General features: G+C 39.8%; 59 protein-coding genes and 1 other annotated feature (2 of these 60 cut by a window edge). Of the genes, 50 read left to right on the top strand and 9 right to left on the bottom strand.

Annotation, left to right across the window (positions count from 1 at the left end; translation table 11 throughout):
- From V6C27_04405 to guaB, 4 genes are all read left to right on the top strand, one after another.
- Positions 1 to 152, top strand: the final stretch of a protein-coding gene (locus tag V6C27_04405) for a hypothetical protein (protein MEG6615669.1). 325 nt of this gene lie to the left of the window's left edge; only the last 152 of its 477 coding nucleotides appear in the window; its start codon lies off the left edge, out of view; it ends in the stop codon at positions 150 to 152.
- 71 nt (positions 153 to 223) lie between these two features.
- On the top strand, positions 224 to 448 hold the full coding sequence (locus V6C27_04400) for a helix-turn-helix domain-containing protein (GenBank protein ID MEG6615668.1): 225 nt from the start codon (positions 224 to 226) through the stop codon (positions 446 to 448).
- A gap of 60 nt (positions 449 to 508) precedes the next feature.
- Entirely contained in the window at positions 509 to 907 is a 399-nt protein-coding gene (locus V6C27_04395; protein MEG6615667.1) for an FxsA family protein, read from the top strand.
- Positions 908 to 996: 89 nt separating this feature from the next.
- Positions 997 to 2,451: an IMP dehydrogenase gene (guaB, locus tag V6C27_04390; protein MEG6615666.1), complete on the top strand. Its 1,455-nt coding sequence runs from the start codon at positions 997 to 999 to the stop codon at positions 2,449 to 2,451.
- 79 nt (positions 2,452 to 2,530) lie between these two features.
- Here the strand turns inward: guaB and V6C27_04385 are convergent, their stop codons facing one another.
- Positions 2,531 to 3,184 carry a GNAT family N-acetyltransferase gene (locus V6C27_04385; protein ID MEG6615665.1) on the bottom strand — a complete coding sequence of 218 codons (654 nt, stop codon included), beginning with the start codon at positions 3,182 to 3,184 and terminating at the stop codon, positions 2,531 to 2,533.
- 320 nt (positions 3,185 to 3,504) lie between these two features.
- Between V6C27_04385 and V6C27_04380 the strand changes: the two genes are divergently transcribed.
- Complete coding sequence (locus tag V6C27_04380) at positions 3,505 to 4,890, top strand: phage-shock protein (protein MEG6615664.1); 1,386 nt, start codon at positions 3,505 to 3,507, stop codon at positions 4,888 to 4,890.
- A gap of 147 nt (positions 4,891 to 5,037) precedes the next feature.
- Positions 5,038 to 5,571 carry an NUDIX hydrolase gene (locus V6C27_04375; GenBank protein ID MEG6615663.1) on the top strand — a complete coding sequence of 178 codons (534 nt, stop codon included), beginning with the start codon at positions 5,038 to 5,040 and terminating at the stop codon, positions 5,569 to 5,571.
- A 140-nt stretch (positions 5,572 to 5,711) separates the two neighbouring features.
- Here V6C27_04375 and minC read toward each other — a convergent pair whose 3' ends face one another.
- Positions 5,712 to 6,350: a septum site-determining protein MinC gene (minC, locus tag V6C27_04370; GenBank protein MEG6615662.1), complete on the bottom strand. Its 639-nt coding sequence runs from the start codon at positions 6,348 to 6,350 to the stop codon at positions 5,712 to 5,714.
- A 231-nt stretch (positions 6,351 to 6,581) separates the two neighbouring features.
- Here minC and V6C27_04365 point away from each other — a divergent pair, with 231 nt between their 5' ends.
- A complete protein-coding gene (locus V6C27_04365; protein MEG6615661.1) occupies positions 6,582 to 8,234 on the top strand; it encodes an AMP-binding protein in 1,653 nt (550 codons plus the stop codon).
- A 54-nt stretch (positions 8,235 to 8,288) separates the two neighbouring features.
- Here V6C27_04365 and V6C27_04360 read toward each other — a convergent pair whose 3' ends face one another.
- Positions 8,289 to 8,456, bottom strand: coding sequence for a hypothetical protein (locus V6C27_04360; protein MEG6615660.1), 168 nt, complete (start codon positions 8,454 to 8,456; stop codon positions 8,289 to 8,291).
- 136 nt (positions 8,457 to 8,592) lie between these two features.
- Positions 8,593 to 8,955 (bottom strand): hypothetical protein, encoded by a 363-nt coding sequence (locus tag V6C27_04355; GenBank protein MEG6615659.1) that lies wholly within the window; start codon positions 8,953 to 8,955, stop codon positions 8,593 to 8,595.
- A 303-nt stretch (positions 8,956 to 9,258) separates the two neighbouring features.
- On the opposite strand from V6C27_04355, the gene V6C27_04350 reads away from it, so the two are divergent.
- The 8 genes from V6C27_04350 to malQ all read left to right on the top strand — a co-directional run bounded on the left by V6C27_04350 (position 9,259) and on the right by malQ (position 19,653).
- A complete protein-coding gene (locus tag V6C27_04350) occupies positions 9,259 to 9,738 on the top strand; it encodes a hypothetical protein (protein MEG6615658.1) in 480 nt (159 codons plus the stop codon).
- Positions 9,739 to 9,893: 155 nt separating this feature from the next.
- Positions 9,894 to 10,154, top strand: a complete 261-nt coding sequence (locus V6C27_04345) for an alpha/beta-type small acid-soluble spore protein (protein ID MEG6615657.1) — start codon at positions 9,894 to 9,896, stop codon at positions 10,152 to 10,154.
- A gap of 201 nt (positions 10,155 to 10,355) precedes the next feature.
- Entirely contained in the window at positions 10,356 to 12,308 is a 1,953-nt protein-coding gene (gene glgB, locus V6C27_04340) for a 1,4-alpha-glucan branching protein GlgB (protein ID MEG6615656.1), read from the top strand.
- Positions 12,309 to 12,313: 5 nt separating this feature from the next.
- Entirely contained in the window at positions 12,314 to 13,528 is a 1,215-nt protein-coding gene (locus V6C27_04335) for a glucose-1-phosphate adenylyltransferase (GenBank protein ID MEG6615655.1), read from the top strand.
- 2 nt (positions 13,529 to 13,530) lie between these two features.
- Entirely contained in the window at positions 13,531 to 14,649 is a 1,119-nt protein-coding gene (glgD, locus tag V6C27_04330) for a glucose-1-phosphate adenylyltransferase subunit GlgD (protein ID MEG6615654.1), read from the top strand.
- 19 nt (positions 14,650 to 14,668) lie between these two features.
- Positions 14,669 to 16,120, top strand: coding sequence for a glycogen synthase GlgA (glgA, locus tag V6C27_04325; protein ID MEG6615653.1), 1,452 nt, complete (start codon positions 14,669 to 14,671; stop codon positions 16,118 to 16,120).
- Positions 16,121 to 16,168: 48 nt separating this feature from the next.
- Positions 16,169 to 18,127, top strand: coding sequence for a glycoside hydrolase family 13 protein (locus V6C27_04320; protein ID MEG6615652.1), 1,959 nt, complete (start codon positions 16,169 to 16,171; stop codon positions 18,125 to 18,127).
- Between the two features lie 26 nt (positions 18,128 to 18,153).
- Entirely contained in the window at positions 18,154 to 19,653 is a 1,500-nt protein-coding gene (gene malQ, locus V6C27_04315) for a 4-alpha-glucanotransferase (protein ID MEG6615651.1), read from the top strand.
- Between the two features lie 30 nt (positions 19,654 to 19,683).
- Here malQ and V6C27_04310 read toward each other — a convergent pair whose 3' ends face one another.
- On the bottom strand, positions 19,684 to 20,259 hold the full coding sequence (locus V6C27_04310) for a VTT domain-containing protein (protein ID MEG6615650.1): 576 nt from the start codon (positions 20,257 to 20,259) through the stop codon (positions 19,684 to 19,686).
- A gap of 268 nt (positions 20,260 to 20,527) precedes the next feature.
- Between V6C27_04310 and V6C27_04305 the strand changes: the two genes are divergently transcribed.
- Positions 20,528 to 20,728: a hypothetical protein gene (locus V6C27_04305; GenBank protein ID MEG6615649.1), complete on the top strand. Its 201-nt coding sequence runs from the start codon at positions 20,528 to 20,530 to the stop codon at positions 20,726 to 20,728.
- Positions 20,729 to 20,808: 80 nt separating this feature from the next.
- On the opposite strand, the gene V6C27_04300 is transcribed toward V6C27_04305, so the two are convergent.
- Positions 20,809 to 21,549 carry an SDR family oxidoreductase gene (locus V6C27_04300; GenBank protein MEG6615648.1) on the bottom strand — a complete coding sequence of 247 codons (741 nt, stop codon included), beginning with the start codon at positions 21,547 to 21,549 and terminating at the stop codon, positions 20,809 to 20,811.
- A gap of 179 nt (positions 21,550 to 21,728) precedes the next feature.
- Here V6C27_04300 and V6C27_04295 point away from each other — a divergent pair, with 179 nt between their 5' ends.
- From V6C27_04295 to V6C27_04215, 17 genes are all read left to right on the top strand, one after another.
- On the top strand, positions 21,729 to 21,932 hold the full coding sequence (locus V6C27_04295) for a hypothetical protein (GenBank protein MEG6615647.1): 204 nt from the start codon (positions 21,729 to 21,731) through the stop codon (positions 21,930 to 21,932).
- Between the two features lie 23 nt (positions 21,933 to 21,955).
- Positions 21,956 to 22,270 (top strand): helix-turn-helix transcriptional regulator, encoded by a 315-nt coding sequence (locus V6C27_04290; protein MEG6615646.1) that lies wholly within the window; start codon positions 21,956 to 21,958, stop codon positions 22,268 to 22,270.
- A gap of 82 nt (positions 22,271 to 22,352) precedes the next feature.
- On the top strand, positions 22,353 to 23,690 hold the full coding sequence (gene miaB / locus V6C27_04285; GenBank protein MEG6615645.1) for a tRNA (N6-isopentenyl adenosine(37)-C2)-methylthiotransferase MiaB: 1,338 nt from the start codon (positions 22,353 to 22,355) through the stop codon (positions 23,688 to 23,690).
- Between the two features lie 13 nt (positions 23,691 to 23,703).
- Positions 23,704 to 24,057 carry a YlbF family regulator gene (locus tag V6C27_04280; protein ID MEG6615644.1) on the top strand — a complete coding sequence of 118 codons (354 nt, stop codon included), beginning with the start codon at positions 23,704 to 23,706 and terminating at the stop codon, positions 24,055 to 24,057.
- 56 nt (positions 24,058 to 24,113) lie between these two features.
- Positions 24,114 to 24,506 carry a YlbF family regulator gene (locus tag V6C27_04275; protein ID MEG6615643.1) on the top strand — a complete coding sequence of 131 codons (393 nt, stop codon included), beginning with the start codon at positions 24,114 to 24,116 and terminating at the stop codon, positions 24,504 to 24,506.
- Positions 24,507 to 24,615: 109 nt separating this feature from the next.
- Positions 24,616 to 27,243 carry a DNA mismatch repair protein MutS gene (mutS, locus tag V6C27_04270; GenBank protein ID MEG6615642.1) on the top strand — a complete coding sequence of 876 codons (2,628 nt, stop codon included), beginning with the start codon at positions 24,616 to 24,618 and terminating at the stop codon, positions 27,241 to 27,243.
- A 75-nt stretch (positions 27,244 to 27,318) separates the two neighbouring features.
- On the top strand, positions 27,319 to 29,001 hold the full coding sequence (locus V6C27_04265; GenBank protein MEG6615641.1) for a hydantoinase/oxoprolinase family protein: 1,683 nt from the start codon (positions 27,319 to 27,321) through the stop codon (positions 28,999 to 29,001).
- The gene (locus V6C27_04260) at positions 28,998 to 30,353 is read left to right on the top strand and encodes a histone deacetylase (protein MEG6615640.1); all 1,356 of its coding nucleotides are present in this window, start codon (positions 28,998 to 29,000) and stop codon (positions 30,351 to 30,353) included. Before V6C27_04265 ends, V6C27_04260 begins: the two co-directional genes overlap by 4 nt.
- 24 nt (positions 30,354 to 30,377) lie before the next feature.
- A complete protein-coding gene (mutL, locus tag V6C27_04255) occupies positions 30,378 to 32,210 on the top strand; it encodes a DNA mismatch repair endonuclease MutL (protein MEG6615639.1) in 1,833 nt (610 codons plus the stop codon).
- Positions 32,207 to 33,016 carry a class I SAM-dependent methyltransferase gene (locus tag V6C27_04250; protein MEG6615638.1) on the top strand — a complete coding sequence of 270 codons (810 nt, stop codon included), beginning with the start codon at positions 32,207 to 32,209 and terminating at the stop codon, positions 33,014 to 33,016. Before mutL ends, V6C27_04250 begins: the two co-directional genes overlap by 4 nt.
- A complete protein-coding gene (gene miaA / locus V6C27_04245; protein MEG6615637.1) occupies positions 33,013 to 33,963 on the top strand; it encodes a tRNA (adenosine(37)-N6)-dimethylallyltransferase MiaA in 951 nt (316 codons plus the stop codon). Before V6C27_04250 ends, miaA begins: the two co-directional genes overlap by 4 nt.
- Positions 33,964 to 33,995: 32 nt before the next feature.
- The gene (hfq, locus tag V6C27_04240) at positions 33,996 to 34,238 is read left to right on the top strand and encodes an RNA chaperone Hfq (protein ID MEG6615636.1); all 243 of its coding nucleotides are present in this window, start codon (positions 33,996 to 33,998) and stop codon (positions 34,236 to 34,238) included.
- A 127-nt stretch (positions 34,239 to 34,365) separates the two neighbouring features.
- Positions 34,366 to 35,334: an AAA family ATPase gene (locus V6C27_04235; GenBank protein ID MEG6615635.1), complete on the top strand. Its 969-nt coding sequence runs from the start codon at positions 34,366 to 34,368 to the stop codon at positions 35,332 to 35,334.
- A 13-nt stretch (positions 35,335 to 35,347) separates the two neighbouring features.
- Positions 35,348 to 36,595, top strand: a complete 1,248-nt coding sequence (locus V6C27_04230) for a methionine gamma-lyase family protein (GenBank protein ID MEG6615634.1) — start codon at positions 35,348 to 35,350, stop codon at positions 36,593 to 36,595.
- Positions 36,596 to 36,657: 62 nt separating this feature from the next.
- Positions 36,658 to 38,010, top strand: coding sequence for an acyclic terpene utilization AtuA family protein (locus V6C27_04225; protein ID MEG6615633.1), 1,353 nt, complete (start codon positions 36,658 to 36,660; stop codon positions 38,008 to 38,010).
- 2 nt (positions 38,011 to 38,012) lie between these two features.
- Complete coding sequence (locus V6C27_04220; protein ID MEG6615632.1) at positions 38,013 to 38,339, top strand: DUF4387 domain-containing protein; 327 nt, start codon at positions 38,013 to 38,015, stop codon at positions 38,337 to 38,339.
- Positions 38,340 to 38,467: 128 nt separating this feature from the next.
- The gene (locus V6C27_04215) at positions 38,468 to 38,884 is read left to right on the top strand and encodes a MerR family transcriptional regulator (protein ID MEG6615631.1); all 417 of its coding nucleotides are present in this window, start codon (positions 38,468 to 38,470) and stop codon (positions 38,882 to 38,884) included.
- A 40-nt stretch (positions 38,885 to 38,924) separates the two neighbouring features.
- Here V6C27_04215 and lexA read toward each other — a convergent pair whose 3' ends face one another.
- On the bottom strand, positions 38,925 to 39,575 hold the full coding sequence (gene lexA / locus V6C27_04210; GenBank protein MEG6615630.1) for a transcriptional repressor LexA: 651 nt from the start codon (positions 39,573 to 39,575) through the stop codon (positions 38,925 to 38,927).
- A gap of 179 nt (positions 39,576 to 39,754) precedes the next feature.
- On the opposite strand from lexA, the gene V6C27_04205 reads away from it, so the two are divergent.
- From V6C27_04205 to V6C27_04130, 16 genes are all read left to right on the top strand, one after another.
- Positions 39,755 to 40,222 carry a PAS domain-containing protein gene (locus V6C27_04205; GenBank protein MEG6615629.1) on the top strand — a complete coding sequence of 156 codons (468 nt, stop codon included), beginning with the start codon at positions 39,755 to 39,757 and terminating at the stop codon, positions 40,220 to 40,222.
- 38 nt (positions 40,223 to 40,260) lie between these two features.
- Positions 40,261 to 41,103 (top strand): fumarate hydratase, encoded by an 843-nt coding sequence (locus V6C27_04200; GenBank protein ID MEG6615628.1) that lies wholly within the window; start codon positions 40,261 to 40,263, stop codon positions 41,101 to 41,103.
- 17 nt (positions 41,104 to 41,120) lie between these two features.
- Complete coding sequence (locus V6C27_04195; protein MEG6615627.1) at positions 41,121 to 41,672, top strand: Fe-S-containing hydro-lyase; 552 nt, start codon at positions 41,121 to 41,123, stop codon at positions 41,670 to 41,672.
- A gap of 81 nt (positions 41,673 to 41,753) precedes the next feature.
- Positions 41,754 to 42,386, top strand: coding sequence for a succinate dehydrogenase (locus tag V6C27_04190; protein MEG6615626.1), 633 nt, complete (start codon positions 41,754 to 41,756; stop codon positions 42,384 to 42,386).
- Positions 42,386 to 44,218, top strand: coding sequence for a fumarate reductase flavoprotein subunit (locus V6C27_04185; protein MEG6615625.1), 1,833 nt, complete (start codon positions 42,386 to 42,388; stop codon positions 44,216 to 44,218). Before V6C27_04190 ends, V6C27_04185 begins: the two co-directional genes overlap by 1 nt.
- Positions 44,215 to 44,943 carry a fumarate reductase iron-sulfur subunit gene (locus V6C27_04180; GenBank protein MEG6615624.1) on the top strand — a complete coding sequence of 243 codons (729 nt, stop codon included), beginning with the start codon at positions 44,215 to 44,217 and terminating at the stop codon, positions 44,941 to 44,943. Before V6C27_04185 ends, V6C27_04180 begins: the two co-directional genes overlap by 4 nt.
- Before the next feature lie 81 nt (positions 44,944 to 45,024).
- Positions 45,025 to 45,957 carry a malate dehydrogenase gene (gene mdh / locus V6C27_04175; GenBank protein ID MEG6615623.1) on the top strand — a complete coding sequence of 311 codons (933 nt, stop codon included), beginning with the start codon at positions 45,025 to 45,027 and terminating at the stop codon, positions 45,955 to 45,957.
- A 107-nt stretch (positions 45,958 to 46,064) separates the two neighbouring features.
- Positions 46,065 to 46,760, top strand: a complete 696-nt coding sequence (locus V6C27_04170; protein ID MEG6615622.1) for a zinc dependent phospholipase C family protein — start codon at positions 46,065 to 46,067, stop codon at positions 46,758 to 46,760.
- 116 nt (positions 46,761 to 46,876) lie between these two features.
- Positions 46,877 to 47,293: a transcriptional repressor gene (locus V6C27_04165; protein MEG6615621.1), complete on the top strand. Its 417-nt coding sequence runs from the start codon at positions 46,877 to 46,879 to the stop codon at positions 47,291 to 47,293.
- Positions 47,294 to 47,313: 20 nt separating this feature from the next.
- A complete protein-coding gene (locus V6C27_04160; GenBank protein ID MEG6615620.1) occupies positions 47,314 to 48,258 on the top strand; it encodes a metal ABC transporter substrate-binding protein in 945 nt (314 codons plus the stop codon).
- A complete protein-coding gene (locus V6C27_04155) occupies positions 48,248 to 48,991 on the top strand; it encodes a metal ABC transporter ATP-binding protein (GenBank protein ID MEG6615619.1) in 744 nt (247 codons plus the stop codon). Before V6C27_04160 ends, V6C27_04155 begins: the two co-directional genes overlap by 11 nt.
- Before the next feature lie 19 nt (positions 48,992 to 49,010).
- The gene (locus V6C27_04150) at positions 49,011 to 49,856 is read left to right on the top strand and encodes a metal ABC transporter permease (protein MEG6615618.1); all 846 of its coding nucleotides are present in this window, start codon (positions 49,011 to 49,013) and stop codon (positions 49,854 to 49,856) included.
- 24 nt (positions 49,857 to 49,880) lie between these two features.
- Complete coding sequence (locus V6C27_04145) at positions 49,881 to 50,096, top strand: hypothetical protein (GenBank protein MEG6615617.1); 216 nt, start codon at positions 49,881 to 49,883, stop codon at positions 50,094 to 50,096.
- A gap of 119 nt (positions 50,097 to 50,215) precedes the next feature.
- Positions 50,216 to 51,010, top strand: a complete 795-nt coding sequence (locus V6C27_04140; protein MEG6615616.1) for a LysM peptidoglycan-binding domain-containing protein — start codon at positions 50,216 to 50,218, stop codon at positions 51,008 to 51,010.
- A 198-nt stretch (positions 51,011 to 51,208) separates the two neighbouring features.
- Positions 51,209 to 51,456, top strand: a binding site (T-box leader).
- 262 nt (positions 51,457 to 51,718) lie between these two features.
- Positions 51,719 to 52,711 (top strand): ABC transporter substrate-binding protein, encoded by a 993-nt coding sequence (locus V6C27_04135; protein MEG6615615.1) that lies wholly within the window; start codon positions 51,719 to 51,721, stop codon positions 52,709 to 52,711.
- 1,330 nt (positions 52,712 to 54,041) lie between these two features.
- Positions 54,042 to 54,878, top strand: coding sequence for a tyrosine-type recombinase/integrase (locus V6C27_04130; protein MEG6615614.1), 837 nt, complete (start codon positions 54,042 to 54,044; stop codon positions 54,876 to 54,878).
- A gap of 58 nt (positions 54,879 to 54,936) precedes the next feature.
- Here V6C27_04130 and V6C27_04125 read toward each other — a convergent pair whose 3' ends face one another.
- Both V6C27_04125 and V6C27_04120 read right to left on the bottom strand, forming a co-directional pair.
- Complete coding sequence (locus tag V6C27_04125; protein ID MEG6615613.1) at positions 54,937 to 55,398, bottom strand: MgtC/SapB family protein; 462 nt, start codon at positions 55,396 to 55,398, stop codon at positions 54,937 to 54,939.
- Positions 55,399 to 55,502: 104 nt separating this feature from the next.
- Positions 55,503 to 56,492 carry a hypothetical protein gene (locus V6C27_04120; protein MEG6615612.1) on the bottom strand — a complete coding sequence of 330 codons (990 nt, stop codon included), beginning with the start codon at positions 56,490 to 56,492 and terminating at the stop codon, positions 55,503 to 55,505.
- A gap of 279 nt (positions 56,493 to 56,771) precedes the next feature.
- Between V6C27_04120 and V6C27_04115 the strand changes: the two genes are divergently transcribed.
- Positions 56,772 to 57,671, top strand: the 5' portion of a protein-coding gene (locus tag V6C27_04115; protein MEG6615611.1) for a tyrosine-type recombinase/integrase. It continues 102 nt past the right edge of the window; 900 of the gene's 1,002 nt are visible here — the first part of the coding sequence; the start codon lies at positions 56,772 to 56,774; its stop codon lies off the right edge, out of view.

Raw genomic sequence — 57,671 nt, 5'->3', positions numbered from 1 at the left:
TTAATCACGTCAACTATAATTTAATTCCCAAAATGATAAATGGCAGGGAATTTGTCAGTGAAGGTAGAAGGTATATATTAAACACCAACGTTGTCATTGTAACCGACGAATTACATATCCACGCCACCGCCAGTTTAGTCAAAACCCATTAAGTTATTCTAGTCATAACTGTAGCTGCTTTGGGCAAAATACTAGATATAACTTAAACATGGGAGTGATGGTTGTGGAAGAATTTATTCGTTCGCGGGTACCCTGGACGACAGAACCAAGTTTAGTAACTAAAACTGAAGAGGTTGGCATTAACTTTGACAAATTCATCGATGGACTAAAAAATGACAAAACAGATGCTGAAATGGCTAAAGAATTTGGTGTAACTGAAAAAACTGTGTCCTATTTGAGAGACCATTTTATCACCCATGGCATTGGTTCTACAATGGGTCAAGATTAACAAGGGGGCCTAACAGGCCCTCTTATGTTTCACAGTTGGTGATATTTAGGAGGGAACCTGGTGATTGGCCGCTTACTGTTGTTGTTTTTATTTATCCCCTTTATAGAATTAATGGTGATAATTAAAGTAGGTCATTGGATAGGTCTTTGGCCTACGCTAACTTTACTCATCGCAATGGGTCTATTGGGATTTATTCTGCTCAGATCCCAAGGCCTCACGGTGATTAATAAAATCAAAAGTGATTTATCCAGAGGCGTACCTCCCGGCCAGGGCTTAATGGAAGGATTTCTAATATTAGTGGGGGGGATTTTTTTAATAATTCCCGGCCTAATCAGCGATTTGATGGGTTTAATTTGCGTATTTCCGCCCACCAGAAACAGAATTGGAAACTTGCTTTTTCCATGGCTTATAAATAAGTTTTTTAATAATTCCCGCTGGTATATACACCGCTGGAAATAAAATATTAGCGAAATTTAACTTTAATCACAACATTATGTGTGCTATAATACCAAAATATATAATTTTATTTGCAGAAGGGAGCGGGGAAATTGTATCCCGAAAAATTTGCTAAAGTTGGACTTACATTTGATGATGTGCTATTGGTACCAGGAGCATCGGAAGTACTGCCAAAGGAAGTGGAAACATCCACCTACTTAACCTCAAAAATTAAGCTAAACATTCCACTAATTAGTGCCGCCATGGACACTGTCACAGAGTCAAGAATGGCTATTGCGATGGCCCGTGAAGGTGGAATAGGCGTAATTCATAAGAATATGACCATTGAGGATCAGGCAATAGAAGTTGATCGAGTAAAAAGGTCAGAACATGGGGTAATTTGGGATCCTATTTTCCTGTCACCGGACGATATTATTAACGAAGCGGAATCACTAATGTCTCGTTATCGCATTTCCGGTGTACCCATTACAGAGAATGGTAAACTGGTGGGAATTATAACTAACCGTGATTTAAGATTTATTAAGGACTATAGTGAACCAATTAGAAAATATATGACTAAGGATAATCTTGTCACTGCACCAGTGGGCACCACACTGTTAGAGGCAAAAGAAATTTTAAGACAACATAAAGTGGAAAAACTGCCAATTGTTGATGAAAATTATATGTTAAAGGGCTTAATTACCATCAAAGATATTGAAAAGGCTAAGCAGTTTCCAAAATCTGCAAAGGATGACCGGGGCAGATTATTGGTGGCGGCGGCCGTTGGCGTTGCTGCAGATACACCCGACCGGGTGGCAGCATTAGTGAAGGCAAAGGTTGATGTGCTGATAGTTGATACTGCCCATGGGCATTCCAAGACTGTACTGGAAACAGTGAAATTAATTAAGACCAATTATCCTGAAGTTCAGGTTATTGCAGGCAACGTTGCCACTCCCGAAGCAACTAAAGATCTGATACAAGCTGGCGTGGATGGAGTTAAGGTGGGCATTGGTCCCGGCTCAATATGTACAACCCGGGTGATAGCAGGTGTAGGGGTACCACAAATCACAGCAGTATATGAGTGTGCCCAAGAGGCTAAAAAGCATAACATTCCGGTGATAGCAGATGGTGGTATTAAGTACTCCGGAGATATTTGTAAAGCAATAGCTGCTGGCGGCAGTGTGGTAATGCTGGGCAGTATTTTAGCCGGTACTGAAGAAAGCCCTGGAGAAATAGAAATATTTCAAGGCCGCAGTTATAAAGTTTACCGCGGCATGGGTTCATTGGCAGCAATGAAAAAAGGTAGTAAAGATAGATACTTCCAAGAGGACGCAAAGAAACTGGTTCCAGAAGGAGTAGAGGGCCGGGTGCCCTATAAAGGCTCGTTATCCGATACGGTGTTCCAGCTAATGGGCGGATTAAGGGCTGGAATGGGTTATTGTGGTTGTCGTAATATTGATGAAATGCAATCCAAAACTAAATTTATTCGCATAACAAACGCTGGTTTAAAAGAGAGTCACCCCCATAGTGTGAACATAACAAAAGAATCGCCAAACTATAGTTTTTAATAAAGGATTAAAAACCAAATAGTGTTAGAGTATAATAAAAAACCCGAGCACCGCTCGGGTTTTTTATTAGCATTCATTATTAAAAAAACTTACTGCGGAAAGTCAACTCCTCAAACCGCTGGATTGCCTCTTTGGGAACATTTTTGCCAGGTCGTACCATAAGAACGTTGGCAGGATGTTCTAGTATGTCTGGATCATCGGTGGCGCGTTTTTTTAATCCAACACTTGAAAAAAGTTTAGTTAACATTCGTTGATAATCCCACATTGTTAAGCCACTGCTGCGCAAATCCCAATGCCAACAATACTCAATGGTGATTATAATAAAATCTTCTATAAAGGCGTCATTAAAGGCCTGTTGCAATAAATGTTGAGCCACTTTATACTTGCGCCAACTGCGACTGACCTCAATGGCTCCCAGCTCTAACACCCAAGGATGTTTATGCCACCGGCTGTACTCATCTGGGTGATGAAAAGTAACGTAGCCAATAATTTCTTGGTCATAGCGCGCCAGAAAAACCCTGCCATTTGGCAACTCTGTAATAGTAGCCAATGCTTCTTGTTGCCGATTCGCTGGCCGAAAATTATTCAGCTCCCGGTGCATCGATAGCCGTTGCACATAGTTTTTAGTAACCGGACCTTCTAAATGAATTACTCCTCTGGGAGTAAAGATTAATCCATTGGCCACCTTAATATCCTTTTCGTTTACAGATTCCTTAGGATCATAAAAAATCATGCTCAATCCCCATCACCTTTAATGTGAATTTATTCACTAATATATAAACTTTTTATGCTTTTTCGCAATCTTATAATTAGATACTTTCCTTTCATTATATTCTAATAGCTATGGTGATTTCAACACCATAATTATAATTATAATTTTAAAAGTATAACTCATGGCGTTGATAGTAATAAAATAAATGTAAAAGAATGATGGAAAAAAATGGATGATTTATTTGGTTATGTGCAGGGATATAGTGGTATTTAAATGAATATATATAAAGATTGTTTTTGGAAAAATAAACCATCTAGCGTTGGGAAAGGGATGATAGTAAGGTGAACGGTAAGCTCAGCTCTCTAACCGATGAATTGAAAAAAACATTATTCTTTTTTGATGGTATCACTGCCATTGACGCTGCCACATACGTCCACCATAAAATGTTACAGGACTACAGTCTGCTTCAAGTGGAAGAGAAGGTGAATCTATGTCTAAAGCAAAACCCATGTTTTACTGTAGATAATAATAATTTGTGGCGGCTTTGTATAGAAGGGTCAGAAGAAAATGATAGTTTTTATAAAACTTTGTTGAAAAAAAAGGAACCGATAAGTTTACGTGATGTCATAAAGAACAGTAAAACTAAGAAAGCAAAGGTTACAAAAAAATTAGCGGAGGAAGCTGCATTGGTAACCGATGCACGTTTTGTTCAATTGGAAAATGGCAATTGGGGCTTGACGGAATGGTATTTTGAACCGGAACAATATTCGATAAAACATTTGGTAATTAAAGCTTTTAAAATTCATGCTAATGGTGCATCATTGGCCCAATTGCATGAAACAGTTAACGAATGGCGGAATACAACACCACAAGTAATACAGCAATTGTTATTAAAATTTCCCTATTTTGAACAGATAAATAAAGAATTATATACATATAATGAAAAAATACATTTGGCCCACGATAGAATGGTCAGACGTTACCTTAACCTGTTAAAAGCACAAAAACAAAAGTGGCAATATGATCGTGAGAAATTAAACATCAAAATCAATAATCTAAAAAAGCACATTGATGAAATTTCATCTGCCCAAAAGGAAGCAGCGGCAGCATTGGCAGAAAGAGCCAATGTTATAGATCAATACCACAACCTTTCTACCCAATTGTCAGAGAAAGACCTGTTATTATCTATGCGTAAAAAGGAGATTCTAAGATACCGCGAGCAACTGGCTAAATTGGAATCTAAAGCAAACAGTATTTTATACCAATGTCGATTATGGGTGCGAAGGGCTAAGGATAAAGAGATGGAAGTTGCTGCCCTTAAAAAATATAACGAAAAGAATCAAACTAGCCTGGAAACGATGTTTTCTAAACTACACCAATATAAAGAGCGAGATCGTGAAAACAAGGCAAAAATGGCCGAACTAAAGGAATATTACACCAATCGTATTGCTGAATTACAAACTGAAATAGTTGAACTAAAACAACAATTAGAACGAACCAAAGAAAATAGCCAATATGAAGAAAGAAAACTTTATCAAGACATTAATCATATGTCTAATGATTTAAAAGAAACACTGGAACGTGCTGAAGAGTTGCAAAAGGCGGTACGCTTATTGGAGCAGGAACTGGAAAAAAGTAAAGAAAGTAAAATGCGACTGGAAAGTAAATTGCGCCCATTACCCGTTAGATTAGTAATAAAAATTTGTAGCTTATTTAAGCCCGAATAAACCGCCATTGGCGGTTTATTTATATTTCATTTATTATATTATTGGTTCTTTTTGACAACTGTGATTATGTTTTATACAATAACTTAATAACATTGTGGAATTTTTGTTACTTAAGTTATTAAATCTAAATAAATGGGGTGGATAATAATGAATCTAACGGAAAAAACTATAACCTCTCAAATGATTCATAAAGGAAAAGTAGTTAACTTGAGAGTTGATTCAGTTGAATTGCCCAATGGAAAAATTGGTTCTAGAGAAGTGGTTGAACATGTGGGCGCAGTGGCGGTTGTGCCAATAACCGACGATGGTGACCTAATAATGGTAAGACAATATCGTTATCCTGTTCAAGAAATATTGTTAGAAATACCGGCTGGTAAATTAGATGCCGGGGAAGATCCTAAGCGCTGTGTGGAAAGAGAACTACTGGAAGAAACCGGTATGGTGGCCGAAAACTGTAGGCTGTTATTTAGCATGTATAGCAGTCCCGGATTTAGCAATGAAATTTTGCATATATATTTAGCTGAAAATTTAACCTATCAAGGGCAGCATTTGGATGAGGATGAGTTTTTACAAGTAGAGAAAATAACCCTAGACCAAGGGATAGAGATGATATATAACGGTAAAATAAAAGATGCCAAAACAATTGCCGGCATCTTGGCCCTGAAACAATTTAAAAAGTGATACATTGATATTAAACAGCAAAAACCCCTTATTTAAGTTATGGCCGTTGCCATATACTTTAATAAGGGGGTTTAATTTTTTTTACATTTCTGGTGATGCCATTTTATTGGGCTGAGTTTTCCTGCGTAATGTTGCCAGCTCTAACGGTGAGAGGAGAGGTATTTTTCCACTAAAATCATGCCGCCACTTATTTTTGCTATTTCAGGATACTGGGGTTCCTCTTCCGGTGACCTCACAATGGCAGTATCTATGCGCAGTTGCGTTGGACATAGGCGATTGGCAATTACCTTTGCTTTGCCATTACCGGTGGCACCAGCATGTACTACTCCGCTACAACGTCCCAAAACGATAATGCTACCGCCGGCAGTTATCTCAGCGCCGGCATTAACATCACCCAATACCACCACGTGACCATGATACCTAATGCTTTGTCCCGAGCGGAGAGTGCGTTTAACCAATAAAGTTTGTTGTTCATCCGGTGGTGATTTCTTTTTTTGATTGTCAACATTAGCTTCGCTGGGATTGGGCATCGTGGGCATTTCAATAGGTTCTTCGGTGGGAATTAGCCCATAATTTGTACAGATCATTTCTAATTCCGATATTTGTTCTTGTAAAAAATTTTGTTCGTGGTGTAGAGTAAACTTAGCTCCTTTAAAAAAGCCTTTGGCAGATTCCATTTTTTTCTGTAAGTAATCTTTTATATCCTCAAAATTAGCATTGGAATCAAATTTAATGATTAATCCTTTACGGGTTCCTTTAATATTTACCGGTTCTTCCATACATACCCCTACTTTCGTGATCTATAGATAAATTTTCGACTTGGGATGACTATTTCCTTCCTGGGATGTGAAAATCTTTAAGATAACAGCAATTTTCTAATGCAGCGATAAATATAATCTAAATTGAGAAGGAGATTCTTAATTGTCAGCGAAGTATTAAGAATTATCAATCAATGAATTAGATGGTTAATTGTCAAAAATATGACAACTGGTATAGAATGGAGGGTATATATGACTAAAGGTCAACACAACATGACGAATTATGAGGAGGAGTACCAGAACTTTCAGTGGAACATTCCCGAATACTTTAATTTTGCTAGCGATGTCGTTGATAAATGGGCTGAGGATCCGGAAAAACTAGCTTTAATTTGGTTAGACGACTATGGTGCAGAAATAAAGTTTACCTTTAAAGAAATTAAAGAGCAGTCCTGTAAACTTGCCAACGTGTTAAAACAAAACGGGGTAAAAAAAGGAGATCGAGTAATTCTAATTTTGCCGCGCTTAATTGAATGGTGGCAAGCAATGATTGCCTGTTTGCGACTGGGTGCCATCATTAGCCCGGGAACTGTTCAATTAACTGCAAAGGATATTGAATATCGCATCAAAACATCAGAAGCAGTGGCAATTATTACTGACGATACTAATGCCAGTAAAGTTGACGAAATTGAAATGAATTGTCCAACCCTTAAAGCAAAGTTAGTTGTTGGCGAAAGGGATGGTTGGATCAATTATAAGTCAGCTGTGGCTGGTGCTGATATCAATTTCAAAACCGCCAACACTAAGGGGGACGACGGTGCACTGTTATTTTTCACTTCAGGCACCACTGGCCATCCTAAAATGACACTACATACTCATATTAGTTATCCCTTTGCTCATAAAAATACTGGCAAATATTGGCTGGATCTGCGGGAGGATGACTTACACTGGAACCTCTCTGATACTGGTTGGGCTAAAGCAGGATGGAGCAGTCTGTTTGGGCCTTGGCACCAAGGAAGTTGTTTGTTTATACATCATGAAATTGGTAAATTTAAGCCCAAAAGAATGCTTGAATTGTTGGAGAAATATCCAATAACCACCCTTTGTGCGGCTCCGACAATTTATCGCATGCTGGTGCTGGAAGATTTGTCCCAGTATAAATTTACTACCTTAAGACACTGTGTTGGAGCAGGGGAACCATTGAATGCCGAGATTGTTGAGGTGTGGAAGAAATATACCGGCCTAACAATTAGGGATGGATATGGACAAACCGAAACGGTGTTGGTGCTTGGCAATTTCCCATGCTTAGAGGGTAAGCTGGGGTCGATGGGTAAACCCGCACCGGGTTTTAATATTGCAATAATCGACGAGACCGGTACAGAATTGTCTGCAGGTAAAGAGGGAGATATAGCGATAGAAATTGAGCCCCACAGACCTGCGGGTATTTTTAAAGAATATTGGAAAGACCCCATGAAAACGTTAGCCAGTAAAAGGGGACGCTGGTATGTCACTGGCGATCGGGGAGTAAAGGATGAGGATGGCTATTTCTGGTTTGTTGGCCGTGCTGATGATGTAATCCTGGCTTCTGGTTACCGCATTGGCCCCTTTGAAGTGGAAAGTGCATTAATAGAACACCCAGCGGTGGCTGAATCAGCAGTTGTGGCCAGCCCTGATGAACTGAGGGGTGAAATTGTTAAAGCCTTTGTTGTCTTGGCACCAGGCTATGAACCCTCTATTGAGTTAATTAAAGAGTTACAGACACATGTGAAAAACACAACTGCCCCTTACAAGTATCCGCGCGAAATCGAGTTTATAGATGAACTACCAAAAACAGTCAGTGGTAAAATCCGGCGGGTACAATTGAGACAGATGGAGAGAATGAAAAAGGATTTTCCGCCTTTGCGATAACCTGTATTCTAAACTAGATAAAACCCGAGGTAACTCGGGTTTTATCTATCGTGATTATTGTTTTGAGTTTTCTATAAACTCACCAATGGCGTTGAGTATCACATCGTTAATGGTTTGCCCTCGCTCTGTTGCTATGGTGGCAATTTGTAATGTTACCCTGGGCGGAATAAAAAGTTCAATTTTATCTAACACGGGTTGATCTAACGCGTGTTTTTTATCCATAAAAACACCTCCTGTGGCATCATATGCTGTAACCTTTTTATTCGTTAAGTTTTCTAATATATTTTTCAAAGAAAATAAGGCCAGTTTTAACTAAACGGACCTTTTATTAAAAGCATATTATATTAGATAATTTAAATTATTTGCTATTGGATAAATCATTATCGCCGTCTAAAGGTAATGCATTGTACTCCATATATTGTGGTTGTTGCACATTTTCTTTTGTGGTTAAACCTACCCCTTGGGCCCGGGGTAAGCTTTTCATTTGTCGCTGGGCTTCAATTATACTAGTATGAAATGATTCCATTCCACGACGCATGATGCGAATTGTGTTGGAAATTCCTTCTATTATATTTAATGCTTCTTCCAGTTGCTTTTCAACACCAGGCCTTGACATCAGAGCCATTATAGTTACCTGTTGCAGCATTGGATCGTTTAGATTTAATGGAGCGCTAGCAAATGGTGGCCTATTATGTGGTTTGTTATTATTAACGCCATGCAAAATGAGTAACCTCCCTCCAATTTATGCCATCAATACATCATACGACAATTATACTGGTTTTGTTACTAAAACTTTTTCAGATTGCAACTTAGGTATAATTTATAGCAAAAGAATTCATTTTACATATATGGTAATTTGGACTACATAAAAATATTTTATGATCAGCATTAATCCTGTCGAGATGGATGTTTTTTTAGGGTAAATTTTATCAGGCTAACGACAAAAGAAGTCATCATCTCCAAAGGGAATATTGACAAAAATATTGAAACCGATATATAGAGATTGCAAGGCGGGAGGAGTAAAATGTTAACTTTGAGAGAGACACTATTAAGGGCTAATGATTTTCAACAGCAGGCACTGCAAGTTAATCTAGAATTTGAAAAAATTATAAAAATAGCTGGAATTACAAAAATATTAGAACAAGATCCACAAAAAATAATTAATGCCGCAAAAGAAGGCAAAATACCTTTTGTTGGTGAAAACGGTGCTCTAAATATTTTAAAGTTAAAAAAACAGTTGCTGGAATTACAAAATATGTTTTATGATTTTTCGGAATTTCTTGAGCCAATAGATCTATTGCCATATTTAGAGCAAAAGGAATATCGGTATGTTATGACTAAAGCCAGAGAAAACAACCAAGACTTAGCATCTGCTTGCAGGATTGGAAACATAATGTTTGCCACAATTTTACGGGAGATTGTGCCGGATAAAAATAGGTGGAGTTTAATGATGTACCGTATCAAAGCAAAATGGCGAAAACAAAACATAAAACGGGTAGTATAGGTATACGGAAAAAAACCTCTGTTTATACTAACAGAGGTTTTTTTGTTTGCAGTTGTCAGGTTTACTATAATTTTTCATACATTATATTTAACTCGAAAGCCATAATAATGACAGAGCCAACCAAAAACAATAAATTAAAAAGGAGGCGATATTTAATGGCTCGTAATAGTAATCAACCTGTTAAGGCTGGTGCAGCCAGCGCCCTTGATCAAATGAAGTATGAAATTGCTGGAGAACTGGGAATTAGCAACTATCAACAAATGGACAAAGGTCAACTGCCCAGCCGTGTTAACGGTTATGTTGGTGGTAATATGACTAAAAGATTGGTAGCTTTTGCTGAGCAAGCATTAGCCAGTGGTCAAGTAGCTCAAGTAACAAATCAAAATGTAGAGTTGGAAACCCCTCAACAATCATAAACCCATACACGACTAGGGCAGTAGACATAAGCTAACAATAGGCAGGTGTCTATTGAACCCGAAGGAATTCGGAAACCGCTCATAAGGGCGGTTTCTTTTATTTCCCGCAATTATTATTCGCTTAAATTTGTGAATTATACAACTTAATGACATAAATAAACATTTATATAAATAAATATCAGAAGGAAAAATATTACAATTATGGAATTATATAAGTGGGTATATCAAATGGAAGCGGTGATGTTATTGAAGGTATTTCCAATAGATGACTACAGCTTATATCTATTTCATGAAGGGACTAACTACCGCAGTTACCAATTACTTGGGGCACATATAATCAATGATTGCAAAACCAGTGGAGTTAGGTTTGCCCTTTGGGCACCCAATGCCAGAGAAATTAGTGTGGTGGGGGATTTTAACAACTGGCAGGGCGGCAAACATAAAATGCAAAAAGTAAATAAATTAGGCATCTGGTCAACCACCATTGCAGGATTAAAAACTGGAAATTTATACAAATATGAAATAATCACTGACGGCGGTGAAGTTATTATAAAAGCTGACCCCTTTGCTTTTTTCAGTGAACTAAGGCCCCATACTGCCTCGGTAATTTACAATTTAGCCGATTATAACTGGCAGGACCAGAGTTGGCAGCATCTTAAAAAAACTGCCAATGTATACCAACAACCAATACTAATATATGAAGTACACTTGGGTTCTTGGAAACGTGATGATGACAATAACTTTTTAAATTATCGTCAATTAGCCAAACAATTAGTGGATTATGTGGTTGAAATGGGTTATACCCACATAGAATTGTTGCCCGTTAGTGAGCATCCTTTGGACGATTCTTGGGGTTACCAAACCACCGGTTATTATTCAGCCACCAGTCGTTATGGAACACCCCATCAATTAATGTACTTAATTGATCAATGCCATCAACGGGGTGTTGGTGTCATTTTAGATTTGGTTTTGGGTCATTTTTGCAAAGATAGTCATGGGTTAAGGTGTTTTGACGGTACGGCCGTATATGAAAATGATAACTTGCTGAAGAGTGAAAACCATCAGTGGGGTACCGCTAATTTTGATTTTACCAAACCTGAGGTTTGGAGCTTTTTAATCTCTAACGTTGTTTTTTGGCTAGATATTTATCATATTGATGGTGTCAGACTGGACGCAGTGGCCAATATGTTGTACTTAGATTATGCTAAGGAGCCTGGGCAGTGGGTCTCCAATAAGTACGGCGGTAACGAGAATTTAGAGGCAGTTGCATTCCTAAAAAGACTTAATGAAGTGATTTTTAAATACTTTCCCAACACTTTGGTAATGGCTGAAGAATCCAGCCAATGGCCACTGGTTACAAAACCGACTTATGTCGGCGGCTTGGGGTTTAATTTTAAATGGAATATGGGCTGGATGAACGATATTTTAAAATACATGGATTTGGATCCGGTAAACAGAAAATGGCATCATAATCAACTTACTTTTTCATTTATGTACACCTATGCTGAGAACTATGTTCTGCCTTTGTCCCATGACGAAGTTGTCCATGGTAAAAAATCATTATTAGATAAAATGCCCGGAGATTATTGGCAAAAATTTGCTAATTTAAGGTTGCTGTTTGGTTATATGATGGCTCATCCTGGTAAAAAGTTGCTATTCATGGGAGCAGAATTTGGCCAATTTGCTGAGTGGCAATTTGACAAATGTTTAGATTGGCAATTGTTGAATTATGAGCTGCACAACAAAACGCATAATTATGTAAAAGCACTCAATCACTTCTATCGGAATCAACGATGCCTGTGGGAATTAGATCATGAAGAAAAGGGGTTAGAATGGATTGATGCCAATGATTACAACCAAAGCATAATTACATTTGTGCGTAGAGGTAAAGGTATTAATGATTACCTAATTGTTATTTGTAATTTTACTCCAGTTGTGAGAGAAAAATATCGCATTGGGGTACCGGAACCAGGTACATATATAGAGGTTTTTAACAGCGATTTAGAAGTCTATGGAGGATCCAATAACAGCAATGATTGTGTAATGACAGCCTGCGATGTGCCGTGGCATAACAGATGCTACTCCATTGAAGTTAAAATACCACCTTTAGCTGTGCTGTATTTAAAGCCAGACTTAAATGACTTTAAGAGGTGAAGACGGTGAGAAAAAAAGAATGTGTGGCGATGCTCTTGGCTGGGGGACAGGGTAGTAGATTGGGAGTGTTAACTAAAAATTTAGCTAAACCAGCACTCCCTTTTGGTGGCAAATTCAGGATTATCGATTTCCCTTTAAGCAACTGTTATAATTCTGGCATTGACACAGTGGGTGTGCTGACGCAGTATCAGCCGTTGGCATTAAATTCATATATCGGTATAGGAAGCCCTTGGGATTTAGATCGAAAAAATGGCGGAGTTACTTTGCTGCCGCCATTTTTAAAAGAAAAGGGGGGAGAATGGTACAAAGGCACAGCAAATGCCATTTACCAGAATATTAATTATCTAGACCAGTATCACCCAAAGTATGTGCTGATATTGTCCGGAGATCATATTTACAAAATGGATTACTCATTAATGCTTAATTTTCATAAACATAATACCGCAGAAGTGACCATTGCAGTTATAGAAGTGCCTTGGCAGGAGGCTGGTAGATTTGGTATTTTGAATACCGATGATGAGGGTAGAATTATTGATTTTGAAGAAAAGCCAAAACATCCGCAAAGTAATTTAGCTTCCATGGGCATATATATGTTTAACTGGCCATTGCTTAAGGAATATCTACAAGAGGATGAACTGGACCCTCATTCCAGTAATGACTTTGGCAAGAATATCATCCCCAAAATGATTAATTGTGGCCACCGGGTTTATGCTTTTCGGTTCTCTGGTTATTGGAAGGATGTGGGCACGGTACAAAGTTTATGGGAAGCCAATATGGACTTATTAACAGATGAACCAAAGTTAGATCTTGATGACAGAAAATGGAGAATTTTTTCGGTTAACCCCGCCCACCCCCCCCACTTTGTTGCCAAATCTGCCAACATTAGTAGCTCGTTGGTTAATGAAGGATGCGTAATAATGGGCACTGTGCAGCATTCAGTATTATTTGCCGGTGTCTCTGTTGGCGAAGGCACCATCATCAAAGACTCAATTATTATGCCAAACGTTAAAATCGGATCCAACGTCAACATTCATAAAGCAATAATATGTGAAGATACCATTATTAGGGATGGCTGTTATATTGGTAAAAGTGCTACTGACGAAGGGATTACCATAGTGGGAGAAAATATTATTATTCCTAACGACACCATTATTCCCAGTAATGAAACGGTTAGTATAGCAAACTTAAAAAAATACGTCATGGCAGATGAGGAGATATGACGATGAAAGATGTTATGGGTATAATCAACATTAATGAAAATGAAGATAGATTGTTAGGAATCACTCGCCATCGTCCAGTGGCCACCATTCCCTTTGGTGGCAGATATAGAATCATTGATTTTACCTTATCAAACATGGTGAATTCAGGTATCAGAAATATTGGCATTTTAACCCATAATAAACACCGGTCTTTATTCGATCATTTACGTTCAGGTAAAGAGTGGGATTTAAATAGAAAACGAGATGGCCTATTCATTTTCCCACCGGATAATCTCCAATATCCCATGGATGTTTTTAAAGGGGTGCTGCAATATTTTTACAATAACTTAAATTATATTAATAAAAGTAGACAAAAGTATGTTTTGATATCCGGTAGTAACGTAATTTGTAACATCGACCTCACCGCGGCTTTTAATTATCACAAAGAGACCAAAGCTGATATTACAGCGATATATAGTGAATCTGGATTCACCAGCCACAATTTAAAAGATTCTACTATAATTAACACCCTAGATAACGGACGCATATTGGATATGGAAGTTAATCCCACAAAAATTAAGAGCAACAGAGTGGCTTTAGGTCTGTATATATTAGAAAAAGCTTTGCTGGTGGACTTAATAGATGCCTGTGTTTCCAGAGGATACTATGACTTAATTAAAGATGGTTTTATCAAAAACATCAGCATGCTTAACATCTATGGTTATCCCCATCATGGTTATACTGCCAAGATAAATTCTTTAGTTAATTATTATCGACACAGTATGGATTTGCTAAACCCTGACATATGGCAAGAATTATTTTTTAAACCAGGGCTTATTTACACAAAGGTTAAGGATGAAACCCCTGCCCGCTATAAAAGAAATTCTAACGTTAACAATTCTATAATTGCCAATGGCTGTATTATCGAAGGTACAGTGATCAATAGTATATTGTTTAGAGGGGTAAAGGTCCATAAAGGCGCTGTGGTAAAGGACAGTATCATCATGCAAATGAGCGAAATAGAAAGGAATGCTTTGGTGGAATATGTGATTACTGACAAAGAGGTGTTAATAACCAGTGGTAAGCAAATACGCGGTGACCAAAATTTCCCATTTTTGATTGAAAAAAAGATAGTAGTTTAATGAGAAGGGTGAAAAAGAGTTGAAAGCGTTATTCGTGGCTGCAGAAGCAGTTCCCTTTGTAAAAACTGGCGGTTTAGGTGATGTAATTGGTTCGCTACCCAAGGCGTTACAGTCCAGCGCAGTGGATATATGCATAGTATTACCTAAATATAAGTCCATTTCCCAACAATATAAGTCCGCTATGGTGGCGATAAAAAGCATCTCAATATCTATGGGAGGCCGGGAAAGAGATTTTGTTGTAGAGCAACTCAACTACCGAGGCAGTAACTATTTTTTTATTGGCAATGATGAGCTGTTTGGTCGCAATGACATTTATGGCTATCCGGATGATGCTGAGCGCTATGGTTTTTTTTGTCGGGCGGTATTAGAAACATTGCCACACCTTGATTTTAAACCGGATATAATTCATTGTCACGATTGGCACACTGGTATGATCAGTGTCTTTTTAGATAGTCACTATAAAGACAGCGCTTTTTATCGGGACATGGCGACAATATTTACCATTCATAATCTTAGATACCAAGGGGTTTTTCCTAAGGATACATTAGCATTGTTAGACTTAAATGAACAATATTTTACCATTGATGGCATAGAATTTTATAATCAAATTAATTTTATGAAGGGTGGTTTAAACTTTTCAGATATCATCACCACCGTCAGCGATACCTATGCTAAAGAAATATTAACTCCCTATTTTGGTGAAAACCTAGAGGGTTTGCTAAACCGACGCAGGGGAGATTTGTATGGCATTGTAAATGGCATCGATTATGTTGAGTACAATCCCGTTAAGGATAATCTGATTTATACTAAGTATCATAAAAATGCTTTAGTTAAAAGAAGCGATAATAAATTAAAGTTACAAGCAGAGCTCAATCTGCCTGTTACCCGAGACCTGCCGCTAGTGGCAATTGTTTCCCGCTTGGTGGCTCAAAAGGGAATGGATTTGGTGGCCCATGTAATGGAGGAGATTTTATCTTTAGATCTACAGTTAGTCATATTGGGCACAGGGGATAAAAGGTATGCCGATATGTTCACCAAAGCGGCGGCCAGATATCCCGAAAAGGTATCGGCAAACATCCTGTTTGACAATACTTTAGCCCACAAGATATATGCTGGTGCGGATATGCTTTTAATGCCCTCGCTGTTTGAGCCCTGTGGATTAAGTCAGCTGATTGCTTTGCGCTACGGATGTATTCCCATAGTAAGGGAGGTTGGAGGATTAAAGGATACTATCACAGCTTATAACGAAATTACCCAGCAAGGTAACGGCTTTAGTTTTACCAATTATAACGCCCATGACATGCTACATACTATTCAAAGGGCGTTAAAGTACCAGCAAAGGCCGGCAATATGGAAGCGGATAATCAAAAATGCCATGAATTGTGATTATAGTTGGCAAAGATCCGCTGACAAATATAAAAGGCTTTATGAAATGTTGTTGACAAGGAAAGAACAGGATAGTCTGCAATAACAGTGGGTACAATGTAAGGGATTAGAATGTTATTAAGGAGACTGCTGGATGAATCAGTTTGATATTTATCATGATTCACATAATATATATTATCGTCAACCGTTTGGCGCAGTAACCTGCAGACAAAGAATTATTCTTCGGTTGGAAATAGAATCAATAAGAGCGGCTGATCAAGTGTTGCTCCGCATGTGGAAAAATGATTCCCGGGAAGAGAAGGTCAACATGCTGGTAACCCATGTGATTGGCAGAAAAAGAGTTTACCAAGTAGAAATTATTGCTCCCTCTCAGCCCGGTTTACTCTGGTACTTTTTTATCATTAAGTTCAATGGTCAAACATACTATTATGGCAACAATCAGCAAAATTATGGCGGCGTAGGAAAAATCTATCAAATAGAACCTCCCTCCTATCAAGTTACTGTTTATAAAGAACAATCCACAACTCCCAATTGGTTTAAAGATGCTATCATTTATCAAATTTTTGTAGATAGATTTTTCAATGGCAATGAGGAGGGACAGCTTTTAAACCCTAAATCCCATTGTTATTTGTACAAAAACTGGCATGATAAACCATACTATCGAAATGATCCTACCACAGGTAAAATAGTATGCTACGATTTTTTTGGCGGTAACTTATTAGGCGTAATTAAAAAACTACCTTATTTAAAGGAATTGGGGATTAATGTCATTTATTTTAATCCTATTTTTGAAGCACCCAGCAACCATAAATACGATACCGCAGACTATAAAAAGATAGACCCAATGTATGGGGACAACAACACTTTCCATGAGTTGTGTTGCCAGGCCAAGCAGTTAGGCATAGCCATTATTTTAGACGGAGTTTTTAGTCACACCGGTAGTAATAGCAGGTATTTTAACAAAGAAGGTCAATATCCTGATTTAGGTGCCTATCAATCCCAAAAGTCTCCCTATTATCCGTGGTATATTTTTAAAAATTACCCCGATGAATACCAATGTTGGTGGGGCATTGACACCTTACCCAATGTAAATGAAATGGAACCATCATATCAAAATTTTATTATCTATGATCAAGACAGTGTGATTAGATATTGGATGAAGTTAGGTGCCAAGGGTTGGCGCCTGGATGTGGCCGATGAGTTACCAGAACAATTTATCAAAGGTATCAAACAAGTGATGCAACAAACTGATCCAGAATCAATTTTAATTGGCGAAGTGTGGGAAGATGCCTCGCGTAAAATTAGTTATGGCAAAATGCGTCACTACTTACTGGGGGATGAATTGGATTCAGTGATGAATTATCCCTTGAGAAACATATTGTTAAACTATCTTTTGGGACTTCACGACGCACACCAAACCCACCGAGCTTTGATGAGCTTGTACGAAAATTACCCGAAACATCATTTTTATTCTAATATGAATTTAGTGGGTACCCATGATGTCCCTAGAATATTGACACTGTTGGGGGAGGCACCGCCTGAAAACCAGTTGTCTCCCGAACAGAGGAAATGTTTTATATTAGCCAACGAGCAGGAAAAATTGGCCATTGCCAGATTAAAATTGCTGGTTCTGTTTCAAATGACTTTTCCCGGTGTGCCTGCGATATATTATGGGGACGAGGTTGGTATGCAGGGTTACGGAGACCCGTATTGTCGGGCCACTTATCCTTGGGGTCAAGAGAATTTAGAATTGCTGAATTGGTATAAAATGTTAATATCCTATCGCCACCGTTATGATCTCTTAAAAACTGGCGAGTGGACGACGCTGTATGCCCACCAAGATGTCTATGCCTATCTAAGGATTATCAAAAATGGCCGAGATATTTTTGGCCAAAGTAAAAAAAGTGGTGTTGCCGTTGTGGTACTCAACCGTAGCAAAAATCGAGAATATCACTTATCACTAGAGGTCAGAAATTGGTGTCAGAAAAGTTTAATAGATCTGTTGGACAATAATAAAGAGGTGCCAATTAAAGCGGGCAAACTTGACGTGTTAATTAAACCATTACAGGGAAAGCTGTTTATTGATCATTAAATTGTGACACAAAACGAGGCGATACCATGATTGAAACTAGGCAATGCGGCATATTGCTTCATCCAACATCACTCCCTAGCAAATATGGGATCGGCGATTTGGGAGATACTGCTTATCGCTTTATCGATTTTTTGGCGGCCAGTAAGCAAAGGTTGTGGCAAGTACTTCCTTTAAACCCTGTTGGCTACGGCCACTCGCCATATCAAGGATTGTCAGCCTTTGCCGGCAACCCAATGTTAATCAGTATCGATAAATTAATAGAAACTGGACTTTTAAGCACAGCGGATGTTGATGATATACCATCATTTAATGACCAGCGGGTAGAGTTTGATCGGGTAGAGCAATATAAAAACTTATTATTTGAAAAAGCTTATCAAATATTTAAACGACATCTTTTGCCCGATGACTATGAAAAATTTTTTAATGACAACACATATTGGCTGGAAGATTACGCCACTTTCATGGCTTTAAAAGAGTTTTTTGGCGGCCGTCCATGGAACCAATGGGAGCAATCCATTGCCAGTAGAGAAAAAGATAGTTTAGCACGCTATAAAAGAATTTTGGCAGATAGAATTAATTTCCACCTATTTCTACAATATATTTTTTTCTACCAATGGCAACAATTAAAGGAATATGCAAACCAGCGCCATATTAGAATTATTGGCGATATTCCAATTTATGTTTCCTATGACAGTAGCGACACTTGGTCTAGGCCAAGTCTATTTCAACTGGATAAAGCCAGTAACCCCAAGGTGGTTGCCGGTGTTCCACCGGATTATTTTAGTGAAACCGGACAACTTTGGGGCAATCCCATTTATAATTGGCAAGCAATGAGGGATGAAAATTATCGCTGGTGGAAGCAACGGTTCGGAGCTATTTTTAAGATTGCAGATATAGTGCGCATAGATCACTTTCGTGGTTTCGAAGCCTATTGGGAAATCCCCTTTGGTGAAGAAACGGCTGTTCACGGCAGATGGGTAAAGGCTCCGGGCGAAGAATTGTTTACTCAAATCAAAAAACAATTTGGCCCTTTGCCAATTATTGCCGAAGACTTAGGAGTAATAACCACCGAAGTAAATGAACTTAAAAATAAATTTGAATTTCCCGGTATGCGAATTTTACATTTTTCATTGGAGAGTGATGACATAGAATATTTTTCACCATACTACATCAACACTAACACTGTGATCTTCACAGGCACCCATGATAATGACACCACCATTGGCTGGCTTAATACCCAAAGGACACAGCACTCCAGCGCCCTGAAAAGGTTGACTGATTGTTTTCATATGCCACCGGATTTGCCATTGGAAATAGCCGCTTGGCGAATAATAGAGATTGCCTACCAATCACCGGCCAATACCTGTATCATTCCGTTGCAGGATTTTCTTGGCTTAGATAGCTGGGCTAGAATGAACTACCCTGGTACTGTTGGAGGCAATTGGAGTTGGCGTTTTCAATCCGGTGACTTAACAGGTGAATTGACAGAAAAAATCAAAAAAATGACAATGTTTTATAACCGTTGATGGGTTAACCACTGGATCAGCTCCGGTGGTTTAGGTTTTTTCTAGCCGTTGAATTTCTTTTTTTAGGCCCCAGTATAACAGAGCAGTAATGAAAACAGTAATAAAAAAATAAATGTAGTTTTTATCAAAGGTCACTAAATTATAACTTAATGCAACCTCAATCATTAGGGCTGGCAATTTTCCCAACGCGGTGGCCAATAGAAATACAATTAACGATACGGTGGTTAAAGCACCAAATAAATTTATCAATCCTGATGGAATAAATGGTGCCATTCTGAGTAGCGACAAAAAATATAATTGTTTAGCCGTTGTCATTTGATTAATTAACCTGAAGATTTTTACCTGCTCTGGTTTTAGCCGATTAAACGACTTAATCCCCCACCTATAAAGCAACAAAGATATTACAGCACCAGTGACCTCACCAAGCCACGACACTAGAAAACCCTTGTGGATACCAAAAACAATTATATTAGTAGCGGTTAAGAAAAATGAAGGTATTACACCGATTACGCTAATAAAAACATTTAATGCTATGCTAGTTAAAGCGGCAGCAACGCTGTTTTCCGAAATCAGGTTTGCGATATTAAGCAGATCACCAGCAAACATACATCCTCCTAATAGTGAACATCGATATAGAATGTATCATTATCACAAACCATTAACAAGTATTAATTTAAATAATATTTATTTCAAGTCAAATTTTTAGCCCTAGCAGTTAAATAGTAGGCTTTTGTTGTATGCAAAAATATTGGTTTTAGGGTTTAAATTTTATATTGACTATGTAACAGAAATGTTAATGATGTCATATTGTATGATAAGAACGATCCAATATCTCGTTCAATAGGTAGTTGATTAAATAAGGAGGAAGAAAAGAATGGGTACAGCTTACAAAGATTTTGGTTATGGCGGCGATTACGGTGGTGCAGATCATCTATCTAGATGTTGTTGCTTATTACTGGCAGGATTTATTATCGGCGTAGCATTATTCTTCTGTGGACTGCTAGACTTTAAAACCTTAGGCGTTTGGTTGTTCCTAATGCTAGCAATTGCTTGCTGCTGTGGATACTGGAATTAGCAACTAATTAAGGGTTGCTATAAACCAGAACTGCCGCTGCACATAAAATAGTGCAGTGGCAGTTCTGGTTGTTACATTTTTTAAACAAAGCCACCATCAATGGTGATAACCTGTGCAGTAATATAGCTGGCATCGTCGCTGGCCAGAAAGGCCACTAATTTAGCAATTTCTTGACCGTTGCCAAATCGCATCATTGGTATTTCTTGGGCCAAAGCGTCCCTTTCTTCCTCAGTAAAACAATTGTTCATGTCAGTATCAATCACGCCGGGGGCAATGGCATTTACCCTGATGCCAGAGGGGGCCAGCTCTTTACCCAGCGCCCTGGTAAAGGCATTTACGCCACCCTTAGAGGCTGAATAAAACACTTCGCAGGAGGCACCAACATTTCCCCAAATGGAAGATATATTGATGATACTGCCATTTTTGTGGGGCAACATCGCTTGCACTGCATGATGGCAACAGTTAAACACACCTTTTAAATTGGTGTTTATCACTTCGTCCCAATCTTGTTCCGTCAGCTCGGTAAACAGCCCAAATTTGGCAATGCCTGCATTGTTAACCAGAATATCTATGGTGCCAAAGTCGTTGACTATATCAGTTATTAGTTTTTTAGCAAACAAATAGTCAGATACGTCGCCCTTAATTAATACACCAGAACCACCGTTTTTTTCTATCTGATTGAGGGTGGCCAGCGCCCTTTGACCATCAGTTTTGTAGTTAATAATCACATGGGCTCCTTGATTAGCTAACTCTATGGCTATGGCTCGGCCAATGCCCCTCGATGCTCCGGTCACCAATGCTATCTTCTGTTTTAGTTTCATATTTATCACCTAATATAAATTTACTACTTGTATAGACAATTTTCAACAAGTATTGCCAATTATAACTATTATAGGTATAATGAAGTAGGTGTTAAACGTACCCGCAACCAATAATGGGATGCGGGTTTTGTTTTTAACACAGCTATTATATATTATAAAGACAGTGTAGGTGATAAGGTATGGGGAGAAAAACTATAATTCAAGTATTTTTAGAACCAGATGAAATTGAAATGATTGATCAGATAGCAAAAAAAATGACTGATATCAAGCTGAAGGAAGATATTAAAAACAAAGTACCGCCTTCCAAAAGGGGGCGCAGAGTAAGCCGGAGCAAAGCTGCTCGTTTCTTATTGTTGGAAGGAGTAAAATGGTCAGGAATGTAACACATATGGAGGATTATTTATAAATGTCACTTCCTAAAAGAATTAAAGAACTAAGGGCTCGTCTGGGGATTAGTCAAGAGGCTTTGGCTAAAAAATTAGAACTTAGTGTTGCTTCGGTGGCCTCTTACGAAATTGGCAGAGTTACGCCCAGCATAGAAGTTCTCGTTAAAATGGCTGATGTTTTTGGGGTTAGTATAGACTATCTATTGGAGCGGACCAATGATGAACCAATAATTCCCCTTGAAATAAGCTTTCTGTTAAGAAGTTTGCCGGCAGAAAGTCAACAGAGGGTGGTTAGATATTTGAAATTTTTTGCCGAAGATGAGTTAAATCATTAAGGCACTATAATAATGCTGATATTTGCATATTCTATATATTAAAGTTATAATAATATAGATTGCCTGGAAAAGGATGAATATCATGGTAAATAAATGTAGAGGCAAATATAAGATTATAGTATTTGGCTGTCAAATGTCTGAGCATGACTCAGAAGTATTGGCAGGACAGCTGGAAGATATGGGCTACCACAGGACTGATGTACAGTCGGAAGCCGATATAATATTACTGGTGACCTGCTGTGTGCGGGAAACAGCAGAAAATAAAGTCTGGGGATTGTTGGGCCGATTGCGTAAACTAAAACAAAATAAGCCCCATTTGATGATTGGCGTATGCGGTTGCTTGCCACAACAAAAGGATATGGGCGCCAATATCAAAAAACGTTTTCCCCATGTGGACTTAATCTTTGGTACCCACAATATTCACGAATTACCACGATTTATTAATCAATTACAGCAAAGTCAGGACACAGTGTTAGAGGTTTGGTCCGACGCTGATTCGGTAGTAGAAAATATACCTGTGCGCCGGGAGCCGGGCCTTAAAGCATGGGTGACAATTATGTATGGTTGTAATAATTTCTGCACCTATTGTATTGTACCTTATGTCAGGGGCCGGGAACGCAGTAGAAAACCTGAGAACATCGCAGCGGAAATTAAAGAACTGGTGGCCCAAGGTTATAAGGACATCACGTTGTTAGGTCAAAATGTAAATTCCTATGGCAAAGAATTTGATCCGCCCTTTGACTTTGCAGATCTATTAAAGTACCTAAATGAAATTGAGGGATTAGAGCGGTTACGATATACCACCTCACATCCCAGGGACTTTACAGACAAGTTGATTGATGTCATCGTTGCCTGCGATAAAGTGTGTGAGAATTTTCATTTGCCTGTTCAGGCCGGTAGTAACGAAGTGTTAAAGAAAATGAACCGAGGCTACACCAGAGAACAATACTTGGACTTAATAAATAAAATAAGAAACAAAGTACCAGATGCCTCCATTACAACCGATATCATGGTGGGTTTTCCCGGTGAAACCGAACAAGACTTTGCCGATACTTTGGATATAGTCAGCCGTGTTAGGTACGACAGTGCTTTTACCTTTGTATATAACGTGAGGCAGGGAACACCGGCAGCAATGATGGTCGATCAGATTCCCGATGATGTTAAAACCAGGAGAATTCAACAGCTGATCGAACTACAGAATAAAATATCATTGGAAAACAATTTAGATATGGTGGGAAAAGTTGAAGAAATTTTGGTTGAAGGCCCCACTAAGAATAATCCCAACAGGTATGCCGGTAGAACTAGGACCAATAAATTAGTTATTTTTAATGGCGGCCAAGATTTTATCGGTAAATTTGTCACGGTAAAAATTACAGCGGGACATCAAACCCATTTAGATGGAGAAATAATTGTTAACTAGGGAGGGGAAAATAGTGGCTCAGCATATTTTAGATATGGCCTTTGAACTGGGAAAACTAATTAAGGAGTCGGATCAATTTAAAGCGGTGCAACGGAAAGAAAGTATAATGTTGCAAGATGACGGTGCCCAAAAACTATTAACTCAATATCAAAAAATACAACAGGATTATCAACAACGTCAAATGCAAGGCAAAAAGTTGACCCCTGAAGATATTAAAGCTTTTGAAGAGTTGGAAGTTAAGCTGCTGGAAAATTCTTTAATAAAAGATTTTACAGAAGCAAAAGGAGATTTTGATGATTTGTTGAAGAATGTTAATGAAACCATTAATAAAACTATGGTTGGGGCAATAACTCCCAAGGAACAATAGGGAAGCAATTTGAACCGGTCTTTGTTGATGGTTATCGATATATAAGGAGGAACATAATGTCACAAAATATTGTTGAACAAGCCACTTTATTAGGTAACTTGTTAAAGGAGTCTGCTGAGTTTAAAGAAGTGCGGGCAAAGGAAGCGGCCATGTTGCAAGACGCCGAAGCTCAAAAATTATTGAACGAACAACAGCAAGTGCAACAGTCACTGCAAATGAAGCAAATGCAAGGACAACAATTGACCCAAGAAGATATGGCAGCTTATAAAGAGTTAGAAAGTAAAATGCTGGCCAACCCACTGGTTAAAGACTATTTTGATACCAGAGATAAGTTTGAAAATCTGTTAAACACAGTTAATCAAACTATTAATAATGCATTAATGGGGCAGCAAGATAGTTGTGGTTCCGGTTGTGATTGCAACACAGGTTGCCATTGTGGCGGTTGTTAATTGATAGAAGGCTTTTTATTAGAAGACTGTATAATGTGTACAGTCTTCTTTTTATGTCATAAAAAACATAATTTCCTTCTGTGATATAATAGAGGTAGGAGGAATGAAAATGGCAGAAACCCCAATGATGCAACAATATAAAGCGATTAAACGACAACATGCTGATGCGATACTATTTTTTCGTTTAGGTGATTTTTATGAAATGTTTTTTGACGATGCCATAACGGCCTCAAAAACACTAGAAATCACGCTAACCAGTAGAGATAGCGAAAATAAAATTCCCATGTGTGGTGTTCCTTACCATGCAGTTGATGCATATATCGCCAAGATGGTGGCAAAGGGCTATAAGGTGGCTCTTTGCGATCAAATAGGAGACCCCAAGGCCACGAAGGGCATCGTCAAAAGAGAAGTCACCAGAGTAATTACTCCCGGTACTGTGATGGAAAGTCAGTTGCTGCAAGAAAAGAATAACAATTACATAGCTTCAATCTTTTTTGACAGCGATGGAACCGGACTGGCGTACGCAGATATAAGTACCGGTGAATTTATGGTTTCCGAAATTGATAGCCAAAGTGCCATCACAGATTTAATTAGTGAGTTGGAGCGCCTGCAGGTATCGGAACTGCTACTACCTGTTGCTTTTAAAGATGATGAAATGCTGGTTAATCAATTATATCAAAGAATAACCAAAGCCATTACCTTTTATCACAATGGTGCCTATGAAATTGACGAAGCGTTAAAATACTTGCAACAACAATTTCCAGATCAGGCTAATGAAATAAATTGGCAACGACAACCTAAATGTTTGGCTGCAGCCGGTGCGCTGGTGCAATTTTTATTAGAGACCCAAAGGAGAAGTCTAAATCATATTATTCAATTAAAGTATTATTCGATCTCACAGTTTATGGCTTTGGACATGAATGCCAGACGCAATTTAGAGCTAACCAGAACAATTATGGACGGCAATAAAAAAGGAAGCCTTTTGTGGGTATTGGATCATACCACCACCGCCATGGGTGGAAGATTATTAAAAAAATGGATTGAACAACCACTGCTGGATATTAATCAAATTAATGCTCGACTGGATGCAGTATCTCAATTGTCCGCCGGAATTTTTTTGAGAGAAGATTTAAGGGTGTTGTTAAAACAGGTTTATGATTTGGAACGCCTAACGGCAAAGGTGGTCTATGGATCAGCAAATGCTAGGGATTTGTTGGCCCTAAAAAATTCATTGTTTCACATTCCTGATATAAAAAAACTTTTATTAGAATGCACCGCTCCTCTGTTGAAGGAAATCGCCAATCAAATGGACACCTTAACTGATCTGGTTACTCTTTTAACAGAAAGCATAAATGACGACCCGCCCATTAGTTTAAGGGACGGTGGTTTAATAAATAACGGCTATAATGAGCAAGTGGACAAGTTGAAGGAAGCATCCACCAATGGTCGCAATTGGCTGGCGCAACTGGAAACCAGAGAACGGGAACGCACCGGCATAAAATCCCTTAAAATTCGCTATAACAAGGTATTTGGCTATTACATAGAAGTTACTAAAAGTAATCTTGATATGGTGCCAGAGGATTATCAAAGAAAACAAACATTGGCTAATGCCGAAAGGTATATTACCAGCGAACTAAAAAAATATGAAGATTTGATATTGGGTGCCCAAGAAAAACTGATTGAGTTGGAATATCGCATCTTCATCGAAATAAGGGATATGGTGGCTAAAGAAATCGCCCGTATTCAAAAGACTGCCGGTGCGGTGGCAAAAATTGATGTCCTAATTTCACTGGCAGAAGTGGCAGTTAAGCATAATTATGTGCGTCCCACCATAAACGACAGTGGAAAGCTAACTATATCCGCGGGACGACATCCAGTTGTGGAAACAATGCTTAATCAGACACAATTTGTACCTAATGACACCCAATTGGACACAGGCGGTAGTTATCTTGCTTTAATTACCGGTCCCAATATGGGGGGGAAGAGCACTTATCAACGGCAGGTGGCATTGATCACCTTGATGGCTCAAATAGGCAGTTTTGTACCGGCTGCCAGCGCTGAAATTGGCATTGTGGATCGTATTTTTGCCAGGGTGGGGGCTGCCGATGATTTAGCCTCTGGTCATAGCACCTTTATGGTGGAAATGCAAGAATGTAATAATGCGCTGCGGGGGGCCACTACCAAAAGTCTGGTGATTATAGATGAACTTGGCCGCGGGACTTCAAACCTGGAAGGAATGGCCATTGCCCAAGCGGTTATTGAATATCTGCACAACACCATTGGTTGTAGAACGCTTTTTTCCACCCATTATCATGAATTGGCAGAGTTGGAGAGCAGCCTGCCGGGACTAAAAAACTATGCTGCCGCGGTGGAAGAAAAGGGCGATAACGTGGCCTTTTTACACAGGATAGTTTTGGGTAAAGCCAGTAAAAGTTATGGTGTACACTGCGCAATGCTGGCGGGTTTGCCAGACATGATTATAAATCGGGCCAATCAACTGAGCACCGATTATCAAAGGTACTTAAAAGCTGCCGAAGAAGTGGTGTCCACCAGTGGTCAAACCGCGGTGGCTTTAGAACCAAATGCGCAATTGCAGTTGTTTAACGATGCCTCAAATAATGAACAGCAAGAAATATTGTCTGCTATAACCGACATAGACCTATTAAACACCACTCCTTTAGGCGCTATTCAGTTATTATTTGAGTTGCAAAATAAAATAAAAAATCTTTACAGATAAGTTATATATTTCTTGTTCAATTATTGTGTGATAAACTTAATTATTAAAGTAAGGTTTTAGTTCGGAGGTGTGAGGGTGTACATTGGTATAGATGTGGGGGGAACATCAACAGATGCAGTGTTACTTAGTAACGGCAGAGTGCAGGCCACTGCAAAGGTTTACAACACCCCCAATAACTTGTTGTCAGATCTGGTGCAGGCGTTGGACACGTTAATGAAAGGCGTTACCGCTGATGAAATAGAAAGAGTGGTACTTTCCACAACTGTGATCACAAATTTAATAGCGGAACGGAAAAATGATCCAGTGGGATTGTTACTTATGCCAGGTCCTGGGTGTAAACTACAACTGTATAAAAAACCTAATGTACACTTATTGAGCGGAACCATTGACTACAAAGGTAGAGAAATAACTCCAGTGGTGGAGGAGGAAATAATTGCTGCCATTGATGATTTTGATAGTAAGGGAATAGACAAAGTGGCCATTGTGGGTAAATTTTCGCCCCGTAACAATCGTCATGAGTTGCAGGTGGCAGACATAGTAACAAAATTGAAACCTAATTGGCAAGTGGAAATGGGACATCGGGACGGCGGTAAGTTGAATTTTCCCCGTCGGGTAGCAACCACGTTGTTTACCTGTGCCACTAAGGAAAAATATCAATCCTTTGTTTACTCAGTACAACAAGCGCTGCGCCAACGGCATATCAACGCTCAGGTTTTTATTTTGAAAGCTGATGGTGGCACAATGCCGCTGGAAAGTTCGATACAATCCCCAGTGGAAACTATCTTTTCAGGACCAGCCGCCAGTACATTGGGGGCACAGGCCCTTACCCCTGCAGGTGAAACATCCTTAGTGATTGACATTGGTGGCACAACCACTGACCTAGCATTAATTTTGTCCGGTCAACCGCTTTTATCTTCAAAGGGTGTAATGCTTGATGATCAATTTACCCAGGTACGGGCATTGGCAGTTAAATCGGTGCCAGTGGGTGGAGACAGCATTGTGGAAGCGGTGGGAAAAGAACTGATTATTTACTCTGAAAGAATGGGTAAACCCTATTGTTTAGGGGGACCATTGCCAACGCCAACCGATGCTTTAAATGTGATGGGCTTAACTAAACTAGGTGATATCGATAAATCCTGGGCGGCCATGGAAGTGCTCAGCCAACAAACCCAAAGATCGCCGGTGGAAGTGGCGAGAAATATCATTGATTTATTTGTTGACACAGTGGTGACTGAAATTGAAAACATGTATTTGGAATGGGAACAAGAACCGGCATACAGAATTTGGGAAGTAATGCAATCAAGAAAGATGCGCACCAAAAATGTTGTTGGGGTAGGTGGCGGTGCCATGGGTTTTGTGCCACAAATAGCAATAAAAATTGGTGGCATACCAATAATCTCTCCCTATGCCACCGCTGCCAATGCCATTGGAGCTGCTGTTGCTAAACCCACCATGCAGGTGACACTGCGTGCTGACACAGAACAAAAGGTGTACAGTATTGAGGAATACGGCTATCAAGGGAAAATTGAAGCCACACCCTTTGGTAGGGATCAAGCATTGAATTTAGCTAAGAAATGGCTATTGGATCGAGCAGCAGCAATAGATATTGGTGATCAAATTCAGGAGATAGAAGTTACTCGCCAGGACGTTTTTAATATTGTCCGAGATATGCAAACCACTGGGAGAATTTATGATGTCTGTGTGCAAACGGTCAGAGGAATTCAATGGCATGTGGATGCAGGGGGGAGACTAATATGATAAATAAAACCGGATTAGTGTTTTTCCCAGCCTTTGATTGGTCCATATCAGACATTCACCCGGAACGGGAAGAAAGGCTTTTATATACCAGAGATCAGATTTTCGAAGAGGGCGTGTTGGATTTGCCAGAGATTGTTGAGTATTCTCCTCGGGTTGCCACTCCCCACGATATCTCTAGGGTTCATTTTTGTGTACCAAATGTGGATGATCAGGTATTGGCTGCTCACCGCATCGCTGCCGGTGCTGCCATGCGGTTAAGCGACCGAATTATAAATAAAGAAATCACCAATGGATTTGCCATTGTACGTCCCCCTGGTCACCATGCCATGCGTGTGGTTCATGGTAATCGAGGGTTTTGTAGCATCAACAATGAAGCGGTGGTTATAGAACACTTGCGCAGAACCTATGGCATTAAAAAAATCGCCATTGTGGATACCGATGTTCACCATGGCGATGGAACCCAAGACATATATTATCATGATCCGGATGTGCTTTTTATATCATTCCATCAAGATGGGCGCACCCTTTACCCAGGCACCGGTTTTACCGATGAGCTGGGAGGACCGACAGCATATGGCAGTACCATTAATATTCCGCTGCCCCCAGGGGTAACGGATAAAAGTTTACATTATGTGGTGGATAATCTCATTTTACCGGTGCTACAGGATTTTCAACCAGAATTCATTATAAACTCTGCCGGTCAGGATAACCATTATACAGATCCTTTGGGCAGTATGTTGATCACCGCCCAAGGATATGCCCAATTAACCGAAAAACTCCGGCCAAACCTAGCTGTTTTAGAAGGGGGTTACGCCATAGAAACAGCGTTGCCCTATGTAAATTTAGCGATATTGTTGGCATTGGCCGGTAAGGATTACTCAAATGTTACCGAACCGGACTATCAACCGGGAAAAAACGTTGAGAATTCCAAAGTTACTGAGTATGTTTGTCGAATGGTGGATAGTTTACAAACCACTTGGCGTAAAAGTAAAGAAATCACCATAGATCAATTGTGCGGTAGCAATAAATACTACCAAAGACCTAAAAATATTTTTTACGATACTGAGTACTTTGAAGAAAAACAGTTAGAAAAAGTGAGAACATGTTTTGATTGTCCTGGTTATGTAATTATTGATTCCCATGCAATTCAACCTAAATTAGGACGTTGTCGAGTTTTAGCAATATCCATTCATAATCGCTGTTGTAAAAAATGCATAGCGGAAGCTTGGGACGCCTACCAAGAAGCGAAAAAAGATTATCGCTATTCTTATGTTTACCTACAGGACAAAACGGAAGATACATTTATCACCTTCCGGCGGGAAGACCAGTCTGAATGGCTAACAGAGGGATAATGAGAAGTAAATGGGGGATAATTGTTGCCTAAAATCAAAGTTTTAGATCAACAAACTGCAAATAAAATTGCAGCGGGAGAAGTTGTGGAACGACCCTTTTCTGTGGTTAAGGAACTGGTGGAAAATGCTCTGGATTCTGGGGCAACAAGAATAAGTATTGACATTAAAGATGGGGGTATCACTTCCATCACTGTCAGTGATAACGGATGCGGCATCGAACCAGATGATGCCGCATTGGCTTTCCTCAGGCATGCCACCAGCAAAATAAATAAAGTTGAGGATTTATTTCATGTAGCTACCCTTGGTTTCCGTGGCGAGGCGCTGCCCAGCATTGCTGCGGTGTCACTGGTGACAATGGTTACTAGAACCCAAAATAGTGATGGTGGTACAAAATTAGAACTTGAGGGCGGGCAGATTGTGAATACCGAGCCAGTTGGTTGTCCACCTGGCACTAGCATCACAATTAAAGATTTATTCTTTAACACACCGGCCCGCAAAAAGCACTTAAAAAGCGCAGCAGCGGAAACCGCAATGATTAGTGATCTTATTTCCCGACTGGCTCTATCCCGTCCGGATGTTAATTTTAAACTAATTTCTCAAAACCGGATATTGCTGGAGACCCCAGGTAACGGCAAACTTTTAGATACCATAGCTGCCGTTAACGGAGTGCAAATGGCCAGAAAAATGCTGCCCATTGAGGGCCAGGGGGATGGCATTTTCATTGGCGGTTACGTTGGTAAGCCAGAATTAAATCGTGCCACCAGGACAAACCAAACGCTGTTAGTAAATGGCCGCTATGTTAAAAGCAAAATAATTTCCGATGCGTTACAACAAGCCTATTTTACTCTATTATCTTCCAATCGCTATCCAGTGGCGGTGTTGACAGTGGAGATTGATCCCACTTTAGTGGATGTCAATGTGCACCCTGCAAAGATGGAAGTGCGTATCAGCAAAGAACGAGAACTGTGTCAAATAATTATAGCTGCGGTAAAAAAAGCCCTTAGAACAGTAATGGTGGTGCCACAACTGGAACAACCAGTAATGCAACCAAAGGTCAGCCAAAGCCCGGTGGAAGCTAAAGAACCAAAGAATCAAGAAGAAGCAGTATTTAAGCAGACCAAATTAGATTTATCCATCAGCCCTGAACCAATAAACCCAATAGCTTCTGGACAAAAGAAATTGATAAACCAGCAGCTAAATAATCAGACAGCTGATCGATATGAGACGGCAAATATAGCGGTAAATTCCCCTAACCAGGCATGGCAGGAAACTAAAGAAACGTATCAAAAGCAACCCATGCAGGACAATTTTCCAGACCTGTTACCAATAGGCCAATTGCTACCCACTTATATATTATGTCAAGGTCCCGATGGTTTGTATATCATCGATCAGCATGCTGCCCATGAAAGGGTACTTTATGAATATTACTCTCAACAACAGGATAAGGAACATGACAGTCAAATGCTTTTGGTACCAGTGGTGTTGGAATTAAACCATCACGAAACTCAAATATTAACAGATAACATTATCGCCATTAGACAAGTTGGTTTTATAATAGAACACTTTGGTGGTAATAATTATTTAATTAGAGGTGTTCCCAATGGCTTTCCCGCTGGCGAAGAAGCTAAATTTTTCTTTGATATCTTAGATACTAAAACCGATTATTTCCATGAAAAATTAGCAGCCAGTTTAGCCTGTCGCAATGCAATTAAAGCGGGACAAAAGCTATCAACAATGGAAATGGAAAATTTAATTAATCAAATTAAAGAACTGAGCAACCCATTTAGTTGTCCCCATGGCAGGCCAACCATTATTCGTCTAACATTTGACGAACTGATAAAGAGGTTTAAGCGATGATTGGTTTACAAAATAATTATTTGGTAACTACATCAGTAAAATCTTCTGAACAATTAATTGCCAGGGCGTTGGAGATTGCCCAGCAGCTGAACATACCCTACACCCCCAGAAAACGATGCCCTTTGCCAGAATTAGAAACCAAATATAACAGCAATGGTATTCTAGTGGTGTCAAAGGATCGTTTGTCAATTTATGTTAATGGCCAAGAATTCTTTTTTCATCCAGGAATGGCAAAATTACGCATTAAGGCTTTAAAAAATGGGCATACTGATCAAATGATTGATGCCATGGGTTTGGGTTCTATGGACTGTGTGCTTGACTGTACCCTTGGTTTAGCATCGGACGCCATTGTGGCCAATTATATTACCGGGGCTAAAGGCTTGGTTACCGGTTTAGAGGTTAATCCACTAATGGCCTATGTGGTTGCTGATGGCATCGCTCATTATAACAATAACAGTCCGACGTTGGTCAAGGCGGTAAGAGGGATAAAGGTAATCAATGCCAATCACCAGCGATACCTCTGTGCTTTACCTGATAAAAGTATAGATGTGATCTACTTTGACCCGATGTTTCGCAATCCATTGCACAAATCAACCAGTATGACTCCCCTGCGGCAATTGGCAAACCATGCCCCTTTAAATTTAAAAACCATCAAAGAAGCATGCAGGGTGGCTAAAAAGCGGGTGGTAATGAAAGAAGCAAACGGAAGCAATGAATTTTATCGATTAGGTTTTAAACAGGTGGTTGGTGGCAAAAATTCCCCCGTTGCTTATGGCGTGATTATTATTGGGGGTGATGATGAATGAAAAAAACGTTAATAGCCATTGTTGGACCCACAGCCACTGGCAAAACGGCGGTGGGAGTTGAGCTGGCGCTCAGATTAAATGGTGAAGTGGTTTCGGCAGACTCTATGTTAGTTTACAAATCTATGGATATAGGCACTGCCAAACCTACCCCACAGGAGCAAAGGGGGGTACCACACCATTTAATAGATATAATATCTCCCTTAGAGGAGTATAACGTGGCTAAGTACCAACAGCATGCCGAAGAGGCCATCCATAAAATACACACTAAGAACAGACTGCCCATCATTGTCGGCGGTACTGGTTTATATATTCGATCAATTATCGATGAATATAATTTTGATATCCCTGGTGAAGACGTTGAATTTAGATTGCACTTGCAAAGGCAAGCCGCCGAAAAGGGCGGTGTGTGGTTACATAATCAACTTGTACAAGTGGACCCTGTGGCAGCCGAAAATATTCATCCCAACAATATTCGTAGAGTAATCCGCGCTTTAGAGGTATATAAACTCACTGGCAAACCCTTTTCCAGTATGCAGTGTGCCAGTTATCAAAGTAAAGCAAAATACCAGGTCTCTATTTTTGGCTTGACCATGCCTAGGGAGATGCTGTATCGGCGTATCGAACAACGGGTGGATAATATGCTGGCGGCGGGTTTGATCGACGAAGTTAAAATGTTACTACGACAGGGCATAAACCGATCAAGTACCGCTATGCAAGGGTTAGGCTATAAAGAGATAGTAGCTTATCTGGCGGGGGAAACCACGCTGGAAGCAGCCATTGAGCTGCTAAAGCGGGATACTAGACGATTTGCCAAGCGTCAATTAACTTGGTTTAGAAGGGACCCACGAATACATTGGATAGATATGCATAATTATGATAGCACAGCGCAAGTAACCAATGAAATTATAAACTTATTGCAGGAAAAGATTTCTGTGGCGTCGAAATGATTTAAAAATAAAGATAAAGTGGAGGGAGTTCCATGAACAAAACTCAAATTAATTTGCAAGATGCTTTTTTGAACCAAGTTCGCAAAGATAGCATTCCCATTACTATGTTTTTAGTTAATGGGTTTCAACTTAAGGGATTGGTTAAAGGATTTGATAACTTTACAGTAATACTGGAGAGTGAGGGTAAGCAAATGATGGTATATAAGCATGCCATATCTACCATTAGTCCAGTAAGGCCTGTGAACATGAACTCTCCGGAAGGTAAAAATGCTTAAAATAAGTTGGCCTCTCTCCTAAAAGTGAGAGGTCTTCTTTTTTCACTGTGAATTTGTTGTTCAGTTATTCTAATCGCGGGCGTATACATGATAAATAGAGGAATATTAGCCCGCGAGGTGACGTGATTTGGTAAAAATTAAAATGTGGCAAAACCCAGAGCGGGTAGAACCTGCCCATAAAAAAGAAGTACCACGCCGAAAATTAGGGCCCATTAAGCCAGTGGTTGAACGACCGTCGAACTATGAGGAACAGAACCAACATAAGGGCGTTAAAGAAATAATGGACGAAATCAACAAATTAATTGGCTTAGAAAGTGTAAAGAAACTAATTAAAGAGTTGCATGCCTTTATTGAGATTCAGAGATTAAGGGAAAAAGAAAAATTAGCCCATGAGCCAATGGTATTACATATGATATTTAAAGGTAACCCGGGCACTGGTAAAACTACGGTGGCCAGACTACTAGGTCAATTATTTAAAGAAATGGGTGTACTAAACAAAGGGCATATTATTGAAGTGGAAAGGGCCGATTTGGTGGGCGAGTATATTGGCCATACCGCTAAGCGCACCCGAGACCAAATAAAAAAGGCTTTGGGGGGGATTTTATTTATCGATGAAGCCTATTCACTGGCCAGGGGCGGAGATAAAGATTTTGGCAAAGAGTGTATTGATTGTATGGTAAAATCAATGGAGGATAATAAAGATAATTTGATTCTAATATTGGCAGGCTATCAACGGGAAATGGATGATTTTATTGAAAGCAATCCTGGATTGCGCTCAAGATTTCCCATTCATATTACCTTTCCGGATTATACTATACAGCAGTTAATGGAGATTGCTACATTAATGCTCAACGAACGTGAATATAAGTTAACACCAGAAGCTGAGGAACAGATGAGAGTTTTATTAAAGGAGCGAGCCAGACTACACCGCAACAGTGGCAATGCCAGGTTGGTGAGAAATTTAATTGAACGCTCAATGCGTTTGCAAGCGGTGCGCTTGCTAAATTATAAGCAGTCTAAACTCAGTCGAGAAGAGTTAATGATTATCACACTAGAGGACATAATTAATGCTTACGATGACTTAACAGAAAATTGACAGGAGGACTATGATGCAGATTAGCAATAAATTATATCAACTGGCTGAGGAAGTGGAGACAGAAGTAGGTCATATTTATCAAACCATAGAACAAAAGGCCTTAGTAAATCATCAAAGGGTTTTGCAGGCCTTTAGAGATAATCGGGTTAGTGATTTTCATTTAAAGGGTGGCAGTGGATACGGTTATGGAGATGCCGGTAGAGATGTGCTGGAAAATATTTATGCTGCAGTTTTTGGTGGGGAGGCTGCATTGGTTCGGGGGCAAATTGTTTCCGGCACCCATGCCATTGCCCTTTGCCTTTTGGGAGTACTGCAGCCGGGAGATAACCTATTGGCAGTCCAAGGCTCCCCTTACGACACTTTGGAGGAAACCATTGGTATTCGAGGTAATGCCAGTGGTTCGTTAAAAAGATTAGGAGTGAACTACAATCAAATTGAGCTACTGCCAAATGGTGATCTTGATTGGGATGGTATAGACCGAGCTTTATCCGCTGACGTTAAAATGGTGATGGTGCAACGTTCCCGTGGCTACGCTTGGCGCCCATCTCTGAATATAGATGGCATTAAGCAGTTGGTGGATTTTATCAAAGCCAGAAGTCCAAAGACCATTGTTTTTGTAGATAATTGTTATGGCGAACTGGTGGAATCAAGGGAACCTCTACATGTGGGAGCCGATTTAATTGCTGGTTCGTTAATTAAAAATCCTGGCGGTGGTATAGCTCCCACCGGTGGCTATATAGTGGGCAGGCAGGACCTGGTGGATATGGCTGCCAACCGCTGGACTGCCCCAGGTATTGGCGCTGAGGTGGGGCCAACATTGAATCATCAACGCCTTTTGATGCAAGGCATATTTTTAGCCCCCCATGTGGTAACCGAATCTTTAAAGGGTGCAGTATTTGCTGCCAGGCTATTTGAACGTTTAGATTATGAAGTGTCACCCCGTTATGACGAATATAGAACAGACATCATTCAGGCCGTTAAACTTGGTACTGCGGACAAGCTGGTGGAGTTCTGTCGTGGATTACAAAGTGCTTCACCGGTGGATTCTTATGTGGTGCCTGAACCCGATGGCATGCCTGGTTATGAAGATGCGGTGGTGATGGCGGCAGGAACCTTTGTTCAGGGTGCCTCCATTGAGTTGTCAGCAGACGGGCCATTAAGGGACCCCTATGCCGTATATTTACAAGGTGGGTTATCTAAAGAATATGTAAAGTTAGGTGTACTAAGCGCCGCTGAGCGGGTGTTAAATATAGCAAAATAATAGATTTATATTAAATAACATAATGTGATATGATACTGTAAATATTGAGGGAGGAATGAGCCATGAAAGAATATCGAGTGCTTTCGCCCACTGCCATTTTAGGCTATGGTTTTCCGGAGTCTTCCTTTAACGAAGGTTTAAAATATCAACCAGATGTAATTGCCGTGGATGCTGGTTCCAGCGACCCTGGGCCCTACTATCTGGGGGCAGGGGTGTCCTTTACCGATCGCAACGCTGTAAAAAGGGATTTAGAAATCATCATTGCCGCAGGTTTGGAGCGCAACATACCAGTTTTAATTGGTACTGCTGGTGGCAGTGGAGCCAATAGCCATCTGGAATGGAATTTGGACATTATTAAAGAAATAGCAAAGGAGCAAAATTATCACTTTAAACTGGCGGTAATTACAGCAGAATTAGACAAAGATTTTCTTTTAGACCAGTTACAGGCAGGCCGGATAACTCCATTGCATCCGGCCCCGGAACTTACCGCGGAGGACATTAAAAAATCTACTAATATAGTGGCTCAAATGGGAATTGAGCCACTGATTAAAGCACTGGATGAAGGGGCGCAAGTAATACTGGCTGGACGTTGTTATGACCCAGCGGTTTTTGCGGCCGATGCCATTAGAAAAGGTTACGACCCAGGACTAGCCGTACATATGGGTAAAATTTTAGAATGTGGTGCCATTGCTGCAGAACCCGGCAGCGGCAGTGATTCAGCATTGGGTATTATTCAACCGGACGGTTTTATTATTCAACCCCTGGCCGATAACAGACGCTGTAGCGTAACGTCCGTTGCTGCCCACACTTTATATGAAAAGACAAATCCCTATGAATTACCGGGGCCCGGGGGAATTTTAAGTTTACAGAATACATCCTTTGAACAAAATAGTGACAAAGCTGTGAAGGTAACTGGCAGCAAATTTGTCCCCGCCATTAACTATACCGTTAAATTAGAAGGCGCCAAAAAAATTGGATATCGGACGGTATCCATTGCTGGCTGTCGTGATGCTATTATGATCAGTAAAATTGATGAAATTATCAACGCAGTGAAACTTAGGGTTAAAGATAACTTCCAAAAGCAAGGATATAATTATAATTTACATTTCCACATCTATGGCAAGAACGGTGTCATGGGAGATTTAGAACCCACTGAAGCCACCGGTCACGAGCTTGGTATTGTCATCGATGTTGTGGCGGACACCCAAGAAACAGCTAACACAATATGTAGTTTTACTAGAAGCACAATGCTTCATTATGGTTATCCTGATCGAATTGCCACCGCTGGTAACTTAGCTTTTCCCTATTCCCCATCTGATTTTAAAGTGGGACCGGTGTATGAATTTAGTATTTACCATCTTCTTGAAGTAGATGATCCGTTAAAACTATTTCCAATTCAGATGATGGAGGTATAAACATGAAAACTATACCCATTACAGACTTAGCCAAGGTAATCCGCAGTAAAAACGCTGGACCATATGAGTTAACCCTAGATATCATCTTTAAAGACCAAGCTGGTTTCGAAAAGACCATTAAATCAGGGGTAATTAATAAAACCTTGATTGCTAACCTTTATAACATCAGCCCAGATAAAGTAATAAATATTGTAGAGTTTCCCCAGGCTTTGGCCATTAAGGCCACCATTGTCAGACCCCGCCCTTCGGGGGCGCTGGGTGAAACGGATGTTTATGGGGCTCAGCAACATGCACCATTGCTAAACATTAAAGTGCCGATTTGTAGTTAATGTTACAGTCACGATTTGTAATTTCTTCTGTAAATGCACACAATTTTAAATTAAATTATTTACAAGTAGACTTTGTAATTATATAATGATAAAGTAGCGAACTAAAATTAAAGGTGGTTGATAACAAAATGGTATTGGTTAATGACGACCAACCGCTCTATAATATTGGCGTAGTGGCAGAATTACTGCAGGTGCACCCCGAAACCCTGCGTATTTGGGAAAAACATGACTTGATTTTCCCTGCCCGTAGAAATAAACAAAGACTATACACAAATAACGATGTTAAGCGATTGCAATTTATTCACTATTTAATTAACGAAAAAGGATTAAATATTGCTGGTGTACAGCACATGTTGGCATTATATCCTTGCTGGACAGTGAAGAATTGTCCCGGTGGAAAAGCCAAGGGTGAAGGGGAAATAAATACAAATAAACCCTGTTGGAAAGAACTGGATACCTACTGCTATGTGGTACAGGATAAAGCGGATTATTGCAGTACATGTGGTATGTGTAAAGAGGATAAAAGTTGCACAGAAAACAAATAATAAAATGCTATGTAGTACATAAACTACATAGCATTTTAGTTTACATTCTTCTAATTAAGCCCACAATTTTGCCCACAATTTGCACGTCATCAACTATAATGGGATCCATGTTAGCATTTTCGGGTTGTAAACGAATATGTTTTTTTTCTTTAAAGAATCTTTTTACCGTGGCATCGCCATCTAACATAGCCACCACAATTTCGCCATTGACAGCATTTTGCTGTTGCCTCACCAATAACAAATCATTTTCTAAAATGCCTGCCTCAATCATGCTATCTCCGCGAACCTTTAACATAAATACATTGCCATAGCCGGTGAAGCTTCTGGGCAGGTTGATGACATCTTCAACATTTTCCTGGGCAGTTATAGGTGTGCCGGCTGCCACCTGCCCCACTAAAGGTACTTCAACTATTTCCTCATTTTCTGTCACTACAGCAGGTCTATCAAAACTAAATTCATTGCTCAATATCTCTATTGCCCGTGGCTTGGTAGGATCGCGTCTAATGTAACCCTTATCCTCCAGCCTCTTTAAGTAGCTATGTACGGTGGAACTGGAGCTTAGGCCAACCACTTGTCCAATCTCCCGTACCGATGGTGGGTAACCCTTTTGTCGAATGTTTTCTTTTATAACATTTAATATTGATTGCTCCCTGGTATTTAAGTTACGATCCAATATTAACAATCCTTTCATTAATTTGGATTAAATTATATCATAAAAGCCAGGGCATTAAAACGTTTGTTCGTAATTTTTATAAAATTTAATTGTCTAGTGAATTGTGACAATTTGTAATATTTAAAAGGAATTATTTAAATGGTGTGGAAAATATGCATAAATTAATTGTTTAAAGGTAGGTGAACACTATGTTTTCCATGGAGAGATTTGCACTAATTTTAGATGTATTACCCAATGCAGTGCAAGTTGCCGATAGTAAAGGAGTTATTTTGTACGTCAACAAAGTATTTGTTCGTTTAACAGGGATATCGCAGGAGGCAAGGGTGCAAAAGAATATATTTGATTTATCACCCCACGGCGCTATGGCCCAAGCCCTATCAAATAAACAGTCAGTTAATGACCATGTTACATTTATTGGTAATGATATTACTCCCTTGGTGTGCAATGCCCATCCACTGATAAAGGATGATATACTACTTGGAGCGGTGGAGTTTATACAACCGATAGCGGAACATGTAATGGCTTTGGATGAGATGGAAAAAATAATGATCCAAAGGGCATTGGGGATATATGGAAGATCGATGAAGGGAAAACTATTAGTTGCTGAATCATTAAATATTTCTTTAGCTACGCTGTACAATAAAATTAAAAAGTATAAAATATAAAAATGTAGTGGTTAGCATATTAAAGGGAGGCGACTAATATTAGAACACTGGAATGTAAAAAAATCACAGCTGTAGTTTCTGAATTATGTAAAGAGGCTTGTACTAATTTAGGGAAAGATGTGGTAAATGCTTTACAGAGGGCTACCGAAACTGAAATATCATCCAGCGGCCAGGATATCTTGAAAATTTTACTTGATAATGCCAACGTGGCTAAAGCTGAGAATATACCCATGTGTCAAGATACTGGGTTTACAGTGGTTTTCCTTGAATTGGGACAGCAAGTGCTTATTACAGGAGGTGAGTTAACCGAGGCTATTAATGCCGGGGTACGCAAGGGTTATAGCGAGGGATATTTGCGTAAGTCTATAGTAGGTCACCCGCTTAATCGCACAAATACCGGAGACAATACTCCCTGTGTAATTCATACCAAGATCGTACCCGGAGATAAGTTAAAGATCACCGTGGCTCCCAAGGGAGGCGGTAGCGAAAACATGAGCACTTTAAAAATGTTAAAACCCGCAGACGGTATTGAAGGGGTTATTAAGTTTGTATTAGACACAGTAAAGGCAGCAGGACCTAATCCCTGTCCGCCAATTGTTGTGGGGGTAGGCATTGGCGGAACGATGGAAAAGGCGGCAATCATGGCTAAGGAGGCACTGTTAAGGGAAATAGGATCATCTAACCCTGATCCGGATTTGGCTGAACTGGAAAAGGAATTATTCACTAAAATAAACCAACTGGGCATTGGCCCCCAAGGTTTAGGGGGGTCAACCACCGCTTTGGCGGTACATGTGAAGGCCTTTGCCGCTCATATAGCAAGCTTGCCGGTGGCAGTTAACCTTAATTGCCACGCTGCTCGACATAAATCTGTTATTTTATAGAATTGGTGGTGTGTTAATTGGCTATTAAAATATCAACGCCTTTGTCAGATGACAGCTTAGAACAACTACATATAGGTCAGCAGGTATTGCTAAGTGGCAAAATATACACTGGCCGAGACGCTGCCCATAAAAGGTTGGTGGAATTGCTTGATAGCAATCAACCATTACCCTTTGACCCGAATGGGCAAATTATTTATTACGTTGGTCCGACTCCCGCTAAACCGGGCCAAGTGATCGGTGCCGCTGGCCCAACCACAGCCGGTAGAATGGATGCTTATACCCCTAGAATCCTTGAACATGGGTTAAAGGGAATGATTGGTAAAGGTAAAAGGTCCCCTGAAGTGATTGCAGCCATAAAAAGTCATAAAGCGGTGTACTTTGCTGCGGTTGGGGGTGCTGCGGCACTGATTAGTAAGTGTATCAAATCTGCCCGAATAATTGCTTACCCTGAATTGGGGCCGGAGGCTATTTATGAGCTTATTGTTGAAGACTTTCCGGTTATTGTAGTGAACGATGTGCATGGAAATGATCTTTATGATGAGGGCGTAAAAAAATATATTAGCCGGTAGCTTTTTCAAGGTTTCATGAAATACCGTCGCTTAACTCGGTAGTCAGCTAACGGATGTCTTGTTTTATGAGAGGGGTGCAACATGCAAAGACAGAGAACCCTTACTAAAAATACTAAGACAGCATTGTATTATGATCTATTGCAATTGATTACAGGTTTAATATTGGTGGGCTTTTTGGGGATGCATTTAGTTTTTGAGTCAACAATTATGTTGGGAATCACGGTGTTCAATAATCTTGCTCACATGTTAGATCAAAACTCGCTGCCGTTTTTGGGTATCCCGCTGGTTATTATAGCCTTTTTCACTCACTTTTTAGTTGCCGGCAGGCGCATACCCACAAGATTTCAAGAACAAAGGATTATCTGGCGCCATGCCAAAAATTTAAATCATCCCAATACTTGGGCTTGGGTTTTTCAACTAATTTCTGGCATGATGCTATTAGTACTAGTATCAATCCACATCTGGGTAGTAATTACCAATTGGCCCATTGAAGCAACCAGCAGTGCACAGCGGGCCTCGTCCCATTGGGGATTTTATATTTTACTATTGCTGGTGGCCGCTTTACATGCCGGTATTGGTGTATACCGGCAATTTGTTAAGTGGGGTTGGTTCTCTCGCAGGCCAGTGGGCATAATGATTAGTATTGTCACCATGATGATATTGGTTATCGGTTTAGCTACTATTTTTGCCTTCATGCGGTTAGGAGGTATGTAATGAACAACAATAATACACATATTACAGATGTTTTAGTGGTGGGCGCAGGATTGGCGGGAGAAAGGGCAGCCATTGAAGCGGCAGTAAGTGGTTTAGACGTGATAATTTTAAGCTTAGTACCTCCGCGCCGTTCCCATAGCACAGCTGCCCAAGGTGGAATGCAGGCTGCATTGGGCAATTGTGCCATGGGACGTGGTGATAGCACCGATATCCATTTTCAAGATACTGTAAAGGGCTCCGATTGGGGTTGCGACCAAGATGTAGCCCGCCTGTTTTGTGATACCGCCCCCATCGCAGTGCGGCAAATGGCCAATTGGGGGGTTCCTTGGAGCAGAGTAACGGCCGGTAGAAAAAAACTTGCAGATGGCAAGGAGATAGAGGACTTAAAGGAGTATGCTGGTTTAATTACCGCCCGAAACTTTGGCGGCACAGCCAAATGGCGAACCTGTTACACAGCAGACGGGACAGGACACTCATTGCAGTATAATGTGGACAGTATGGTAATCAAATTAGGCATTACCATGCATGACCGCATGGAAGCAATAAGAATTATACATAATGATGAAAAATGCTTAGGGGTGGTGGCCAGATGTCTCAGAACAGGGGAACTACACACCTATTTAGCTAAGTCGACGGTAATTGCCACCGGTGGTTATGGCAGACTTTATGGTGCTTCCACCAATGCAGTAATTAATGAGGGTACTGGCATGTTTTTGGCTTTACAAACCGGGATTGTACCGTTGGGAAATATGGAAGCGGTCCAATTTCATCCCACTGGATTAGTGCCGGTATGGATATTAATTACCGAAGGTGCCCGGGGTGACGGTGGTTACTTGCTAGATAAAAACCATTATCGATTTATGCCAGATTACGAACCCAACAAAAAGGAACTGGCATCCCGGGATGTTGTTGCCCGGCGAATGATGCAACACATTCGTAAAGGTTATGGTGTGGATAGTCCCTATGGCCAGCATCTGTGGTTAGACATCCGTCATTTAGGGCCAAAGCATATTAACACCAACTTACGGGAGATTGCCACCATCTGCCGCAATTTTGCCGGCATTGATCCAGTTAAAGATTTGATACCGGTTCGACCCACCCAACACTACGGCATGGGTGGTATTCGAACAAATATCGACGGTTACGCTTACGGGCTAAAGGGCTTGTTTGCCTGTGGTGAAGCGGCCTGTTGGGATCTCCATGGTTTTAATAGATTGGGGGGCAATTCGCTAGCAGAAACCATCGTTTCCGGTATGGTTGTGGGACAAAAAGTTGCTGAGTATACCTTGGGTACAACGCTGTCCTTTAACAGTAGCACAATTAAAGAACAGGTTAATAATTGTGTTGAAAAGATATCTGATTTAATTGATGGCAGAAGGGGCCAGGAAAATGTCTATCATCTGAAAACCCAAATGGAAAATACCTTGATGGAACATGTGGGCATATTTAGAACGGCAACTGGCTTACAACAGGCTGTGGCTAAATTGCAGGATTTATATCAGCGGTCATTACATATCAGCCTGCGATCAAATGGGCAGGGCGCAAATCCTGAAATGAGTTTAGCTTTGCGATTACCTGGCATGCTACAATTGGCTTTATGCATTGCCTTCGGTGCTTTGCAGCGAACTGAAAGTAGAGGCAGTCATTTCAGAGAAGATTATCCCCAGCGGGATGATCAAAACTGGTTGAAGCGCACACTGGCCTATTGGCCGGAGGGGTCAGGTCTACCCAAATTGGACTATGAACCGATAAAAATAACAGAAATTCCCCCGGGTGACCGGGGTTATGGAGAGTTTTCAGTTGGTAAGGATAATAAAGGAGGGTCACAATGAGCACAAGGACTTTAACATTTAATATTTTTAGATTTGACCCCATTAATCCTGACATTGCCCCCTACATGCAAGCCTATGAATTACAAGAAACAGAGGGTATGACTATTTTTGTGGCCTTGAACAACATTAGAGAAAATTTTGACCCATCATTGAAATTTGATTTTGTATGCCGGGCTGCCATTTGTGGTTCTTGCGCGATGCTTATAAACGGTCGACCGCGATTGGCATGCAAAACCTTAACCAAAACACTGCCAGTTGACATAACTTTAATGCCGTTACCGGTATTTAAATTAATCGGTGATTTATCGGTGGACACTGGCACATGGTTTAGGCACCTGTCCCTAAGAACTGAAGCTTGGGTTCATACAAAAAAGAAATTTAATCCCAACGACCCAGAGGAACGAATGGATAATGACATCGCTTTAAAAATCTATGAAGCAGAACGGTGTATAGAGTGTGGTTGTTGTATCGGCGGTTGTGCAACCGCAAATATTAGAGAAGATTTCCTAGGGGCGGCCGGAATTAACCGAGTGGCAAGATTTTTAATAGATCCTCGGGATGAGCGCACTGATCAACAATATTTTGAGGTGGTTGGTTGTGATGAGGGGGCCTTTGGCTGTGTCGGTTTAATGGCTTGTGATGACAATTGTCCAATGGAATTACCTTTACAAGCACAACTTGCCTTTGTGCGCCGAAAAATGCTAAATTTTGGATTGAAGTTATAAACCGATTAGTAAAATTTTTAGTAACATGGTAGAATATACATTGTTGATAATTTAATTTAAGTAGTTTTTGGAGGGTTCAACATGAAAAAGAGAAACAAAATAACAATTGTTGGTGCAGGAAATGTTGGTGCAACATGTGCCCATTTGGCTGCAACCAAGGAACTGGGCGATATAGTCTTAGTGGATGTGGCTGAGGGCATCGCCCAAGGTAAAGCCTTGGATTTAATGGAGGCTGCACCATTAGAAGGCTATGATTGCAACATTATTGGCACCAATGACTATGCTGCCACTGCGGATTCAGATGTGGTAATAGTGACTGCAGGGATAGCCCGCAAACCGGGCATGAGCCGGGACGATTTATTAAGCACAAATGCGAAAATTGCCACCGAAGTGGCCAAAAATATTGCCAAATATTCTCCCAATGCCTATGTGGTTTGTGTTTCAAACCCAGTGGACATCATTTCATATATAGTTTATAAAAATACCGGCTTTGGCCCCAATAGAGTGTTTGGTATGGGCGGAGTGTTGGACTCAGCTCGCTATCGCACCTTTGTGGCCTTAGAACTGGGAGTATCCTTTGAGGATGTCAGTGCTTTTGTGCTGGGCGGTCATGGGGATGACATGGTTCCCTTGGTACGTTATACATATGCCGGCGGTATACCCATTGAAAAACTAATACCCGCAGATCGCATTGACGCCATTATTGAACGCACCCGCAAGGGGGGAGCAGAAATTGTAGGTTATTTAAAAACCGGCAGCGCCTATTATGCACCAGCTTCTTCCGCCATCCAAATGGCCGAAGCGGTATTAAAAGATAAAAAACGCATTTTGCCAGTGGCGGCGTTCCTACAGGGTGAATATGGTGAAAGGGATATTTTCGCCGGTGTTCCGGCAATTGTTGGCGGCAACGGTGTGGAAAAAATCATTGAAGTTGATTTAACTGACAGCGAAAAAGCTGCCTTAAATAAATCCTTCCAATCAGTACGCAAAGTACTATCAGGAGTAACCATCTAATTTATATTAGCCGTTTAAAGCATGCAATTATTGATTGCATGCTTTTTGCATTTATTTCCATATTTATGGACAAAATATATGATAACAAAGCCATAAAGGAGTATAAATTGAATAAAATAACCTGGAATGCCTGCAAAGCTTTATTAAGCGTAGCTGCTCCCATCCAAAGGATAATTGATCATATACCTGGAGACACCCATACTTTTATTAATAAACAGGCTATTATAATTTTATATAATGATGGCCACAAAAAGTTGTCACGTTATTTTCATAATCAACTTGGATTTATCAATGAAGGAGTAGTATGGGCCGATAAAGGGTGGAAAAACTTTTCTCACTACTTTGACCCCTATAAAAACAAAGGCATTTGGCCCTGGCCCGATGCTAAAAACGAGTGTAATTATCATTTTAAAAGGGCAGTGCATTATTGGCAGCAAGGTGTAATTAATAAAAGCATGTTTTATTTAGGTGCGGCAGTACATTTAGTGCAAGATATGTGTGTGCCACACCATGCCCGTGGTATCCCCTTTAAAGGGCACAGTCGCTATGAAAAATGGGTTCAGAATCATTATTTAAAATATACAGTTAATAAGTGCGGGTGTTATGATATAAGTAATGATTCGGTAAATAATTGGATTGATAACAATGCAAAATTAGCCTGGGGTTTATATCCCCAAGTCACTGGCAGTGTTTCAGAAAATGCCTATCATCAGATAACTACAATCACATTATCCCAAGCCCAAAAAACCACTGCTGGATTTTTATTATTTTTTATCAAGTGTGTTACTAACCCATCCCTTTAGAGTGAGCATTTAATTCCCACTATAATCTAGTAGTATTCTTGACACAATTTAACAATTGTGATATAAGTAATAATGTTCCTAAATAGTAATAATTATTAATTAGGAGGGGATCTAATTTGCCCAGCTATAATTGTTATTTAGATAAAATTAAAGAGGGCGGATACAAATTGACACCACAACGCCAAGAGGTACTAAAGGCACTCTCTGAAGATAAAATGCAAACTGCGGAAGAAATACACCAACAAGTAATAATAAATCAACCAAATGTCAGTTTAGATACCATCTATCGCAATCTTAAATTACTGCAGCAATTGAATATCATATGTGAGACTGATTTTGGTGATGGTAAGAATAGGTTTAAATTGTCCCATGTGAGCCATCATCATCATCATTTAATATGCATTAAGTGTGGTTGCTCCGAAGCGTTGGATTTTTGTCCGATGGAGTTAATTAACGATAAAATCGCTAGCAAAAGATTTAAAGTTACCACTCATAATTTTGAAATATTTGGTTACTGTAGCAAGTGCCTATAAAACTGCTGGGGGGTATATTGATGGGATATAAAAAATTGCTGCTGAGGTTAGTAGGTGTATTAATTTGTCTGACGTTAACAGCATGTAACGAAACAACGGTTTCACCCAGTGCCGATGTCGATAACGACAAAATAACCATTTATACTACAATTTATCCGTTGTACGACTTTACCAAAAACATAGGTGGTAACCATGTAGAGGTTGTAAATTTAATACCTGCAGGTGCAGAACCCCACAGTTGGGAGCCTTCACCCCAGGACATCGCGAAACTGCATGATGCCGATGTGCTAATTTATAGTGGCGCTGGTCTGGAGCCTTGGGTGGATCAAATCATCTCCTCTTTAGGCGAAAATAAGCCAGCGGTTGTTGATTCCAGTATCGGCATAGCGCTAGAAAAGGGTGACGAAATTCATGGTGAACATCAGCATGGGGCAGACCCCCATATATGGTTAGACCCAATAAATGCCAAAAAACAAGTTGCCAATATTGCTAACTCACTAACGGAGATTGATCCCCAGCATGCTGCTGATTATCAAAGTAATTGTCAGCAATATCTAGCAAAGTTAGATGCGCTGCATCGAAAATATCAAGCGGTATTAGCCGACGTGCCCATTAAAATATTTATAACTTCCCATGATGCTTTCGGTTATTTGGCCAAACAGTATGGATTAGAGCAAATCTCCATCAGAGGCCTGTCCCCAGAGGCTGAGCCCAGTCCAGCGCGTTTGGCGGAAATAGTAAAGATTGCCCAAGAGCACAATATTAAATATGTATTTTTTGAATACATGGTTAATCCCAAGGTATCACAAACGTTGGCTAATGAAATTGGCGGCGGAACATTAATTTTAAACCCAGTCGCCGGCATTACCGCTGATGAAATAAAGGCGGGTAAAGATTATCTTTCTATCATGCAAGAAAATCTTGATAATTTGGCCATGGCATTGGGGGATACCAATGAAAAATAATGCTGTCATTGAAATACAAAACATGACCTTTGGTTATGCCTGTCACAATATTTTAGAAAACATAAACTTAATTGTAAATCCCGGCGATGCAGTGGCCATTACCGGACCCAATGGGGCAGGAAAAAGCACACTGCTTAAATTAATATTGGGGCTATTAAAGCCGGTAAGTGGAACGATAAAATTATTTGGAGATAACAACTTTAACGGTAAGGTGTTGCAGCGTATTGGTTATGTCCCCCAAAGAGCGACGGCATTTAACCAAGGTTTTCCCACCACTGTCTATGAGGCTGTGGCGGCTGGCAGAATTGCCACACGCGGCTTATTTCGGCGCCTAACCAAAAGTGATTATGCCCAAACCGAAGATGCCCTAAAATTAGTGGGCTTATATCCGTTGAAAAACAGACTGCTTTCCACCCTTTCGGGCGGTCAACAACAGCGAGTATTTATCGCCAGAGCGCTGGTGGCCACTCCCGATTTGCTCGTACTGGATGAGCCAACAGTGGGAGTCGACGTGCAAGCACAGGAAATTATCGTCCAATTATTAAAAAGATTAAATGTCAATCAGGGGTTAACGCTGTTAATAGTTTCCCATGAGCCAGAAGTAATTTCTAAAATTGTCAATCGTCAAGTATGTTTAGACAAAAAGATTTGTCACTGCGGATGCCACAGCGGAAGCAATAATTCATTAGAAAACTATAGCTGTAGCAAAAGCCTATGGGCTTATCAACAATAATATTAAGGGGTATAATTTGATGGAAATATTCCAGTATCAATTTATGCAAAAGGCATTTATCATCGGTTTGGTAATTTCAGTTATCTGTCCATTGGTGGGCCTATTTATTACCCTCAGGCGGATGTCTTTAATAGCCGATGCCTTATCGCATATATCTTTGGCCGGGGTTGCTGCAGGTTTACTTGCTGGAATTAATCCGGTTTTAGGCGCCTCTATATTTGCTGTGGGCGGCGGGTTATTGATAGAAAACCTTCGTCAACGATATCGGTACTATTCAGAATTATCCATTGCCATTATGCTTTCGGCGGGGGTGGCCTTAGCCGCTGTACTGTTAGGTATTGGCAATGGTTTAAATGCCAACATTCTGTCCTTTTTGTTTGGCAGTATTGTGGTTAGTGATAATACCGATGTCATGGTGATTTTAATATCCGGAGCTATAGTATTAATTTTAATAACGGTTTTATTTAAAGAACTCTACTTGATAACCTTCGATGAAGAAACTGCTCAAATTTCCGGATTGCCAGTAAAAGCAATAAACACTATCTTTACCATCATTACGGCATTGACCGTTGCAGTGGCTATGAGAATTGTTGGTATTTTAATGGTATCGTCTTTAATGATTTTACCGGTGGCAGCAGCACTTCAGGTGGCCCAAAGTTTTCGCAGGGCGATGTTATATGCCATTTCCTTTGGTATGATCTCTGTTGTTTCTGGACTATATGCCTCTTTTTATCTGGACTTGCCGCCAGGGGGGACAATAATATTAATTACAGTGGCGTTATTACTGGTGATATTAGCCGCAAAAAACTTTAAAGCTAATCACAACCATCACCAAAGGCAAATTAATGAAGCGACAGCAGAATAAATGTAGGTATTGGGGTGTTTACTTTTGTCCAAGTATCATATTAAAAAACTAAAGAGGGAACCGGTTAATCAAAATTTTGCCTGTGTGTTAGACGAACATGAAATCTGCGATTACTGTGGGGAGTGCAATCTTTGTGATTTAGACAAAGGCAAGGTGTGTGATAATTGTGGTAAATGTCTAAACGAAGGTGATTATAACGGGATTATAATTGAAAAAATTATTTTACCCAAACCTGATTAAATGTCAGGTTTTTTGTTTTATATAGCCGTAACCAGCACCCAATTTTTTCATAAAGGTAATTTGTAATATAATGTCGAAATTTATAACTCGTAGCCTATATATTATAAAGGAGGAGTAGAGTGTTTAAAAAAATTGGGTTATTTTTAATGGGTTTATTGGTAACGGTTTTTATAGCGACAGCACCGATAAGTAGTGCACAAGCCGCAATCACTTACACAGTGCAGCCAGGTGATTCTCTGTACTTAATTGGTCAAAAATACGGAGTATCCGCAGCTCAGCTTCAGCAAGCCAATGGCATATCCGGTACCACAATTTATGTGGGGCAAAAAATATATATTCCCACAGGCAGCAGTAATGGTGGACAAGGTATTCACACCGTTGTAAAGGGTGACACCTTATACTTAATTGGTCAAAAATATGGTGTTAGTTATCAAGAAATACAACGTCTAAATAATCTAGGCAGTTCATCAATTTACCCGGGGCAACAATTGCGCATCCCAACAGCCAACGCGAGCGATCGCGGTTCAGTTAGTCGTTCAACTAATAGTGTTTCCAATGGTGAATTAGACCTGTTGGCCAGATTAATTACCGCCGAAGCCCAAGGTGAAAGTTACACCACCCAAGTGGCTGTTGGTTCTGTGGTACTGAATCGAGTAAAACATAAAGATTTTGCCAACACCATATCAGGGGTGATTTACGAAAAAAGTTATGGTTACTATCAATTTACCCCTGTAATGAATGGATATATAAATAAACCGGCTACAGACTCTGCCCGCCGAGCTGCCCAAGACGCAGTCAACGGCTGGGATCCAACCAAAGGAGCCATTTACTTCTTTGAGTCAGACGTAACTAATACATGGCTACAATCGAGACCCTTTGCTGCCAAAATTGGCGCATTTACTTTCACATATTAATTAGTTAAATAATTGTTTTAATTACAACCGGCATATGTCCGGTTGTAATTTATATTAAGGCACAAAGAGAGATGATGATTAACATAAATTAATATTATGTAAACAAATAATGATTATAAAACAATTATTTTTCAGTAGGCTATTGACGACAAGTAATTATTGTGGTAAATTACGTAACAAGTAAAAGTAGTATATTTCTAAATAACAATGATGGAGAAAAGTAAATCATGCTCGGCCTTTCAGGGAGAAGAAGTCATGACTGAAAACTTCTTTAAGGTATGGCTGGTTGAAGTTCCCTCCGGAGTTGCTACACTGAACCATTGCAGTAGGTGTAGTCGGGGGTTCCCGCCGTTAAAAGGGAAGAGGTATCGGATTTTACATTCGGCACCAGCAAAGAGGCTACTGGCAATTAGGGTGGTACCGCGAAATAACATTTCGTCCCTTAGGGATGAAGTGTTTTTTTATTACCCTAGCAATCTGACCACTAACGTTGTTAGTGTAAAAAAGCCAGACTGAACCCTTAGCTGGCAAGATGTAAATTCCCGTATCTTACTGGAGTGGGCTTTTTGCCAATTTGGGTGGTACCGCGGATATAACTCTCCGTCCCATTAGGGATGGAGAGTTTTTTTATTTTCCTTGAAAGGAGGAAAGGATGGTAGATCTTCTTTTCAAACACCATTTAACAATTATTTATTTGGAGGTAATGTGATGAGAAAGCTATTATTGACAATTGTTGCATCGGTATTGTTACTAACTGTAGTCGGCTGTAGTTCTGAAACTGACAACACTAAGACGCCAGCTCAAGATAGTGTCAACCTAGGGGTGATTCAAATTGTTGAGCATCCATCGCTGGATGCAGCCAGGGAAGGTTTTATGGATGCATTAAATGATCATGGTTATGTAGCAGATGAAAATCTAGTGGTTGATTACCATAACGCCCAAGGAGACCAGGGAAATTTACAAACCATCGCCAGAAAGTTAGTGGAAGATCAAAATGATTTAATATTGGCCGTTGCAACCCCGTCAGCGGTGGCCATGGCCAATGAAACTAGCGAATTGCCGATACTGATTACCGCCGTCACTGATCCTGTCAGTGCAAAGCTGGTTAAGAGCAAAGATAAACCAGAAACCAACATAACGGGTACCACTGATATGAACCCGGTAAAAGATCAATTGAAACTGATTAAAGATCTCGTCCCTGGGGCGAAAAAAGTCGGCATTATCTATAACTCCAGTGAAATCAACTCGCAAATTCAAGTTGATATTGCCGATCAGTCAGCACCGGAACTGGGATTGGAGTTGGTTAAAGTAACTGTAACGGCGTCAAGCGAGGTAATGCAAGCCGCCCAGTCATTGGTGGGTAGAGTGGATGCCATTTACTTACCAACTGACAATATGGTTATTTCGTCAGTGTCTGCGGTAATTAAAGTGGCCGAAGATAATGACATACCTATTATCGCCGGCGAATCAGAATCTGTTGAGAAAGGGGCGTTGGCCACGGTAGGTATAGATTATTACCAATTGGGCCGCACCACCGGTGAGATGGCAGTGCGGGTTATTAACGGAGAAAAACCCCATGATATGGCTATTCAGAGTCAACAGGGGTCCGATTTAACTATTAATTTAAAGGCTGCTGAACGCATGGGCGTCAACATACCGGAAGATCTTAAAAATAAGGCCAAAAAATTAATTAAAGAATAATTATCTGGGTTGACATTGTCCATATATAAAATTGGAATAAAAAATTGGCTCAATGGATTATCAATAAAGTGTTAATTGAAATTGAGCCAATTTTAATACAATATTGGTTCCGCTAATAAGTATTATGTTAACTAAGGGTTTGAAAGAGGGTCCTGTAAAACATTGCCAGAAAGCAAACATATATTGTTTTGCAATCAACCGAATGACAATTGGCTATAGGATTTGAATTAAAGACAGCACAAATATTATTGCTCAGAACCTAAGTGATTACATAAATTAGTTTTCCCTCCTTCTATTAAGTGATCAGCAGCCTTTCCAGAGGCCTTTAACAAAGGGGCACTAAGCAGGCAAAATATTACGGCGTTTTAAGGCTAGTTTGATTTAACAAGGACTAATCGGATTAGGAGTTATTTACAACAGCCCTAAAAGGCATTTTACTAGGTCATTTTTGGGGCATGCAGCTGTCTTTTCGATAAAAGACTGTAAGCCAGTTAATGAATTGAGGTGTTAGGTGCCATTTCATCGTTTATAGCAACTAAAACTGTAAATATGCCAGCATATTAATAACATTGAATAGCGTGGTTAACATAATAGAATATCCTTTGGTTTACAAAATAGCAGAAGCCCATATATAACGTTTTTCATTCAACTTCGCAAAATGTAGGTTTTGCGAAGTTGAGTATAGCACAAATTGCAGTGTTGCCCTATAAATATTTACCTATCTGTTTGTAAATAAAAATGTATTGACCTCCCCTACCCTTTACCCTTGTCTAGATTTTAATACAAGCAGATGCTTCTTTAGCCCTACTATTAATATGCTACCCATATATAGTCACCGGCTGAATGTTAAAGGAGTGCAGCTTTTGAATTGCTATAATTTAAACACCTAATTATTTAAACTCATTATGTCAATAAGCTAACAATCTCCCCTCCCCTTGGCCAAGACCGCATAATATCAAGTGCTTTACAGTTATTAACATTTCTTACATTTATACCGCCCGTTTTAAGCAGTGATAAAAATGCTCACTGTGGGATTACTCCTCAAAATATCCTGAGGGAATTAAACAGCCGCCTGTGCTTTAAATAATATCAACCGCTATCTTTTGAGTATTATCTACACCATTGGCAAATTTATGATATACTCTTACCTAGCAACAGCTTACGACGTGGAATTAGTGCATAGAATATAAATTCTACGCCGTTAATATGGCCATTATTACTGCCACTACAAGTATTTATAAAAACATTGAGATCAAAAAGCCTTATACTGCACGGTTTTGCCAGTTAGTTAAAAAAATATGACGTGGAATTATTTTAGGGGGAGTTTTTGATGTCTAACAGTGATATTTTGGAACGATATACCAGAGAAAAATTGCGAGGAAAATCTGTTGCCACTATTAAAACATATTTATATGTGCTACGTCAATTTGAAAGTTGGTTAATTGATGCCGGGGCTGATTTAAATACATACGCTAGATCTGACGTGCAGCAGTACCTAGATTCCCTATCTGCCCGTGGTAAAACTGCCAGCACCACCAATAAAATTTATCATGCCATTAAATCATTCAGCCGCTGGGCTAAGAAGTATGATGCCGTAGAAGATATTCAACTTACAAAACAAAAGAAAAAAGATGCGCCAAAATCATTACCCAAAAAGGAACGTCTAAAATTAGTCCGGGAGGCGGATCGCAGTCATAACTTGAGGAATTATGCAATGATAATAGTACTACTATATACAGGTATTCGGGTAAGTGAACTGACAGCTCTGAATAAAAGTGATATTATTATTGGCCCGAGATCCGGAACGCTAAAGGTGCGGCATGGTAAAGGTGATAAAGAACGCGAACTGCCATTAGGCCCTGAAGTTAGGCGAGCCATTAAAAAATATCTTGAGCAACGAACTGATGATATTGAAGCACTGTTTATCAGCAACCGAGATCAACGGATCAGCGTCAGGTCGGTACAAAGAGTATTAAAAAAATACGGTACACATCCCCATGCTTTGCGCCACACCTTTATCACCGGATTAGTTAGATCCGGTAAGGATTTAAGCCTAGTGCAATCGCTAAGTGGACATAGTTCTGCCGACATGGTTTTGCGCTATAGTCAACCCACCCAAGAAGATAAAGAGGCTGCAATAGAATCTTTATATATCGACAAACAGTAAAACTATAAAACAACCGCCTGGCTTGTATTGTCAGATGCGGTTGTTTTAATTTACACTGCTATTCGCTTTCCTTTTTTAATTCTTTATTCTCAACAAAATCATCCAGCTTGCGACCGAGATAGATGGCAAATATAATACATGCTGTCACTAAAATTGCTAAGTCATACATACCAAGGCCCAAAGCCATACCCACCGCTGCAGCTACCCAAAGCTCGGCTGCAGTGGTCACTCCGTGTTTCATACCACCGTTTTTGCTGTGATAAATAACACCGGCACCGATAAAACCTATTCCGCTGACAATTTGGGCCGCCACACGCAAAGGGTCGATAATACCGTCATAATTTAAAGATTCTGCGCCATAAATGGAAATTAACGTAAATAGTGTTGAACCCATACTAACCAGTGAGAAAGTACGCATGCCGGCCGGTTTATTATATAGAGTTCTTTCGTAGCCAATTATTATGCCAATAAACATGGAAAGAATTATTCTTAAATATACTTCCGGCGTAAAGGCAAACATAAATAATCACCTCCAAAAAAGGTATTATACAAAACTTTTGTTAATATTTCAACAATCAACTATTGACATAAAAGTAAAAAACCCGTAAATCGGGTTTTTTACTTTTATGTTTGCCACCAATCCGATTGACTTTGCTGTACTAACTTATCATCCACCACTATCTTTACAATGATCCGTGTCTTTACACTCTTTGGGTATTTTAAATTAATGGTGATATCTTGTTTAGTTTGTGGTGGGATGGATATTGGTTCGCTATAAGCCTGGTCATATACCATACCATTTCCGGCATCGAAGGCCACATATACTTTTGTGTTATTTGCCACTGCTGTTCCTTCATTATTTAATGTTACAGTAACTTTATATCCCTGAGGAGTGCCTTGGGATTTCCAGGAATGAGTTATCACCGGTCGACTAATTAACGGAAGTATTTTAGCCTTTTGACCCCTATATTCATCAGGCAGGTTGCCTATTCCCCACCCTGAACCAGTGGTTTCCACATAATAATACCTAGACCCTTCATATTCAAAATAATGACCTGGCATGTCGGGTGAACCTTTAACACCTACACCCATATGATCTGGAAACATAATTAATACAACCCCGTAGCCCATTTCTCGCAATAGCGATGCCAATAAAATACTGGTATCTTCGCAATCACCCTGTTGATCAACTAAGGTCTCTAACGGGTATTTGGGGTATTCATCGTATCCAGTGGAAACGTCATCTAAAACATACTTTAAACTTTGCACAAAGGCCACAATAAAATCAACTGTCTCCCGTTCGGTAAATCCATACTTTTTAGTGTCACTTTTAAACTTACTAACAAGGCTTTCAATATATGCGTCATCAAATTCATTGGTTACATAAATGGAATAGTCATCTGTCATTGGCCTTTTTAGGTTTTTAAAGTAATTGTAATGGTCTTCATGTATATTAATGGTCCAGGTCCATTGCCGGGCAGCATAATTCCATTGATATGTTCTTTGAATATAATTGTCGGTTTGCTCCCCAACAGTAAGTTTTGTCTCCAGATCTGTATTCTTTTCTGTTGTATAATTGGATTCACTGAATACCGACGTAATATCAAAATTCAAACCAGACAAGTAAACAAATAACACAAAACAAAATGCCATTGTGATAATTATTAGGCTCCAAATTTTCACACCTACCACCCACTGAAAAATGTTTTTGTTACTTGCTTATAATAGCATGAATATTGCTATATTAAAAATCATTATAACCACTACCACTTTGGAAATTAAATTATTTTTATTCAATTTTGTTAACATAAAAGGTTTTTATGATCTGGTTAGCGAATTCTCCCCCGAACACAATCGAACATTTTTTTAATAACAGTAATTGGAGGTTGTTACATGAAATTACCAGCACTGATACAACGATTTTTAGATTACAAATATCGAACCGAACATTGTAGCAAGACAACTATAAATGAATATTCAATTGATTTGGCGTTGTTTTGCCGCTGGTTAGCAGTTGAAAAAGGTAATGCCAAGCTACCATCCACAGAGAGTGCAAATATTCATAAGGCCATCACAAAAATTGATCCGAACATAGTTACCGATAAAGATTTATTATCTGTAACCCCTAAGGACATTGAATCATATTTTACTGATTTCATCAGCACCAGGCCAAGACAAAACAAAGGGGACGCTTATCATGCAGATGCCAGAAAATTGGCTTCCCTAAAGTCCTTTTATAATTACCTGGTGCAAATATTAACTTTGCTACCGAGAAATCCAGTAACTATTTCCAGAAGGGTACCACCCAAACGGGAGTTAGTCTATTTGGATGTGCAAAGCGCCGAAAAACTGTTAAAAACAGTATCTAAAAGCGATTCACCATATAAAGTAAGAGATTTTGCCATTATAATTATGTTTTTACACACCGGCTTAAGGGTTTCTGAACTGGCCGGAGTAAAAATCAGTGGACTTATGGAAACGTCTGATGGGAATTTCCTCAGGGTCATTGGTAAAGGAAATAAAGAAAGAGAAATACCCCTAACGGCCAGCTGTTATCAAGCCATCAAAAATTACTTAGCAATCCGGCCCCGGGATAAAGTTCACGCCAAGGATAAGGACATTCTATTTATATCCCGCCTTAACAAGAGATTTACCAGTAGAGCACTGGAAAACCTGGTGCAGAAATATGTCCAATTATCCGGCCTTTCCAGAAGTATCACCCCCCATAAACTCAGACATTCCTTTGCAACAATATTGCGTGACCAAGGGGCTAAACTTGAAGAAATCCAAGAC

It is taken from the genome of Peptococcaceae bacterium 1198_IL3148 (assembly GCA_036763105.1).
GTDB lineage: Bacteria > Bacillota > Desulfotomaculia > Desulfotomaculales > Desulfohalotomaculaceae > JBAIYS01.
This window is presented reverse-complemented; position numbering and strand designations above follow the sequence as displayed.

Excerpts from the sequence above, each read along its gene's own strand:
- V6C27_04385 (MEG6615665.1), bottom strand. The coding sequence starts at position 3,184 with ATGATTTTTTATGATCCTAAGGAATCTGTAAACGAAAAGGATATTAAG.
- V6C27_04375 (MEG6615663.1), top strand. The coding sequence starts at position 5,038 with ATGAATCTAACGGAAAAAACTATAACCTCTCAAATGATTCATAAAGGA.
- minC (MEG6615662.1), bottom strand. The coding sequence starts at position 6,350 with ATGGAAGAACCGGTAAATATTAAAGGAACCCGTAAAGGATTAATCATT.
- V6C27_04365 (MEG6615661.1), top strand. The coding sequence starts at position 6,582 with ATGACTAAAGGTCAACACAACATGACGAATTATGAGGAGGAGTACCAG.
- V6C27_04360 (MEG6615660.1), bottom strand. The coding sequence starts at position 8,456 with ATGGATAAAAAACACGCGTTAGATCAACCCGTGTTAGATAAAATTGAA.
- V6C27_04350 (MEG6615658.1), top strand. The coding sequence starts at position 9,259 with ATGTTAACTTTGAGAGAGACACTATTAAGGGCTAATGATTTTCAACAG.
- V6C27_04345 (MEG6615657.1), top strand. The coding sequence starts at position 9,894 with ATGGCTCGTAATAGTAATCAACCTGTTAAGGCTGGTGCAGCCAGCGCC.
- glgB (MEG6615656.1), top strand. The coding sequence starts at position 10,356 with ATGGAATTATATAAGTGGGTATATCAAATGGAAGCGGTGATGTTATTG.
- glgD (MEG6615654.1), top strand. The coding sequence starts at position 13,531 with ATGAAAGATGTTATGGGTATAATCAACATTAATGAAAATGAAGATAGA.
- V6C27_04320 (MEG6615652.1), top strand. The coding sequence starts at position 16,169 with ATGAATCAGTTTGATATTTATCATGATTCACATAATATATATTATCGT.
- malQ (MEG6615651.1), top strand. The coding sequence starts at position 18,154 with ATGATTGAAACTAGGCAATGCGGCATATTGCTTCATCCAACATCACTC.
- V6C27_04310 (MEG6615650.1), bottom strand. The coding sequence starts at position 20,259 with ATGTTTGCTGGTGATCTGCTTAATATCGCAAACCTGATTTCGGAAAAC.
- V6C27_04305 (MEG6615649.1), top strand. The coding sequence starts at position 20,528 with ATGGGTACAGCTTACAAAGATTTTGGTTATGGCGGCGATTACGGTGGT.
- V6C27_04300 (MEG6615648.1), bottom strand. The coding sequence starts at position 21,549 with ATGAAACTAAAACAGAAGATAGCATTGGTGACCGGAGCATCGAGGGGC.
- V6C27_04295 (MEG6615647.1), top strand. The coding sequence starts at position 21,729 with ATGGGGAGAAAAACTATAATTCAAGTATTTTTAGAACCAGATGAAATT.
- V6C27_04290 (MEG6615646.1), top strand. The coding sequence starts at position 21,956 with ATGTCACTTCCTAAAAGAATTAAAGAACTAAGGGCTCGTCTGGGGATT.
- miaB (MEG6615645.1), top strand. The coding sequence starts at position 22,353 with ATGGTAAATAAATGTAGAGGCAAATATAAGATTATAGTATTTGGCTGT.
- V6C27_04275 (MEG6615643.1), top strand. The coding sequence starts at position 24,114 with ATGTCACAAAATATTGTTGAACAAGCCACTTTATTAGGTAACTTGTTA.
- mutS (MEG6615642.1), top strand. The coding sequence starts at position 24,616 with ATGGCAGAAACCCCAATGATGCAACAATATAAAGCGATTAAACGACAA.
- V6C27_04260 (MEG6615640.1), top strand. The coding sequence starts at position 28,998 with ATGATAAATAAAACCGGATTAGTGTTTTTCCCAGCCTTTGATTGGTCC.
- V6C27_04250 (MEG6615638.1), top strand. The coding sequence starts at position 32,207 with ATGATTGGTTTACAAAATAATTATTTGGTAACTACATCAGTAAAATCT.
- miaA (MEG6615637.1), top strand. The coding sequence starts at position 33,013 with ATGAAAAAAACGTTAATAGCCATTGTTGGACCCACAGCCACTGGCAAA.
- hfq (MEG6615636.1), top strand. The coding sequence starts at position 33,996 with ATGAACAAAACTCAAATTAATTTGCAAGATGCTTTTTTGAACCAAGTT.
- V6C27_04230 (MEG6615634.1), top strand. The coding sequence starts at position 35,348 with ATGCAGATTAGCAATAAATTATATCAACTGGCTGAGGAAGTGGAGACA.
- V6C27_04225 (MEG6615633.1), top strand. The coding sequence starts at position 36,658 with ATGAAAGAATATCGAGTGCTTTCGCCCACTGCCATTTTAGGCTATGGT.
- V6C27_04220 (MEG6615632.1), top strand. The coding sequence starts at position 38,013 with ATGAAAACTATACCCATTACAGACTTAGCCAAGGTAATCCGCAGTAAA.
- V6C27_04215 (MEG6615631.1), top strand. The coding sequence starts at position 38,468 with ATGGTATTGGTTAATGACGACCAACCGCTCTATAATATTGGCGTAGTG.
- lexA (MEG6615630.1), bottom strand. The coding sequence starts at position 39,575 with ATGAAAGGATTGTTAATATTGGATCGTAACTTAAATACCAGGGAGCAA.
- V6C27_04205 (MEG6615629.1), top strand. The coding sequence starts at position 39,755 with ATGGAGAGATTTGCACTAATTTTAGATGTATTACCCAATGCAGTGCAA.
- V6C27_04190 (MEG6615626.1), top strand. The coding sequence starts at position 41,754 with ATGCAAAGACAGAGAACCCTTACTAAAAATACTAAGACAGCATTGTAT.
- V6C27_04185 (MEG6615625.1), top strand. The coding sequence starts at position 42,386 with ATGAACAACAATAATACACATATTACAGATGTTTTAGTGGTGGGCGCA.
- V6C27_04180 (MEG6615624.1), top strand. The coding sequence starts at position 44,215 with ATGAGCACAAGGACTTTAACATTTAATATTTTTAGATTTGACCCCATT.
- mdh (MEG6615623.1), top strand. The coding sequence starts at position 45,025 with ATGAAAAAGAGAAACAAAATAACAATTGTTGGTGCAGGAAATGTTGGT.
- V6C27_04160 (MEG6615620.1), top strand. The coding sequence starts at position 47,314 with ATGGGATATAAAAAATTGCTGCTGAGGTTAGTAGGTGTATTAATTTGT.
- V6C27_04155 (MEG6615619.1), top strand. The coding sequence starts at position 48,248 with ATGAAAAATAATGCTGTCATTGAAATACAAAACATGACCTTTGGTTAT.
- V6C27_04150 (MEG6615618.1), top strand. The coding sequence starts at position 49,011 with ATGGAAATATTCCAGTATCAATTTATGCAAAAGGCATTTATCATCGGT.
- V6C27_04135 (MEG6615615.1), top strand. The coding sequence starts at position 51,719 with ATGAGAAAGCTATTATTGACAATTGTTGCATCGGTATTGTTACTAACT.
- V6C27_04130 (MEG6615614.1), top strand. The coding sequence starts at position 54,042 with ATGTCTAACAGTGATATTTTGGAACGATATACCAGAGAAAAATTGCGA.
- V6C27_04125 (MEG6615613.1), bottom strand. The coding sequence starts at position 55,398 with ATGTTTGCCTTTACGCCGGAAGTATATTTAAGAATAATTCTTTCCATG.